Here is a 56,484-nt window from a genome sequence, read left to right on the forward strand (position 1 = left end):
ATTTATTAAAAAACAAATGTTTATATCTATTCTTGATCGTTTTTTACGAGTCGTCCCGGTGGCCATAGGCTAGTCGGTTGCCGATGGTGATGCCGGAGGAAGCGACGAGCTGAGGGGGAAGAGGTGGGAAACTTTGAGGTTGACAGTAGATGGGTTAACCGAAATAATTTACAGGCATGTGAAAAAATTTCAGTCTCTGTGTTATCTCTGTGAGAGCATTCTCCGGACATACCCAGCGGCTTCCATCAATTCCTGGGAGTCAAGATGATCTACCTCAAGCGACATAGCTGCTTTTTTTGGCAGAAGCCGGCAGGAGGGCTGTCCCTATGAACTCTGCAGATATTCTCATCGGCATCGACGCCGGTACATCCGTTATCAAATCAGTCGCCTTCGATACCCGTGGCCGGCAGATAGCTGTCGCCTCGGTGCGCAATGAGTATCGTACCGGAGCGGGGGGAATGGCCACCCAGGATATGGTACGTACCTGGTGTGATTGTGCGCAGTCATTGCGGGTGTTGGCCGAGAAAGTCCCGGGGCTGGCAGAGCGCACACTGGCGGTATCTGTCACCGCACAGGGTGACGGTACCTGGCTGGTAGACGCCGAAAACAGGGCGTTTACCGACGCCTGGATCTGGTTGGATGCGCGCGCGGCACCCACCGTAAGAGATCTGAACGGTTCTTATTTATCCCGAAAACGGTTCGAAGCCACGGGCACAGGACTGAATGCTTGTCAGCAGGGCAGTCAACTGGCTCATATGGCCAAGCACGAACCGGCATTGCTGGCTAGGGCCGATTGCGCGATGCATTGCAAAGATTGGCTCTATTTGAATCTTACCGGAGTGCGTGCGACAGATCCTTCCGAGGCTTGCTTTACCTTTGGTAATTTCAGGACCCGTCGCTATGAAGACAGCGTAATCGAAGCGCTGGGGTTGACAGCCCATCGTTCACTTCTGCCCGATATCGTCGATGGTTCACAGGTCGCGCATCCATTGTCGGTTGAGGCTGCCAGAATGACCGGACTCAAGGCGGGTACACCGGTATCCCTGGCCTATGTCGACATGGTGATGACGGCGCTTGGCGCCGGTGTCCACACGGGAGAAGAGGGGGTAGCCTGCTCGGTGATCGGCTCTACTGGCGTGCATATGCGTTCTGTCGCCGCGGATCGAGTGTACCTGAACCCTGAAGGGACGGGTTATGTTATTGCGTTGCCTATTCCGGGGCGCGTTACTCAGGTTCAGTCCAACATGGCGGCAACCCTGAATCTTGACTGGCTACTGAACCTGGCGGCAGATCTGCTCACTTCGGCGGGCCTGACAAGCAACTTGAGCGATCTCGTACCCAAAGTCGATCAGTGGCTGGCTCAGTCCCCAACGGGACAACTTCTTTATCACCCCTATATATCAGAAGCCGGTGAACGAGGCCCCTTTGTCGATGCCCATGCCCGCGCCAGTTTTGTCGGACTTTCATACCAGCATCGTTTCCCCGATCTGGTGCGTGCCGTTGTTGAAGGGCTGGGGATGGCGATGCGTGATTGTTACAACGCCATGGGGCCATTACCCAATGAACTGCGATTGAGTGGCGGTGCGGCTCGCTCGCCTCAGATACGTGCCATCCTGGCTGCCTCACTGGGGGCGTCTGTTCGAGTGTCGGCGCGGGAGGAAGCGGGCGCGGCGGGGGCGGCGATGATGGCGGCGGTTGCCAACGGTATCTACGACTCAATGGATGCTTGTATTGCCGATTGGGTCAGCCCATTGCTCGGTGACGTCGAAGCCGCCAAGGCGGAGCTAACGTCCCGCTACAGTGACCTCTTCACCGAATACCGTGAAGTTCGCGAATCACTCTCCGGGGTATGGGGACGGCTTGTCAGTCAGCAACACCCATCTTCGAGCGAATACAGCAAGTCCCAAGTTTCCGATTCGGATCAACGGTCGGCATCGGAATTAAAAGGAGCAAAGGAATGAATACAGAACAGATGGTGGATATCTTCGTCATTGGCGGTGGCATTAACGGTGCTGGCATTGCTCGTGACGCGGCAGGACGAGGCCTGTCGGTGATTCTGTGTGAGAAGGACGACCTGGCAGAGGGCACTTCATCCCGCTCCGGCAAGTTGGTGCACGGTGGCCTGCGTTACCTGGAATACTACGAGTTTCGTCTGGTTCGCGAGGCACTTATCGAGCGTGAGGTGTTACTGAATTCTGCCAGCCACATTATCTGGCCGATGCGCTTCGTACTGCCACACAGCAAGCAGGATCGTCCTGCCTGGCTGGTGCGTTTGGGATTGTTTCTGTACGACCACCTCGGAGGGCGCAAAAAACTGCCGGGTACCCGTACGCTTGATTTGCACCGTGATCCCGAGGGGGCGCCGATCAAGGATACTTATCCCCTGGGCTTCGAGTATTCCGACTGCTGGGTGGATGATGCCCGGCTGGTGATCCTGAATGCATTGGATGCGGCACAACGGGGAGCGCAGGTGTTGACCCGGACCAGTTGTGTCTCGGCACGCCGGGACAGAGGTTCCTGGCTGGTGACGACTCGCAACGAGGTCACCGGTGAACAACAGCAGGTGCGTGCCAAGGTATTGGTGAATGCCGCAGGTCCCTGGGTCCGGCACGTGATTGATGATGTGGCCGGGGCCAGGAGCAACCGGAACATTCGCTTGGTAAAAGGTTCCCATATTATCGTGCCTAAATTCTGGCAGGGTCAGCAGGCCTATCTGTTCCAGAACCACGACAAGCGCGTGATTTTCATCAATCCCTATGAGGGAGATAAGGCGCTGATCGGCACTACGGATATTCCGTACGAGGGTCGGGTCGAGGAGGTGACTGCAGACGAGAGTGAAATCGAATACCTGCTGGCGGCGGTTAATCGCTACTTCAAGGAGCAATTGCGTCGCGAGGATGTGATCGAAACCTTTTCCGGTGTTCGGCCACTGTTTGATGACGGCCAAGGGAACCCATCGGCAGTTACCCGCGATTACGTTTTTGATCTCGATGAGACCGAGGGGGCGGCGCTGTTGAATGTCTTTGGCGGCAAGATCACGACTTTCCGCAAACTTTCCGAGCATGCACTGCAGCGTATCGCCAAACTGTTCCCGAGCATGGGGCCGGATTGGACCCGCTCGGCAACGCTTCCGGGGGGCGACATTCCTGATGCGGACTATGTGCAATTTCTCGACAGTCTGCGCCAGAAGTATGCCTGGCTTCCACGTAGCCTGCTGGACCACTATGGCCGTCTCTATGGCAGCATCACCGGACAGATCATCGGTCAGGTACAATCACTGAAGGGACTCGGCCAGTACTTCGGGGCCAACCTGTATGAAGCCGAAGTGCGCTATCTGGTAGAGAACGAGTGGGCGCAGACTGCAGAGGACATACTGTCGCGGCGGACCAAGGAAGGGTTGCGTTTGAATGACGAGGAGAAGGCAAAATTAGAAGCCTGGCTGTTTGATCACTATCCGCTCAAGGCTGAAGTGAGTCTGTCGGCGGTATCCTGATTATAGAGAGGTAGATTGAATGGCACTTACGTTAGCTCTTAACACCAACCCTTTGGTTAACCGTTTTGCAGACCCGGATGATTTGATTGACACCGTGGCCCATCAGATCAAGGTTCGGGATCTGCAACTGACCCATGAGTTCATCAACCCCAGTTGGCCTGCATCCGTCATCAGGCGCCTGACAAGGCAGATGAAGTCGGCGCTGGATCGCACCGGTGTCAGAGTCACGTCGGGAATGACCGGCCCCTATGGCCGACTGAATCACTTTGGCCACCCTGACGCTGATGTCCGGCGTTACTACGTGGACTGGTTCAAAACCTTCGCCGATATTACCGCCGATCTCGGTGGCAAGGCGGTCGGCACCCAGTTCGCAATTATGACATATCGGGATTTTGATGATCCGGGGCGCCGTGAGGCGCTGATCCGGATCGCGATCGATTGCTGGTCCGAAGTGGCCGAACATGCAAAAGCGGCGGGGTTGGAGTATGTCTTCTGGGAGCCGATGAGCATTGGCCGAGAATTTGGTGAGACGATTGAGAGCAGTATGGCTCTGCAACGGCGTCTGAACGATGCTAACATGGCAATTCCCATGTGGATGATGGCGGATATCGATCACGGTGATGTAATGTCCGAGAACCCGGAGGATTACGATCCCTATGCTTGGGCCCAGGCTGTGCCGCGCGTATCTCCGATTATTCACATCAAGCAGAGCCTTATGGACAAGGGAGGGCATCGCCCCTTTATCGCTGAATACAATGCCAATGGCCAGATTCAACCAAAGCCTCTGCTCGAAGCGCTGGAACGGGGCGGTGCAGTGGATAACGAGATCTGTCTTGAATTGAGTTTCAAAGAGCGTGAGCCGACAGACCGCCAGGTTGTGGCACATATCGCGGAGAGTGTGGCCTTTTGGGCTCCTTACCTGGATTCAGGTATAGACAGGCTTAACATTTAACGTTTGGGGCGGAAGTGGGTTGTGCCTTGACCTTCATCTGTGTCAGCAGGTGAAGGTTTTTTTCTGCTGCCCAGGAACGCATAGTCAAAGGAAAGAGCCTTGATCAGAAATTTTGGTTTTAGCATGGCGACTGAATTGTGCTTCGGTCGCGGAGAGGTAGCCACCCTGCCTGCTCGGGTCACGGTGCTTGGCAAACGCGTGTTGGTAGTACGGGGGCGTAATGCCGAGAGAACCGCGTCTGTCATAACGGGGTTGGAAGAGGCAGGGCTGGTGCTGAGTACTTTCGTTGTCGAGCGGGAGCCGGATATCGATCTTATCGAAAAGGGAATAGAGCAGGGGCGCCATCACCGCGCTGAACTGGTTTTGTCGATAGGTGGTGGTTCGGTGATCGATGCCGGCAAGGCATTGGCGGCGATGATTCCAAGCCCTACCCCTCTGCTGGATCACCTTGAGGTTGTTGGCAAGGGGTTACCGCTCAATATTGAACCACTGCCATTGGTCGCCGTGCCCACCACCTCCGGCACCGGCGCCGAACTTACCCGTAACGCGGTGATCGATGTTCCCGAGCACTGCCGCAAAGTCAGTTTGCGAGATAGACGCCTGCTGCCGAGGCTGGCGCTTGTGGATCCTGCCTTGACCGATAGTACCCCGTATCGGGTGACCCTGGCATCCGGTCTTGACGCCATCACCCAAGTGATCGAGCCGTTTATTTGCAAGCATTCAAACCCGATGACCGACGTGCTTTGCCGAGACGCCATCCCTCGCGGGCTTGCGGCGTTGCGTCGTTTGATGCAGAGCGAAGACGTCAACGCGCGCGATGAGCTATCATGGGTCAGCGTATGTGGCGGCATGGCGTTAGCGAATGCGGGGCTCGGAGTGGTTCATGGACTGGCCGGACCTATCGGCGGTATCAGTCATGCTCCGCACGGTGCAATCTGTGGTGTCCTGTTGCCTCATGGTTTGATGATGAATCTGAACAGGGCCAGAGACCCCGAAATCGTGGACCGTATCAACCAGGTCGTCGCATGGATATCGGCTGAATTCGGCTTCCGTACGGAAAGAGCCCTGAACGACTTTGATCTGTGGATCAAGGATTCGGGTCTCAAGGGGCTTGCCTCACTGGGTGTTACCCGTGCGGACAGGCTTGCCGCTGCTCATGCTGCCGCCAGTTCTTCATCGATGAAAGCGAATCCGGTCGCACTCACGGAAGCCGACCTGATCGAGCTGTTGGAGGCTGCAGTTTGACCGGCCTTTGCCCTTTAGCGGCAAAACCAGAAACAGTCATGCATTGCCTTGGGGATAAATTGACAACGAGTACCAGATGGAAAAATTAGATCTCAACCTTGATAACGAAGAGTCTCTTGCCATTCGCGCCGCCTGGCTGCATTACGTGGGTGGTTTGACCCAGGCGGCTGTCGCGAAACGCTTGGGCCTGACTTCCGTGAAAACACACCGTCTGATAGCCAGGGCGGTTGCGGATGGCGCAATCAAAGTGACGATCGATGGCGAAATTACCGAGTGCGTGGGTTTGGAAAATCAGCTTTTGCGGACTTATGGCCTCAGCTATTGTCAGGTTGCGCCGGATCTGGGGGAGGAGGGCATACCGCTACGTGCCCTAGGACAGGCGGGCGCAGGTTTTCTGCGGCAGCAACTGGCCAGCAGGAAGCCAATGACGATCGGCCTTTCGCTGGGGCGCTCATTGTCAGCCTCTATTTCTCATATGCCTCGAATGGAGGCCCACGATGTCCGTTTTGTCTCCCTTATCGGCGGACTTACGCGAGATTATGCGGTAAACCGGGATGACGTCCTTTACTGGATGTCGAGTAAGACCGGAGCGCCTGCCTACATTATGCCCGTACCGTTGTTGGCAAATACGGTCGAAGACCGTGAAGTCCTGCTCTCTCAGAGAGGTGTTCGTGATGTGTTTGCCATGGCCGAACACGCCGACGTCAAGCTGCTGGGTATAGGCACAGTGGATACGACAGCTCAGTTGGTTTCGTCTGGGACTATATCCCGTGAAGAAATCGAGGAGATTTCGGCAGCCGGTGGTGTTGGCGAGGCTGCGGGCCACTTTTTCGATAGGTCGGGAAACTTGCTGAATACCCGTCTGACGGCTCGCATTCTGTCGATTCCTTTCGCTACCAACCCAGAGGGGCAGGTGGTCGCGGTTGCGGGTGGTCCCGGAAAAATCGACGCCATTCGTGCAATACTGAAAAGCCGCATTCTGACGGGGCTGATCACGGATGAACGCACGGCTCAGGCCCTGCTCGGCTAGCGCCGACTCTGAATGAATATTCCGGCATAACCAGGTGCTGACCATTTGGTCTTCGCTCTCCGATATCACCAGGGGTGAATAACGACCTTGCCGGAAGTGAAGGCCGGCAAGGTCGGACCGACGCCTCGGATCAGATAATTGTCTGTCCGGTTTGTGCCCAGTCTCGCTCGAACTGAGCCAGTCCCTTGTCCGTCAGGACATGATTGACCAGATTGCGAATGACATCAGGCGGAATGGTGGCGACATCGGCGCCGGCAATAGCGGCATCCTTGACGTGATTGGCACTGCGTACGGAGGCGGCAAGTATCTCGGTATTGAAACCATAGTTGTCGTAGATGGCGCGGATCTCGCGAATAAGCTCCATACCATCGATATTGAGGTCATCCAGACGTCCCAGGAACGGGGAGATATAGGTTGCGCCTGCTTTAGCGGCCAGCAACGCCTGGTTTGCCGAGAAGCATAGGGTGACATTGGTTTTGATACCCTTCTGGCTGAAGTGACGACATGCCTTGAGCCCGTTCAGTGTCAGCGGAAGTTTGATCACGATGTTGCTTGCAATTCGCGCCAGATGTTCACCTTCGGCGATCATGTTTTCATAGTCCATCGAGGCGACTTCAGCCGATACCGGGCCCTCTATCAGATCGCAGATTTCTGCGATAACTTCGAGGAAATTTCGGCCTGACTTGGCAATCAACGAGGGATTGGTCGTAACCCCGTCCAACAGACCATAGCTGTTGAGTTCTTCGATGTCTTTTACGATTGCGGTATCAACAAAGAATTTCATGTTTTCTCCTTATCAGTTAGTCAGCAGGGCCTTGGCGCGGGCGATGATAGCCTCGCCGGTGATGTTGAACTTTTGGTACAGTATGTCGGCGGGTGCTGAAGCACCGAAACCGTTCATGCCGATAACGTCTTCTTCGCTGGCAACGTATCTTGTCCAGCCAAACTTGCCGGCCGCCTCGACTGCGATGCGCGGGGCCTTTCCGAGTATCTCGTCGCGATACGCTTTTGGCTGCTGTTCGAACAGGTCCCAGCAAGGCATGGATACAACGGTGACACCGACACCCTGCGCCTGCAGGGCTGCAGCAGCTTCAACAGCCAGTGCCACTTCGGTTCCGGTTGCCAGCAGGGTCAGATCTCTGTGCTGGCCGCACTGGCGGATGATGTAGGCACCGCGTGCGCTAAGGTTTTCATCTGTGACCTCGGTACGCAGTTGAGGCACGTCCTGCCGCGATAGTGCCATTAAGGAAGGTGTTGTACGGCTGCGAATCGCGATGTCCCAGCATTCAAGGGCCTCGACTGCATCCGCGGGACGAAAGGTGTGAAGGTTAGGCATAGCGCGCAGTGAGGCGAGATGTTCGACCGGCTGGTGGGTCGGACCGTCTTCACCCAGCCCTATGCTATCGTGTGTCATTACGTAGATGGTGCCTATACCCATCAGCGCCGAGAGACGAATGGCGTTGCGGGCATAGTCGGAGAACACCAGAAAGGTTCCGCCGTACGGGATAAAGCCGCCGTGTACCGACAGGCCGTTCATCGCTGCCGCCATGCCGAACTCACGCACGCCGTACCCGATATACCGCCCCGGCCGTTCTTTGGTGTATTGGCTGTCAACCGCGTTAACACGTGTCAGGTTGGAGCCGGTCAGGTCGGCGGAACCACCGATGAGTTCGGGCAGGGCAGGGGCGAGAGCTTCCAGTGCCAACTGACTGGCTTTGCGGGTAGCTATCTTCTTTGGCTGTTGGAACAGGGCATGGCGTGCCAGCTTCAGGGCCGTGGCGTACTCCTGCGGCAGCTCTGCCTTTAACCGGCGATTGAACTCGGTTGCCACATCCTCGGGCCGACACGCCAGTCGGCTCTCCCATTGTGTTCGTGCTTCGCTGCCGCGTTTGCCGATATCCAGCCACTGCTGGCGCAATGATGGCGGGATGACGAAGGGCTCCGCAGACCAGCCAAGCGCCGTCTTGGCCAGGGCTGCTTCCTCGGTACCTAACGGAGAACCGTGGGATGAAGCCGAGCCTGCCTTGTTGGGGGAGCCGAAGCCGATCACTGTCTTCAGCGAGATAATAGAAGGCTTGTCCGTTTCTGCTTTTGCAGCCTGGATCGCCATATCGATCGCTACGGGATCATGGCCGTCACACCGATGTACATGCCAGCCGCAGCTTGTGAAACGTCCCAGAACATCCTCAGAAAAGGAGACAGAGGTGGGGCCGTCTATCGTAATTTCGTTATCATCGTAAAGCACGATCAGCTTGCCCAGGCCCAGGTGACCGGCGAGGCTGGCCGCTTCTTGACCGATCCCTTCCTGTAAACATCCGTCACCGAGGAACACGTAAGTGTGGTGATCGACGAGATCGTCACCGAACTCGCTCGCCAGTCTTCTCTCGGCGATGGCCATGCCGACGGCTCCGGCAAAGCCCTGCCCGAGGGGGCCCGTTGTTGTTTCTACCCCCGGGGTGTGCCCATATTCAGGGTGACCAGCAGTGATGGAACCCCACTGCCTGAAGTTGCGCAGCTGCTCCTGCGTCATGGCTTCGTAACCTGTTAAATGTAACAGGCTATATAACAGCATGGAGGCATGGCCATTGGATAGCACAAAACGGTCCCGGTCCGGCCAGTCAGGCTGGCTGGCGTCAAACTTCAGATGTTTGCGGAAAAGCACAGTTGCCGCGTCCGCCATCCCCATGGGCGCCCCCGGATGACCAGAATTCGCGGCCTCTACCGCATCAATAGAGAGTGCACGTATGCAGTTGGCGAGAGAGAAATTCTCCGGATCCAGCTTTGCTTTGGCTTCAACTGTCTCTGAAAGTATCATGGTTTGTTATCCTATAAGTGATTTGTTAGGAAGTCGGCGTACAATATAACATCAAAACATAACAAAATAACAATCCTAGCATTGAAAATGTTTCAATTAATGTTAATAATACACTTGCAGCGTTGCCTGACGGGTTCAGGCAGGAGAGTCCGATGAAGAGGGAAGAGCGTAAACAGCTGATCATGGAACTCTTGGGAGACAAGGGGGGGGTGGAGGTTGAAGACCTCTCACAACGCTTCTTCGTGTCGAAGATGACCATTCATCGTGATCTGGATGAGCTGGAACGGGAAGGCGTGTTACGCAAGGTGCGTGGTGGGGCTACGATCGAAGCGGGTATGCAGTTCGAGAGTGATTTCCGATTCCGAGAGCGGCAGGGAAGTGAGGATAAGGAGTTGATTGCACGTAAGGCCCTGGAGCAGATCGAGCCTGGGATGACCGTCATGATCAACGATGGCTCCATGGCTGCCGTGTTGGGATCCATGCTGCCTGAGAAGAGACCGCTTACGGTGATCACCAACAATGCTGCCATCCTGGACTGCTTACGTCATGAGAGTGGGATCAGCTTGATCGCGTTGGGAGGGTGTTACTCGGCCAAGTTCAATGGATACTTTGGCGTTCTGACGGAGCAAAACCTGGCCAGTTTGCGAGCCGATATTGCCTTCCTATCCACCCCTGCGGTATCAGGCAACAAGGCATTTCATATGGATGGAGAAGTGGTAAGAGCCAAGAGAGCAATGCTTAAGGGGGCTGCGAAGTCTTGTTTGATGGTTCACCACGGGCGTTTCGACAGGGTCGCTCTGCACTTGCTCGCCGACCTTGAGGAGTTTGACACTATCATCACCGATCAGTTGCCCGACCAGAAGGTATGCGGCGAGCTGGACAGAGGTGGTATCAAACTGACAGTAGCAAATCACTAGGATGCGACAAATGGCAACACAAGCAGATTTTTGGATTGGTACGAGCTGGAAGATGAACAAGACTCTGGCTGAGGCCCTGCGCTTCGCCGAGGGACTGAAGGAAACCGAGTCGGATGCCGATCCGCGTATCCAGCGCTTTGTGATCCCGCCCTTCACCGCCGCGCGCGAGGTAAAGGCGGCACTGGCCGGTACGCGGGTGAAGGTAGGAGCTCAGAATATGCACTGGGCTGACACTGGTGCCTGGACGGGTGAGATTTCTCCCTTGATGCTGAAAGACTGCGGTCTCGATATCATCGAACTGGGTCACTCGGAGCGTCGTGAACATTTCGGAGAGACCGATCATACCGTTGGTCTGAAAACAGAGGCTGCGGTGCGGCATGGTTTTATTCCCTTGATCTGCATCGGAGAGACCCTGCGGGACCGCGAGAACGGCCAGGCTGCGACGGTGCTGGAAGCCCAGGTGCGTGGCGCGCTTCAGTATCTGGATGAGATGCAGAAATCAGCTCCCATTCTGCTGGCTTACGAACCGGTATGGGCTATTGGCGAGGGTGGAATTCCAGCCACCCCTGGTTATGCGGACGAACGTCAGGCGGAAATCATCCAGGTGGCAGAGGCCGTGCTTGGTCGGCGGGTTCCCTGTTTATATGGAGGTTCGGTGAACTCGGATAATTGCGAAGAGTTGATCCGTTGCCCGCATATAGATGGTCTTTTCATTGGACGCTCCGCATGGCAAGTAGAGGGATTTCTAAATATTTTGAGAAAGTGTTCGGCATATATTTAACTTCCTGTACTGAATGGTTAGTTGTGGAGGCCTTGGTTTGGCCTATTGAGTGTGCTATTTGTAAAAAATGATTTAAAAAACTTTCACCATAGTTACACAGTAATTGAGCTGTCGTTGGTGACTTGTATTAAGTGATAGTAATGTCTCGGTGAACGTTGAGTTGAATATCCTATATATACATTTTCAATGTGCCCATTGAAAATTAATGTGACAGTGCTCGAGTAATATCTATCTGTTGTTTATGTCTTAACAAATCAAGGAGTCTTGATATGAAAATTGCAATTGCCGGTGATAGCGCAGGCGAGGACCTGGCGAAAATATTGGCTGACTATCTGTCCACACGTTATGATGTCGAGGATATATCTCGTGATTCAGAGGGGGCCGATCCTTTCTATGCAAATTTGTCTGATCGTGTTGCATCCAGAGTGATCGACGGAACTTATGATCGTGCTATTCTTGTCTGTGGTACGGGTATTGGCGTTTGTATCGCCGCCAACAAAGTACCAGGTATTCGTGCTGCTTTGGCAAACGACACTTACTCTGCCGAGAGGGCCGCACTTTCCAACAATGCTCAAATTATAACGATGGGGGCCCGTGTGATTGGAGCGGAAGTAGCCAAAGCTATCGCCGATGCATATCTGAAAGAGACATTTGACGAGCAAGGGCGCTCCACCGGAAATGTGAATGCGATTAATGAAGTTGATTGTAAATACCGAAAATATTTATCAAATTAAGAGATCTATGTAACTGATCTGATGGTGAGGCTCAGTTGTGATTAAGAACGGTTTTCTGAAAAAATAAAAGTTTTTTCCGGAAATAGGATGGCATTAATACGTGTGGCTGTAATGTTTAGTAGCGCTTGTTAATATTTTCCGTGCGCAAATGAAGTTGAGGGAGTTATAATTCTGGTTGGCTAGTTTGGTTCGTTTAGATAGATTTTTTAGATGGTAAAAATCCGATGGCTGGTGGTCATCGGATTTTTTATTTTCCTCCAAATATGATATTTGGCGGGAAGAGAGCATTCCTAGCGGTCGCCCTCCATTTGGTTCGGTGATTGTGTCTGAATATATAAATTATCTTGGTGTTCCTGCTCTTGCTCTTGCTCTTGCTCCTGTTTCTGGCTTCAGGACTATCCTAAATAGCTGTTCCGAATGGTAGATCGCGAATTCAACTCACAAGTGCAACACCCGCCTATGCAGCCTGACGTAGCTCCTCAAAAACGACGGCGGGCTGCCTGAACTCCAGGCATTTTCTTGGCCGGAGGTTGAGTTTTATCTGCACCTGTTCGATTTCATCATCAGTGACCTGCCGTAGGTCCGTCCCTTTCGGAATGTACTGGCGCAACAAGCCGTTGAAGTTTTCGTTCAGACCCCGTTCCCAAGATGAATACGGATGGGCAAAGTAGGCCTCCGTATTCAAGGCGGCTGCGATCGCCTTGTGCTCGGCAAATTCACCTCCGTTGTCGAAGGTGATGCTATGCACATGGTCAGCATAGGGGGACAGCATCTCGATGACCGCATCTCTGACCACATCGGCATGTTTGCTCTCAACCCGTTTCACCAGGTAGAGGCGACTTTTCCGCTCGGCCAGGGTAACCAGCACCCCGCTGCCCTGTTGGCCAAGCACCGTATCTGCTTCCCAATCACCGAGTCGTTCCCGGTTATCGACGATGAGTGGCCGTTCATCAATGGAACGTGCCTCCAGGATAGGCGAGCGCTTGCCATGCCGGCCTTTGCGATATTAACCCGGCGGCAGTTTATATCTGATATACTGTGCGAATGAAAACAGATGCACGCAAGCTCACCACCGAGCAACAAGAGCTGCTGAGGCAGCAGGCCATCCGACTTCGACTGGAAAATAAGACCTTCCGCGAGATCGGCCGATTACTGAATGTTCATCCGGATACCGTGGGCCGTTGGTTCAAGCGCTACGAGGCCGGCGGCAAAGCGGCTCTCGCCGTCCAGAAACGGGGTCCAAAAAACAAGCCCGGCCGCCTGAACGCCGTGCAACAGCAGAAGGTGATCGAGGCTATCCGCGACCATATGCCCGATCAGTACAAGCTGGGGTTTGCCCTGTGGACCCGGTGCTCCATTGCTGAACTGATCAAGCAATTTTGGGGCATTCACATTCCGGTTCGCACCATGGGGGACTACCTCAAGCGCTGGGGATTTACACCCCAGAAGCCCTTGAAAAAGGCATGGGAGCAGAGCCCGGCTCGTGTCGAAGCCTGGCTGAACGAGGAGTATCCACGTATCAAGGCCCGTGCCAAGGCTGAAAAGGCCCAGATCTTCTGGGGCGACGAAACCGGCATCAAGAACACGGTCCAACATGGGCGCAGCTATGCCCCGGTTGGCAAGACGCCGGTACAAGCCCTGCCGGCCAAGCGGGTTTCCCTGAACATGGTGTCGGCCATCACCAACCAAGGTACGGTCCGCTTCATGCTGTATGAATCCACCATGACGGCAGACGTGTTGATCAAGTTCATGCGCGGGCTGATTGCCTCCACCCCGGGAAAAGTATTTCTGATCCTGGATAACCTGCGGGTTCATCATGCCAAAAAGGTCAAACGCTGGCTGGAAAAAGGGACGGTAAAGCGTTTTCTGGAGGTCTTTTTCCTGCCCGCCTACTCACCGGAACTGAATCCGGATGAGTATCTCAATGGTGACCTGAAAGGCATGGTGCACAGTGGGCCGGCGATTCGCAGTGTGGAAGAGCTCAAGAAGCGAACCCGCTCCTCTATGCGGAAGTTGCAGCGCAGGTCGGAGCGGGTGAAAAGTTACTTCCGATCGGAGCACATCGCTTATGCGGCATAATCGATGTATTTTGCCGCCGGGTTAATACCGCTTGTGCCCTTGTCGCAGCTGCCGATAAAGCCGGCCGCCACGGGCTTTGTCCCTGGCCACATAACAGTAAATCCACTCATGGCTGACCGGAAAGCCAATGCGCTTGGCGATGGCACTGATCTGCTCAGGGCTCCATTGCCAGCTCAGCAGCAGTTCAACGAGCTGCTGAGTATCGCTATCAACCTGATACTTCCTGGCCTTGGCCCGTCGTATCAATGTCTGCTGATGTGCCTGCGCCGGTACATAGTCACCCTGATGGCGGTTTCTCCTGAGCTCTCGGGAGATGGTAGAGCGGTGTACACCAACCCGCTGAGCAATCCTGGAGTGTGAAAGTCCTTCTGCAAGGAGCACGGAAATCTGGTATCGTTGGCCTTCAGTCAACTGTTGGTAGCTCATGGTAGTACTGCTTTGATTTTGGCGATGAGAAGCATACCACTACCAGCAGTTGGCTACCTCCCGCCGTTCACCCATGAGTGTTGCACTTATTATCTGAATTCCCGGATCACTACCGGCAGCGACTGGGTTTCGCTAAGCAGACCCTCCGCGCCAGGGATGGCGCGGCTGAGCCCACAGGGACGGGTTTACGGCGTGTCTGCGTGTGGGACCCGGTCGATGTAGCACTATTAGGATCAGTTATTTAGTTGCGGACGGTAGTGATGGTTGGTGGTGGGGCTGTTGACGCCCGTTTACGTGGTGCGAACCTGCAACTGGTGGTGTGCCTGCCGTGCCGGTCCGGTATGTTCCGGCGGCTAAAGCGCCGGCTACGGGCTCCCAGTTCTGCGATCACTACCGCCAATGGTGCGGACAGCAGAAGCGCTTGGTGTTGCTGAATAAAGTGGACAACTTGAACGCTGGGCGATTGCATTGGCCACTACCCCTATGAATATAAGGGTGATAGAAAGCCAGGAACAGGTGATTGCGAAGTTCTTGCATTGCGCAGATTGATAGAGTGCAGAGGGCATTATACTGGCGGGCCGTCTGCGGAGGACAAGACTCGCACTTCATTCGCAACCTTACGCTTGTGTGGGGTTGCATCACCTACACGGAAGTCTTGGAGAGGAAGTAGGGTGGTCATATGTTAAACAGTTCAACACTGTAGCCACCCTTATGCCGATTATAGTGGTTTAGCTTAATACCACGGAGAGATTAATCCAGGCGCCTGGCTACCGCCTCCGCCAGGGTGCCCAGGATCATGGCGCAGGACACGGAGCCGGCATCCAGCACGCCGCGGGAGCGTTCGCCCAGCCGGCTGGCGCGGCCGATCCTGGCCACCAGATCCTTGGTGGACTCACTGCCCGCCTGGGCGGCGGCCGCCATTTTTGCCAGGCAGTCCGCGAAGCCGTCGCCGGCGGCGACGGCGGCGGAAAAGGCATCGACCGCCGGCACCAGGGCATCCATCAGGCACTTGTCGCCCACCTGGGCACTGCTGATCTCCTGTACGCTGGCCAGCCCTTCACGCAGCATGGTGTCGAATTGTTCCGCATCGATGCTGTCCCGGCCTTCGATGGCCGAGGCCATGCCGAAGAAGATGCTGCCGTAGAGCGGGCCCATGGAGCCACCGATGGAGCCCATCAGGATGTTCGCCAGGATGGAGAAGCTCTGATCCAGGGTGACGGTGTCCAGCGCCTGCAGATCGTTCTTGCACAGGTTGAAGCCCTTGGCCATGTTGATGCCGTGGTCGCCGTCGCCGATCAGGCCGTCGACCTCGCTCAGGTAGGCCTTGTTGTCGATGATCTTGTCGCAGATCTCCAGCACGCACTGCTTGCCGTGCAAATTGTTGAATGTGCTCATCAGTCTTCCTCCACCTGGGTCAGGCCAATGGATGTGGCCGGCAGGTCCAGCAGTTGTTTCAGTTCGTCGTCCAGCTTCAGTACCGTCAGGGTAGCGCCGAGCATTTCCAGCGAGGTGAAATAGTTGCCCACGTAGCTGCGGTGCACCCGGATCCCCTTTTCCTGCAGCAGTTCGGCCACCGCCGAATAGAGAATATGCAGCTCGTTGTTGGGGGTGGCGCCCAGGCCGGAGATCAGCACCGCCACCTCATCGTCGGCGGTGAAGGGCAGGTCGGGTACCACGGTGTCCACCATGATGCGTGCCATCTCGTTGGCCGGTGCCAGGGCGGTCACGTTGATACCCGGCTCGCCGTGGTGGCCGATGCCCACTTCCATGGTGCCCGCCTCGATATGGAAGTTGGGCTTGCCGGCCGCGGGGATCACGCAGGAAGACAGGCCCACGCCGATGCTGCGGGTCTGCTCGATGGTGCGCTGGGCTACCCGGATCACCCCGTCCAGGTCGTAGCCGCGGGCGGCGGCGGCACCGCCTGTTTTCCACATCAGGATCTCGCCGGCCACGCCCCGGCGCTTGCCGAGCTCGGTGGCGGGGGCCGAGGCCACGTCGTCGTTGGCCACCACTGTCTTGATGGTGATGCCCTGTTTCTCGGCCATCTTGGTGGCCATCTTGACGTTCATGTTGTCGCCGGCGTAGTTGCCGTACAGGCAGGCCACCCCCGCGCCCCGGTCGGCGGCCTTGGCGGCATCGAGAAAGCTGATGGCGGTGGGGGAGGAAAATATTTCACCGACGGCCACGGCGTCCAGCAGGTTTTTGCCCACGTAGCCGAGGAAGGCCGGCTCGTGGCCGGAGCCGCCGCCGGTGATCACCCCCACCTTGTTGTCGGCGACCTTGCCCGGGTACTTCAGCACCCGCGGGTTGTCGGTGTGGGCCAGCAGCCGGGGATGGGCCTTGACGTAGCCCAGTACCGATTCTTCCACTACCAGATCCGGATCGTTGATGATGCGCTGCATTAGAACACTCCTGTTGTCATTCCTTGCTTGTACATGTGACTGAGCCATAAGGGACTATATGTGAATCCCCTATGCCCGTAATCCTTCTTCCGTGCGAGCTGTGAGCCCGTTACCGTTTGTCGAGGTTTTCATAGTAACGGATGCGTTCCACCTTGGGCCCGGAGCGGCCCGCCTCGAAATCCGAGGTGACGAAGGCATGCACGATTTCTTTGGCCAGCTCGATGCCCACCACACGGGCGCCCAGGGTGATGATCTGGGCGTCGTTGCTCTTGCGTGCCCGCTGGGCCGAATAGGTGTCGTGGGCCTGGGCGGCGCGGATGCCATTAACCTTGTTGGCGGTGATGGCCATGCCGATACCGGTACCGCAGCACAGAATGCCGAGCTCCTGGGCGCCGTCGCGCACCGAGGTGGCCAGTTGGTAGGCGATGTCAGGGTAGTGCACGCTGACCCCGGCCTCGACCCCGAAATCGCTGACCTCGAAGCCCAACTCGGTCAGGTACTGCTTGAGGATGTTCTTCATCTCCACGGCCGCATCGTCGCAGCCGATCGCTATCTTCTTGGTGATCATGGTGGACCTCCCGATTGATTGTTCAATTGTTCATTTGTTGTTTCATTTGATGGTTTCAGTCTAAGGCAATAGGGTTATGTTGTGAATACTTTTGTTATTCATGTGTTCTTATGTTCGATTGTGCCGAGGGGAAAAGATACTGGAACAGGGGGGGGAATGAGCAAGAAGAGTGGCAGAAAAAGTATTTTTTATCAGGTGATTAGTCGTTTCTAGGTGAAAAGGCGAGCCGCGACGGCCGTGAAGGCAGTTGGTAAAAATATTGCTGGATTTTTGATCCGGATCACGACCTGTTCAAAAGAGCTTAATGGATGCAGATGATTGGGTGCTAGTTTGAAGATCGGTAGGCGAGGGCCCTTGACGACGCCGTCTTTGGGTGGCGCCAAAACATTGTGCATACAGGAGTGATCCATGCAGCAATATCGGATGTATATCGACGGGCGCTGGGTCGAATCCCTGTCCGGCGAGTGGTTTGAATCCTCCAATCCTTATACCGGCCTGCCCTGGGCGAGGATCCCCAGGGGCAATGGGGCAGACGTGGACTGCGCGGTTGCCGCCGCGGCCAGGACTCTGCAGGATCCGGCCTGGCGCGGGCTCACCGCCAGCGGCCGGGGCGAGTTGCTGCGCCGGCTGGGGGATGCGCTGGCCGATCGGGCCGATTTCCTGGCCGGCATAGAGGTACGTGACAATGGCAAGCTCTATGCCGAAATGCGTGCTCAGACCCATTACCTGCGCCAGTGGTACTACTACTATGGCGGCCTGGCCGACAAGATTGAGGGCGCGGTGATCCCTACCGACAAGGCCGGTCATTTCAATTACACCCGGCATGAGCCGGTGGGGGTCGTGGCGGCCATTATTCCCTGGAACTCGCCGCTGCTGCTCGCCAGCTGGAAGCTGGCGCCGGCGTTGGCGGCGGGCAATACGGTGGTATTCAAGCCATCGGAATACACCAGCGCTTCCCTGCTGGAATTTGCGCGCATCGTCGAGCGGGTCGGCTTTCCCCCCGGGGTGCTGAACGTAGTCACCGGCTTCGGCGCCGAGGTGGGGGCGCCCTTGGTGGAACATCCGCAAGTCGCCAAGGTGGCCTTTACCGGGTCGGATCAGACCGGCCGGCAGATTTACCAGGCGGCGGCCCGGGGCATGAAGCGGGTCACCATGGAGCTGGGCGGCAAATCGCCCAATATCGTCTTTGCCGACGCCCGCCAGGACAACGCGGTCAAGGGGGTGATCTCCGGCATATTCGCCGCCAGCGGCCAGACCTGTGTCGCCGGCTCCCGGCTGCTGGTGCAGCGTGCCATTCACGACGAGTTCGTCGACAAGCTGCTGGCCTTCGCCCGCCACGCCCGGCTCGGTGATCCCATGAGCCCGGATACCCAGGTGGGACCGGTCACCAACCTGCCGCAGCTGGAGAAGATCCTCGGCTACATTGATATCGCCAGGGCGGAGGGGGCCGACTGCCTGCTGGGAGGTGGCCGGCCTGATACGCCTGGGCTTGAACAAGGATGGTTTGTTGAGCCCACCATCTTCGCCGGAGTGCACAACCGCATGCGCATCGCCCGGGAAGAGGTGTTCGGCCCCGTGCTGTCCATCATTCCGTTCGAGGATGAAGAGGAGGCGGTGGCAATTGCCAACGACAGCCCTTACGGCCTTGCCGCGGGAATATGGACCGAGGATCTGCGCCGGGCCCTGACCTTGCCGGACCGGCTGGAGGCGGGCACGGTCTGGGTCAATACCTACCGCACCATGAGCTACCTTACACCTTTCGGTGGCTTCAAGCAGAGCGGCCTGGGCAAGGAGAGTGGCCAGGATAGCTTGCGTGAATACCTCAAGGTCAAGTCGGTGTGGTTATCGACGACGGAAGACGTGCCCGACCCTTTCGTGATCCGCTGAGTCATCCGTCGCCGGCCTTGCTGCCGGCGGCGCATCCATTTCCTGCGCGTGGCTCACGGTCGCCATCCGGACGTGCGCGTACTCCCTCGTCGCCACACGATTGATCTTTGGTTTATTCATGTGAACCAATGTTCGTTTGTTGACTGTCATCCTTCCTTTCTTCCCCGTTATCGCTGACAAAAGCTCTAACTTGGTACTACCAAGATGATCAATTTTAGTGCGATCCGGATCACTAAAAACGATACTGATTAACATAAATTAATTATGTAATTGATTTTTAAGCTTTTATTTTTTGTTCTGAAATTTGTTTATCTGTGATTCTTTTGTTATTTTTTACTCATGGATTGGTACTACCAATGAGGTTGGCCAGGATGGGAGATAGCAAAGTGGACACATTCAAACGCCTTAGGGAAGTGCTGGCCACGGCTGAAACCGATGAGTATGGCCGGATACGCTTGCCTCCCGAGCGTAAGTTGGCTGAACAATTAGGCATGCAGAGATCAATGGTTAGGGAGCAACTGGCCACGCTGGAAAACCTGGGTTTCATTCGGCGTACCCGCGGCAGCGGCACCTTCCTGCAGATGCCCCAGCCAGCCTTCGTGCAGATCTACTTCGATATCGCCCTGCGGCTCGGCTACATCTCGGTGGACGCGCTGGAAGGTGCCCGGGAAATGCTGGAGCGGGAAATCGCCTACAGTGCGGCCAGCAAAGCCACCGAGGCCGATATCGTCAAGCTGGAAGGACTGCTCGAGGTGATGAACGACAACAGCAACGTCAACGAGAGCCTGGCGGCGGATTACGATTTTCACCGCCACCTGGCCTACATGACCCAGAACCCGGTCATCATCCTGATCATCCAGGGGCTGGCCTCGGTACTGAAGGAAGTGGTGCATCGCCGCCGGGTCATGGTGAGGCAGTCGCCGGCATCGATGGCGCGGACCAACGGCAGCCACCAGGCCGTGATAGACGCACTGCGTAATAGAGATCCGGAAGCCGCCAAGCGGGCCATGGATACCCATTTCCGGGTGTGGGACGAGGAATCAAAGGAAAAGATCAACTGGTTGACCTCGGCGGATTGAATCGCCAAGGCGGTGCTGCACCCGGGGTTTGCGTATTCGTTTTATCTGAAGACAAGGGGTTATTATGCAACAGGAACATGTCCAAATCAGTCTGGAAGAGCGCGCCTACCGCATTCGCCGGTTTGCCCTGCGCATGGGCGAGGTTCAGGGGCAGGGCTATGTGGGCCAGGCCCTGGGCATTGCCGATGTGCTGGCGGTCTCCTACTTCCAGGCGCTCAATTACCGGCCTGACGAGCCCGAATGGGAAGGTCGGGATCGTTTCCTGTTGTCCATCGGCCACTACGCCATCGCCCTCTATGCCGCGCTGATCGAAGCCGGAATCGTGCCGGAAGACGAGCTGGAAACCTACGGCTCCGATGAAAGCCGGTTGCCCATGTCCGGCATGGCCTCCTATACCCCTGGCATGGAAATCACCGGCGGCTCGCTGGGCCAGGGCCTCGGCATCGCCGTGGGCATGGCGCTGGGGCTGAAAAGAAAGCAGTCCGGCTCGTTTATCTACAACCTGCTGTCCGATGGTGAACTGAATGAGGGATCCACCTGGGAGGCGGCCATGTCCGCCGGCCACTGGCAGCTGGACAATCTGATCGCCATCGTCGATGTCAACAACCAGCAGGCGGATGGTCCCTCTACCCAGATCCTGAACTTCGAGCCCCTGGCCGACAAATGGCAGGCGTTCGGCTGGCAGGTGCAAAGGGTCAACGGCAATGACATAGCGGCGGTCAGCCAGGCCTTCGACCAGGCCCGCCACAGCGACTTCAAGGGTCCCCGGATCATCATCTGTGACACCCGCATGGGGCAGGGCGTGCCATTCCTGGAGCAGCGCGAGAAGACCCACTTCATCCGGGTCGAGCCGTCGGAGTGGGAGCAGGCCCTGGCCGCGCTGGATGCCGGCTTTCAAGCCCGATAACGATGTTTTATCTGCCGTGAATGGATAACAAGGACACTAACATGAGTAAAGTTCGCCTGAAAACTTCGGCCATGATTGCCTCCATCGCCGAGGAAGGACAAAAAACAGCCCCGGCTCCCTTTGGCCATGCCTTGAGCCAGTTGGCGGAAACCAATCCGAATGTGGTGGGCCTGACCGCCGACCTGGCCAAATATACCGATCTGCATATTTTCGCCCAGCGTTACCCGGAGCGGTTCTACCAGATGGGCATGGCCGAGCAACTGCTGATGAGCGCGGCCGCCGGCCTGGCGCGGGAAGGCGCCTTGCCCTTCGCCACCACCTACGCGGTGTTTGCCTCGCGCCGGGCCTACGATTTCATCTGCATGGCCATCGCCGAAGAAAACCTGAACGTCAAGATCGCCTGTGCCCTGCCGGGGTTGACCACGGGGTACGGCCCCAGCCACCAGGCCACCGACGATATCGCCATTTTCCGTGCCATGCCCAACCTGACCATAGTGGATCCGTGCGACGCCCTGGATGTGGAGCAGGCGGTGCCGGCCATCGCCGAGCACCAGGGGCCGGTATACATGCGCCTGCCGCGTGGCAATGTGCCGCTGGTACTGGACGAGTATGACTACCGCTTCGAACTGGGCAAGGCCAAGTTGCTCCGCGACGGCCGCGAGGTGCTGTTCATTTCTTCCGGCTTCATGACCATGCGCGCCCTGGACGCCGCCAAGCGGCTGCAGAAGGACAGCGTGGACGCGGCGGTGCTGCACGTGCCGACCATCAAGCCCCTGGACGAAGCCACCATACTGCGGGAAGCCGCCAAGCCCGGACGCATGGTGGTGGTGGCCGAGAATCACTCTGTCGTCGGCGGCCTGGGCGAGGCGGTGGCCGGCACCCTGTTGCGGGCCGGAGTCACCCCCGCATTCCGCCATATTGGACTGCCGGATCAGTTCCTGGATGCGGGTGCCTTGCCCACCCTGCACGACCGCTACGGCATCTCCGTGGATCGCATCGTGGCCCGAACCCGGGAATGGCTCTGAGACGCGGTAACTGACATGGGGCCTGTGGCCATCGGGATCTCGGCCCTTTGTGTGAAATATGGACATAACTCTCACTAGTAAGGATTGTGATATGAAAAAGGTACTGACCACCGCCGCACTGGCTATCACGCTCGCTTCTGCCCCGGTATGGGCCCAGCAAACATTGCGTCTGGCCCATAACGCCGCAGACGGCAATCCCAAGGCCGAAGCCTCCCTGCTGTTTGCCAAACTGGTGGAAGAAAAAACCGACGGCCGCATCAAGGTGGTCGTCGGCGGCAACGCCCAGTTCGGTGAAGACAGCGAAGCCATCACCTCCATGCGCCTGGGCGCCATCGCCTTCAGCGCCAACTCCCAGGGCACCACCTCCAGCGTGATCCCCGAATTTGGCCTGATTGGACTGCCGTTCCTGTTTTCCAGCTCGGAAGAGGCCTGGCAGACGCTGGATGGCCCCGTGGGTGAAGAGCTGGGTGCCCTGGCCGAGCGAGAAGGACTGGTGGTGCTGTCGTTCTGGGACAACGGCATCCGTCATGTCAGTAACAACGTCCGCCCCATCACCAAACCCGGGGATCTGGCCGGTATCAAGCTGAGAACCCCGCCCGATACCATGACGGTGGATATTTTCCAGACCCTGGGTGCCAACCCCACGCCCATGGCGTTCTCCGAGCTGTACATCGCGCTGCAGCAGGGCGTAGTGGACGGCCAGGAGAATCCGCTGGCCAATATCCATTCTTCCAAACTCTACGAGGTGCAGAAATACATCTCCCTGACCGGCCACAAATACGAGTCCACGCCGTTGCTGGCGAGCAAACTCATCTGGGATGGTCTGTCCGAGGCGGATCAGCAGGCAGTCAAGGAAGCGGCGATGGAAGCCGGCGAGTTCAACCGCAGAACCTTTGTCGAGCAGGAGTCCAAGCTGCGTGCAGAGATGGAAGCGGCCGGCGTGCAGTTCAATGCCGTCGACAGCCAGGTCTTTGCCGAGGCCACCCAGGCGGTCTACGACAAGTGGCAGCAGCAGTATCCGGAGCTGGTACCACTACTGGTGGCGGAAGCGGCCCGCGCCAAGTAAGCCCGAGGGCGGGGGACTTTCCCCCGCCTTGTTCCGGAGTGCCTGTTTTTGTGTCGCACCCATCAGGGCGCATAGAAAAACGGGGACTTGCAACCCCCTCAACAAGGAGGCGGAAAATGAACGTACAGGGAAAACTCATGTATCAACCATCATGCGGCGGTACCGGTGCCCGATTATTGTGCGGGCTGGACAAGGCCGTTGAATATACCGCACTGGGTATTTTCATGGCGGCGATTGTCTCTTTGTTCCTGTTCCTTGGCGCCGATGTGGTGGTGCGTTATCTCACCACCCAAAGCCTGGGCTGGCCGGCGGAGATGCCGAACCTGCTCTTTCCCTGGTTGGTGATGGGCGCCATCGTCGCCGCGGCCCAGCGGGGCCAGCACGTGGCGGTCAATGCCGTCCTGGGACTGCTCAATATCCCGGCGACCCGGGTGCTGATGCTGGTGATGCAACTGGTGGTGGTTGTGACCTTCAGCTACCTCGCTTATATCGGCGTGGATGTGGTCCGCATTGCCGGCAGGCAGTTATTCCCCATCTCCGGCATTTCTTCCAGCTACGCCTATATGGCGCTTGTGTATGGTTTCGGCGCCATCGCCCTGACCGCGTTCACCAATATTCTCTGGTTTTTGGCCGATGCGTCCGCCTTTGATCAGCGTATGACTAAATCCGAGGTGGCAGAATGACTCCGTTGATGATAGGGCTGTTTGCCCTGCTGATGCTGTTTGCGTTTCCGGTCGGTTATGCGCTGATTATCAGTGCCGGCGCGGCAGTCTTGTTCGTGGGCGATGCGCCCAGCGTGATCGCGGTACTGAAGCTGTTCCAGCCCACCCAGAGCTTTCCCATGCTGGCCATCCCCTTCTTCATCCTGTCCGGCAGCCTGATGATGTCCGGCACCCTGGGCCGGAAACTGGTGGACTTTGCCGCCTACCTGGTAGGGCGCTTTCACGGCGGCCTGGGCCAGGTAACGGTGGTGGGCTCCACCGTGTTCGGCGGGGTGTCCGGTTCGGCGGTGGCCGAGGCCTCGGCCCTGGGCTCCATGCTGATCCCCTGGCAGAAGCGGGAAGGCTATCCGGGTGCCTTCAGCGCCGCGGTCACCGCCTCGTCATCGGTCATTGCCGGGCTGATCCCGCCTTCCATCCCGCTGATCCTCTATGCCCTGGTGTCCAACAGCTCCATTGCCTCGCTGTTCGTGGCCGGCATACTGCCCGGGATCATGCTGGCCGGCGGCATGATGATGGTGTGCTATTTCTCCGGGCGGTTGCGGGGCTTCCCGCTGCTGAAAGAGAGCTTCTCGGTACGCGGGTTGCTCAAGGCGCTGCTGTTCGCCGCCCCTGCCCTGGCCATGCCGCTGTTTATCGTGATCCTGCTGCGCGCCGGCATCGCCACTCCCACCGAGGTGAGCGTGATCGCCGTGGCCTATGCCCTGGTGGTCAGCCTGTGCATCTACCGGGATCTGACCGTCAAGCGGGTGATCGGCGCCCTGGTGGGCACCGCCCTGACCACCGGCATCGTAATGCTGGTGATCGTCGCCTCCAACCTGGTCGGCCATGTGCTGATCACCGAACAGATCCCCAACCAGATCGCCAGCTACGCCCAGCAAGCGTTCTCCAGCCCCTGGATGATCATCCTGGCCATGAACATCCTGCTGCTGTGCATCGGCATGTTCCTGGACCTGCCGGCCGCCATTCTGCTGCTCGGTCCCACCCTGGTGGCGGTGGGCAACAGCATCGGCATGGACCCCATCCAGCTCGGCATCATGATGGCGGTGAACCTGAGCATCGGCCTGTTCACCCCGCCCATAGGTACCACTCTGTTTGTGGCCGCGGCCATCTCTCGGGAAAAGATCGGCCGCATTGTGCGGGAGCTGTGGCCCTTCTACCTGGTGGCGATTACGGTGCTGCTGCTGATCTCCTATGTGCCGGCCTTCACCATCTATTAACCGCGGCGAACGACGCGACAAGGAGCAGCAAATGAATCAATTAGCCTTTATCGGCCTGGGCTCCATGGGCCTGCCCATGGCCAGGAACCTGCTGTCGGCACGCTTTCCGGTGGCCGGTTTCGACATGAATCCTCGGGCCCTGGCGGCCCTGGCAGACGCCGGCGGCCGGGTCTGCGACTCGGCCCGGGACGCGGCCCGGGGGGCAGACGCCCTGATCCTGATGGTGGTCAACGCGACCCAGGCCGAACAGATACTGTTTGACGAGGGGGCTCTTGAGAGCCTGGCGGACGACGCCCTGGTGGTATTGATGGCCACCTGCCCGTCGGCGGCGGTAGCCCGGCTGGCGGAGCGGGTAGCGGCCGTCGGCCGGCAGCTGGTGGATGCCCCTGTGTCCGGCGGCGTGGTCGGTGCCCGGGCCGGCACCCTGTCGATCATGGCGGCGGCACCGGCAGCCGTCTTCGAACGTATTTTTCCGGTGCTGCGGGGTATGGGTGACAAGGTGTTCCACGTGGGCGAAGAGCCGGGACAGGGCGCTGTGGTCAAGACCGTCAACCAACTGCTGTGCGGCGTGCACATCGCCGCCGTGGCCGAGGCCTTTTCCCTGGCGCGCAAGGCCGGGGTGGATCTGCAGGTGTTGCTCGAGATCATGAGCGGCTCGGCGGCGGCCAGTTGGATGCTGAAGGACAGGGGCCCTCGCATGCTGCGGGATGATCCCGAGGTGACCAGCGCCATCGACATTTTCGTGAAGGACTTAGGCATAGTGCTGGCTTCGGGCAGCGACAGCCGGGTGGCACTGCCGCTGGCGGCGGCGGCGCACCAGATGTTCCTCGCCACCGCCGGCCGCGGCCTGGGCCAGGCGGATGACAGCCAGGTGATCCAGAGCTACGACCTGATTAACGGCAACTGCCAAGCATAAAGGAAAGATTCCATGGGACGAGATATTTCCGTAAGCACCGGTGCTTACGACGGCTATGCCATGCCTGAGATCCTGCAGTCGATGCAGCGGTGCGGCATAAAAAATGTGGAGCTGGCCTTTATCAAGGGCTACGTCAACGAGTTTACCGATGCCGATCTGAGCCGGGATTATGCCCGTGAGCTGGTGGCCCTGATGAACTCCCTGGGGCAGCGCTGCCCCACCTTTTCGGGCCATATCAACCTGGGGGATGAAGACGCTATCGCCCAGTTCGAGGTGCGGGCCCGCTTCGCCGCCGAGCTCGGTGCCTCCCGCTTTGTCACCAATGCCGCCACCCTGGCCACCGCCGAACGTTTCTTCGAGCTGGTACCGGATATGGCGGCCATCGCCCGCCAGCATGGCCTGCGGGTTTGCCTGGAAAATCCCGGCGACCGGGTCGACAACATCCTGAACAGCGCTGCCGACATCCCCGCCTTGCTGGCGCGGCTGGAGCGAGACGTGTTCAGCATCAATTACGACGTGGGCAACATCATTTCCCACCGCCCCGGGCTGGATCCGGTGGCCGATACCCTGCAGGCCCTGCCGTACTGCGAGCACCTGCATATCAAGGACGCCTATTACCGCGATGAAAAATACCACTTCTGTGCCCTGGGCGAAGGCCAGATAGATTTTATCCGGTTGCTGCCGGCCATCGAGGCCGCTTTTCCCGAATTGTCATTCAGTCTGGAACTGCCCTTCCGGCTGTTGCGCAATAACGACGCCAAACCCTACAAGAAGACAACGCTGTTGCCGTTGGCGGAAATTGAAAACGAGTTGTTGAAATCCCTGACTTTTCTTGACGATGTATTAAAGGAGATAGACCATGTTGCTGGAAAATAAAGTGTGTGTCATTACCGGTGCCGCCAGCCCCCGCGGTATCGGCCGCAATACCGCCGAGCTGTTCCATAAGCACGGCGCCTATGTGGCCATCCTGGATCTGAACCAGGCCCAGAGCGAGGAAGCGGCCAGGGCGGTGGGCGAGCGCGCCTTCGGCGTGGCCTGCGACGTCACCGACAAGGCCTCCTGCGAGAAGGCGGTCGCCGCGGTGCTGGAGAAATTCGGTCGTATCGACGTGCTGCTCAACAACGCCGGCATCACCCAGCCGCTGAAGACCCTGGAGATCACCCCCGAGAACTACGAACAGGTCACCGATGTCAGTCTGCGCGGCATGCTGTACATGTCCCAGGCGGTGTTGCCGCAGATGGTCAGCCAGAACAGTGGATCCATAGTGAACACTTCCTCGGTATCGGCCCAGCGTGGTGGCGGCATTTTCGGTGGCCCCCACTACAGCGCCGCCAAGGCGGGCATGCTGGGCCTGGGCAAGGCCATGGCCCGGGAGTTCGGGGGGCACAATATCCGCATCAACTCGGTCACCCCCGGCCTGATCCTGACCGATATCACCGGCGGCAAGCTGACCCCCGAGATGAAGGAAAAGATCCTGACCACCATTCCCCTCAACCGCCTGGGGGCGGCGGAGGACGTGTCCAAGGCCTTCCTGTTCCTGGCCTCGGATCTGTCCAGCTACATCACCGGCGCCACCATCGATGTGAACGGCGGCATGCATATTTACTGATGGTGCCCAGGGCGTCGCCGCTTGCGCAGTAAACCAGGAAAGGATCGTCCCAGGTCCTTTCCGTTTTGCCGGAACCCCCTCCGCCCGGGAGGGGGTTCTTTGTTTTCTTCGCGTCACCCGCATCCAAATTTCTACTTCATTGTGCGCCCACTGAGCGGCTGCAGGGCCATGGCATGATCATGCCGTTCTGACTGTTATCCGGTACCTGAGAGTGCTGGCAGCCGATCGGCCAGGTTGGGACATTCCAGCGCAAGATACGGGGTGCCGGCGGGGGGAAGAGGGGCTATGCTCAACGCCGTTGCCTCGCTTTCAGGAGCAGATCCCATGATCCCCTCGACCGACGATGACGTTGCGTCTTCCACCGACGACGGGGCGATGGCGCCCGCGAGCGGGCTGCTTGCCCTCTCGCTTCCCCTTCCCGCCGGTTTCCGCCCCGGCGACATACTGGCCTTTCATCGGCGAGACCCCCGGGAGATCGCCGAGCGGGTGGACGAGTCCTGCCTGTACAAGGGGCTGCTGTGGCAGGGAAACACGGCCTGCCTGCAGCTCCGTTTTCATGACGCGACCGCCGAGGTACGGCTGACGGTCGACGGCCCGGTGGCGGCGACCGAGGCGCCGGCGCTGGAGGCCATGGCGAGGCGCATGCTCGGCCTGGAGCAGGACGTCGCCGCCTTCGAAGCCCGCTACCGGGAGCATCCGCAGCTCGGTGGCCTGCTCGCCCGCCAGCGGGGGCTGCGCGTGCCCCTGACCGCCACGCCCTTCGAGGCCCTGGTGTGGGCGGTCACCGGCCAGCAGATCAGCGTGGCGGCGGCGGTATCGTTGCGGCGCCGTCTGCTGCAGGAAGCCGGGCTGCGCCATTCTTCCGGGCTGCTCTGTCACCCCGAGGCGCACCGGCTGGGTGAATTGGGCGAGGAGGTCCTGCGCCGGGCCGGCTTCTCGAGGGCCAAGGCCGCCACCCTGCTGGCCCTGTGCGAGGAAGTCACGGCGGGCCGACTGCCGCTGGAGCGCTGGCAACGGACGCTGCCGGTCGATGAAATGGTGGCCCTGTTGGGAGCGGTGCGCGGCATCGGCCCCTGGACGGTCAACTACACCCTGCTGCGCGGTTTCGGCTGGCTGGACGGCTCCCTGCACGGCGACGTGGCGGTGCGCCGGGGGCTGCAACGCCTGCTCGGCGAGCCCGAGCCCCTTACCGAGGCCGAGGTCCGGCGCTGGCTGGCCGACTTTTCCCCCTGGCGCGCCCTGCTGGCCGCCCACCTCTGGGCCGGTGGCGTGTTCTGAACAGCGGTTGGGCCCGGCGGCACTGTCCGGGCCCGAGTGGTGTCAGAGATCGTAGGGCTCGACGCTGACCCCTTCGAGGCTATAGGAGGCGTTGGCAATGTCGTGGCTGGCGCTCACGGTACGCAGGGTGCCGGTCACCCAGACCGCGTCCCAGAGGTCGTCCACCTGGGCGCCCTTGGGGTAATCCACGTACACGATCTGGTTGGTGGGCGGCGGCGGTACATGGATGCAGGCGCCGAAATAGGGCACCAGGAAGAAGGTGGTGATGGTTTTGCTGTCGCCTTCGAGCGGCACCACGAAGCCCGGTAAACGGACCTTCTTGCCGTTGAGTGAGTCCACCACCTTGCCCACCGGCTGAGGGGGAATGGCGAATTCGTCCTCGTGATCCACCGCGGGGAAGGGGGGCGGGTTGAGACGCTCTTCCATCGGGATCAGGTCGTCCCACTCCAGCAGGGTGAAGTCATCGGCCCAGGCCGGGGCCACCAACAGGGCCAGGGTGGCCAGCCATATCTTTGCGGTTTTCACTGTTTGATACTCATTCCGTCGTTGACCGAGTAGCGGTAGGCCTGGGCTGCCGGCAGCAGGCCGATCACCAGCCCCGCCAGCCAGATAAGCCCGAGCAGGCGCCATTCGGCGGCCGTGGGCAGGCCGGGGTAAAGCAGCAGCCCGTACTGGGCCTGCACCAGCGGTGCCGCCAGGCTGAGGCCAAGATACAACAGTACAAGCCCCAGTAACATCCCCAGGCCGGTCAAAATGGCCGCTTCCAGCGCCAGCAGCGCGAACAGGTGCCGCGGCCCGGCGCCGAGGGAACGCAGTATGGCCAGCTCGCGGCGCCGGGCCGCGAGGCCGGCGAGCAGGGTGGTGAGCATGCCCAGCAGGCCGGCCACCACCACGAACAGGGCGATAAAGGCGATGGCCTTTTCCGCCATGCTCATCATGCTCCACAGCTCGTGCAGGGCGGTGCCGGGCAGGATGGCGGACAGGGGCTCGCCCCGGTAGCCGTTGATGGCCCGCTGCAGCTGGAAGGCCAGCACCTTGTTCTCCAGTCCCACCAGGAAGGCGGTGATGGCCTTGGGAGTGAGGTCGGCGGCGCGGACTTCATCAGGGCCGAGGCTGTGGGTCCGGCGGCCGCTCTGCCAGCCGAGGTGGATGGCCTCGAGACCGTCGAGGCGGACATGCACCGTCCTGTCCACCGGGGTGCCGGTGGGGGCGAGGATGCCCACCAGGGTGAAGGGCAGGTCGTCGTGCAGGCTGAAGGAGGTGTTGCCGGCGCCGTGGGCGATGACCAGGCTGTCGCCCAGCCGATAGCCGAGCTGGCGTGCCACGTCGCTGCCGATCACCGCCTCGAAGGTGTCGGCAAAGGGGCGGCCCTGGGCCAGCGCGAGCGGCTGCTGGCGGCCATAGGCATAATGGCTGAAATAGTCCTCGCTGGTGCCCAGCACCCTGAACCCCTGGTGGGAATCGCCGAGGGAGAGGGGGATGGTCCAGGCCACTCCCTTCTGCTCTTTGATGCGCTGGTAGGCCTCCCAGCTGATGTTGTTGGTGGGGTTGCCGAGGCGGAACACCGAATACAGCAAGAGGTTGATCTGGCCGGAGCGGGCGCCCACGATCAGATCGGTGCCGGAGATGGTACGGGCGAAGCTGTCTTTCAGCTCATGGCGCACCTTTTCCACCCCCACCAGCAGCAGCACGCTGATGGCGATGGCGGCCAGGGTGAGCCCCGCCGTGAGCCGGCGCGCCCACAGGCTTTTTAACGCCAACATTAACATGGCGGTACCCTATTCAGTTCGGGCAGGGACACCACCCGGGAAAACAGCGGCTCCAGATAGGGATCGTGGCTGACAAACACCAGGGTGCTGCCCTGCTGCCGGCATTCATCGAACAGCAGCTCGATAAAGGCGGCCCTGTTGTCGGTGTCCAGCGCCGAGGTGGGCTCGTCGGCGATCACCAGCTCGGGGCGGCCGATCAGCGCCCGGGCCGCCGCCACCCGCTGTTGCTGGCCGATGCTCAGACTGTGCACCGGCTGGTGCCACAGGCTGGCGGGCAGCTGCAGCTCGCCCAGCAGCCGCTCGGCCTCTTCCCGGGCCGGGGCCTGCAACCGGGCGCGCTTGTGGCGGGAGAAGATCAGCGCCGAGGTGACGTTTTCCAGCACCGACAGGAAGGGCAGCAGGTTGAACTGCTGGAAGATATAGCCCAGGTGATCGGCCCGGAAGCGATCCCGGGCCCGGCTGGAGAGCCGTGACAGATCCTGGCCCAGCACCTCGAGCCGGCCCTGGCTGGCCCGCTGGATGCCGGCCAGCAGGCCGAGCAGGGTGCTCTTGCCGCTGCCGCTCGGCCCCTTGATGAAGATGCGCTCGCCCGGGGCCAGTTCGAGCCGCTCGATGTGCAGCAGCTCGGGCCGGCCGGGCCAGGCGAAACGCAGGTTTTCCATGGAAATCAGTGCAGTCATCTGTTACCAGCTGAGTTGGGGTTGTGCCGGAGTCAGGGTGGCGGCCACCTGACCGGAAGGCAGGATACCCTGTACCTCGAGGCGGTTAAAGCTCGGAAACTGCTCGAACAGGCTCAGCTCGATGCGGTTCAGGGCCTGGGGCTGTTCGCAGTGGTAGAAGTAGTGCACCTGCACGTCGCTGTGATCATGGTCGTCATGGTCGTCGCCATGGGCGTGTTGGTCATGATCGTCGTGTTTATGCTCATCATGCTGGTCGTGGTCGTGGTCATCATGCTCGTCCCCGGCCAGCTCGACCTTCTCCAGCCGGCAGGCCGCCGCCGGAGTCAGGGTGAACAGGGCGTCGGCCTGGCGGATTTTCTCCAGTGCCGCGGCCTGCTGGGCCCGTTCGGCGTCGGTGGCGGCCTCGTGCTCGAAGCCGACGATATCCGCCGCCGGTGCGGTCAGCTCCAGCACCAGGTGCTGCTGCTCCAGCGCCAGGTTGAGCTGGCCGTGGCCGTGCTCGTGCACACCGAGCTGGGCCTGGGCGGACAGGCCGAGGGGCAACAGGGCCAGGCCAAGGGCGATAGGGCTAAGTTTCATACGACACTCCATTAATATTGATTTTGTTACGTTATAACGTTTTTGCCGCCTGGCTGTAAAGGCCCCTGGTGCTGCTCCCGGATAAAGTCGATAAAGGCCTGCTCGGCCCGGGACAAGCGCCGGTCGTTCGGCCAGGCCAGGCAGAGGTCGAGAAAATAGGGCTCCCGAAAAGAGACCGCGAACAGATCCTGATCTTCCCGCACGGCCATGCGCAGAAAGGTGGTGATGGCAAAGCCCTGGCGTACCACCGCCTTCAGCAGCGGGATAAGGTTGCTTTCGAAGCCGATGCGGGGGGAGATGCCGGCCCGGCGGGCCACCTCCTCGATGTATTCCCGGTGAAAGAAGCCGTGGCGGAACAGGGCCAGCTCCTGGCGCAGGAAGTCCTCGATGGCCATGCAGGGCTGGTGACGGGCCGGGTGCTCCGCCGGCACCACCGCCACCATTTCTTCCCGCAGCAGGGGCAGGCCGGTGAGCCCCGCCGGCAGGGCGGTGGTCAGCACGATGCCGAGGCCGAGCTTGCCCTGGCACAGGCGCCCGAGCACATCCTGGGTGCCCGCGTCCTCCACCCGGATGGAAAGACCCGGGTAGCGGTATTTGAACGCCATCAGCAAGGGCGGAAAGTAAAAGGAGCCGAGCATGCTGGGAATGCCGATGCACACTTCGCCGGTGTTGAGATCGTGCAGGGCCGCCATGTCCTGCTCGGCCAGTATCAGGGTGGCCAGGATGCGCTCCGCATGCTGGTAGAGCCGCTCCCCCTCGGGGGTGAGCAGCAGCCGGCCCTGGCGACGGTCGAACAGGCCGATGCCGAGCTGTTGCTCCAGCTTCTTGATGGTCATGGTCACGGCGGGCTGGGCCAGGTGCAGTTGCTCGGCGGCCCGGGTGATGCTGCCTTCCCGGGCCACGGCGGCGAACTGGCGCAGCCATTTGGTCTCAAGCATAAGAGTTAGTTATTTTTTCCATAATTTTTATATATTTCATTTATACGCTGGCGGGCGCTAAGGTCAAGGCTGTGATCCCGGAGGCCCTCATGATAGACCTGAAAACCCCGCTCTGGTGGCGTGCCACCCTGGCCCTCGGCCTCGGCTCCATGCTGGTGTTCATCAATCTCTACCTGACCCAGCCGCTGCTGCCCCTGCTGGCGCGGGACTTCGGGCTGTCGGCCCTGGCGGCCGGCTGGGTGCTGTCGGTGTCCACCCTGGGGCTGGCCGTCGGCCTGTTGTTCTGGGCGCGGGTGGCCGACCGGCTCGGCCGCAAGCCGGTGATGCTGGGTTGCCTGCTGGCGGCGCTACTGCTCGGTATCATGATCTCCCGGGTGGCGGGCTTCGGTGCCCTGGTGTGGCTGCGTGCCCTGCAGGGTTTCTTCCTGGCCGGGCTGCCGGCCACGGCGGTGGCCTACATGGGGGAGGAATTCACCCCCAAGGCACTGGTGACCAGCATCGGCATCTACATAGCGGCGAATTCCATGGGGGGCATTGCCGGACGGATATTCGGCGGCCTTATCGCCCAGTGGGCGGGGGGCTGGCAGGCCAGTTTCCTGATCCTCGGCGGGCTGAGCCTGCTGCTGTGGCTGCCGCTGCTGAAGCTGCTGCCCCGCTCCCGTCATTTCGTGCCGGCGGCCAGGGGAGAAGGGGCCCGCGCCCTGCTCGGCCATGTGCGCAACCCCCTGCTGTGGCCGGTGTACCTGGTGGGGGGGCTCAACTTCATGGTGTTCCTCAACCAGTACAGCTACGTGGCCTTCCACCTGGCGGCGCCACCGTTCAACCTGGCTCCGGCGGCCCTGGGGCTGCTGTTCCTCACCTACCTGACCGGCACCTTCGCCTCCGGCATCAGCGGCTGGCTCATCCACCGCTTCGGCCTGTGCCAGACCCTGTTGCTGGCCATCGGCATCATGGCGGTGGGCAACTTGGGACTGCTGAGCGCGCGGCTGCCGCTGATCCTGCTGGCGCTGCTGGTGGACAGCTTCGCCTTCTTCCTGGCCCACGCCTGCGCCAGCAGCTGGGTAGGGCGCAGCGTACAGCACCACCGCGCCCTGGCGTCGTCGCTCTACCTGGTGTTCTACTACCTGGGGGCCAGCCTGGGCGGACTCTATCTCTACCCCTACTGGCAATGGGCGGGACTGCCCGGCGTGGCCGCCGGCATGATGCTGGTGCTGGCGGTGACGGCGGGGCTGAGCCTGAGGCTGTGGCGCCTGGAGCGGCGCGTGCCGGTCAGCGCCTGAAGTAGTCCGCGGGTACCGGTACCACCTCGTGCCGGGCGATTTCCGCGGCGATGGTGTCCGCCAGGCTCTGCAGATGGAACTTGAGCTGGTAGGGGGGCAGGGCCAGGGTCAGCTCGGGCGGATGCCGGGCCAGCCCTTTGCTGTCGAAGGGCACGCCTGGATAGTCATTCAGCAGTTGTTCCAGGCTGTTCACCACTATCTCGCCGTGCTCCAGGCCGGCCAGGTGCGCCTTGCCCGGCTTGGGGGCGGCCAGCTCCAGGCAGGGGACGGGGCCGAAGGGGCTCGCCAGCGGCCGGTGCAGCCTGAAGGTGATGATGGGCCTGCCGCCTATCATGCCTTCCACCAGCACCTCGCCCGCCGCCGCCAGCGCACGGCGCAGTTCAAGGTACTGGTCATTGCTCTCGGCCCGGTAGCAGACGTGGTCCATGGGTCCCAGGTCGAGGGGCAGGCCCTGCCGCGCCAACTGGCGGGCCAGCGCGTCCAGAAAAGGCCGGCTATCGCCCAGTATCTGTTCCAGCATCGGCGTTACCATTTGCGCTTGGGCTCGAACAACAAATCCAGTTCGGATTTTTCCTGTTGCTCTTCCCGCTCCTTTTGCTCCTGCTCGACCCGGATCTGGGTACTGGTCAGGTCGTTCAGCCGCTGTTGCAGGGTTTCTTCGATGATTTTCAGTTGTTCGTCCTTGTCGGCCACCTGCGCGAGCACGGTCAGGCCTTTCTGCAGCATCTGCCGGGCCATGTTGTTGTCACGGTTTTCATGGGCCATGCGGGCCCGCTTGACCAGGTTGGACAGGTTTATCTTCAGTTGCACCAATTCCAGGCGGCGATCTTCGTGCACAAAGGTCTGGGTACCGACCTTGCCCTTGTTGTGCTCTATCCGGAGTACCGCGCGCAGGCGCTTGACGACCTGCAGCATGTGGATGGCCTGCTGATCGGACTCCGGCGGTTTGAGGCCGGATTGCTCCATCTGGTAGTTGTCTTTCACCTGTTGCAGTTGCTGCTGGATATTGACGAGGCGGGATTTGACCTGGCTGTTTTTCGGATCCTGCTGCTGCATGGTTTGCAGGCTGGACAGGATGCGCTGATAAAGCGCCACCACCAGGGTTTTGCTGAAAGGTAACTGACCGGCGTTGAGCAGGAGTTCATCGGTCTCGTTGATGATGTTTTTGTGCTTGAGCAGCAGGGCGCGTTTTTCGGCTTCCTGTTTCTGTCGGTATTGCTGAAGAATATTGTAAATGATGACCAGAAACAGCAGGGCGCCTATGGCTATGAGTACCAGGGTCAGCGTCATCGTTCAGCGGCTCGCTTCGGTTACGGTGAGAGTCAGGGGGAATGTTAACCCAGTAATGGCCCTTTGGCTAACTTCACTCGCCTCGCGGAGGGTAAAAACGGCGATAGTTCAGACGATTAGCCGGCCATAAAACCATTCTGTATGGTCGGCACAGAGGATATTCTGCTAAGGTCTGATAGTATTTAGCTAAGTCACCCTAACCCTGAGACGCCATGAAACTGCAACAGTTGCGCTACATCGTCGAAGTTGCCAACCATAACCTGAATGTTTCCGCCACCGCCGAAAGCCTGTACACCTCCCAGCCCGGGATCAGCAAACAGGTGCGCATGCTGGAGGATGAGCTGGGCATTCAGGTGTTTGAACGCAGTGGCAAACATCTGACCCAGATCACCCCGGCGGGGCGGGACATCATCCGTATCGCCGGCGAGATCCTGGGCAAGGTGGAGAGCATCAGGGCGGTGGCCAGCCAGCACACCCACCCGGACCAGGGCTCGCTCAATATCTCCACCACCCACACCCAGGCCCGCTACGCCCTGCCCGAGGTGATCAAGGGGTTTATCGCCCGCTATCCCAAGGTGTCCCTGCACATGCACCAGGGCACACCGGTGCAGATCAGCGAGTCGGTGGCCAAGGGCGCCTCCGATTTCGCCATCGCCACCGAGGCGCTGCACCTGTACCAGGATCTGATCATGCTGCCCTGCTATCACTGGAACCGTTGCATACTGGTGCCCAAGGATCACCCGCTGACGGCCATCGAGAAACCAAGCATCGCCGATATCGCCCAGTATCCGCTGGTGACCTATGTGTTCGGCTTTACCGGCCGCTCCGAGCTGGACATCGCCTTCAACCGGGCCGGTTACGAGCCCAAGGTGGTGTTCACCGCCACCGACGCGGACGTGATCAAGACCTATGTGCGGCTGGGGATAGGCATAGGGGTGCTGGCCAGCATGGCGGTGGATCCGGTGCAGGACGCGGATCTGGTGGCCATCGACGCCAGCCATCTGTTCGCCGCCAGCACCACCAAGATAGGTTTCCGCAAGGGCACTTTCCTGCGCAGCTACATGTACGACTTTATGGAGCGGTTTGCGCCCCATCTTACCCGGGAGCGGGTGGATAAGGTGATCGCGCTGAAGGCGCCGGAAGAGATCGACAAACTGTTCGAGGGGATAGAGCTGCCTTATCGGTAGCTGGAAGCCGTAGGGTCGAATTTATTCGACCGAATGCAGCACTGTTGCGTAGCAGGGTCGATTTGGTCGACTAAAGTCGACCCTACAACCAAAGCCGGAAGCTTGATGCCGGAAGCTAGAAGTGGGGCAACTTCCGGCTTCCGGCTTCCCGATTCCCGCTTTAGCCCCCCAGGCCCTTGCCGGCGTCCTTCTTGGCGATCAGCTCAATCTTGTAGCCATCCGGGTCTTCCACGAAGGCGATGACGGTGGTGCCGCCCTTGACCGGGCCCGGCTCGCGGGTCACCTTGCCGCCGGCGGCGCGGATCTGCTCGCACATGGCGTAGATGTCGTCGGCTTCGATGGCGATATGGCCGTAGGCGGTGCCCAGATCATAGCTGCCGGTGCCCCAGTTGTAGGTCAGCTCCAGTACCGCCTCGTCCTTTTCCTCGCCGTAACCGACGAAGGCCAGGGTGTACTGGTATTCGGTGTTTTCGCTGGTGCGCAGCAGTTTCATGCCCATGACGTCGGTGTAAAAGGCCACGGACTTGTCCAGGTCGCCGACCCGCAGCATGGTGTGCAAAATACGCATATTCAAGACTCCCAGTAGTTGAGTATAAAATCAGTCCGTTATTGTTATTCCACCATGTCCAGTATGGTGTCGATGATATCGGTAATGGTGATGAGCCCTACCAGGTTGTTGTTGTCGAGCACCAGTATGCGGTTGAAACCGTAGCTGGTCATCAGCCGGGCCACGTGCTTGATGGCCAGATCCTGGCCCACGGCGATGGCCGGCTTGGCGCAGACATCGTAGACGTTGATCAAGTCGATATCGCCGCTTTCCGCCACTATGGTCTTGATGATGGTGGAGTAGGTGATAAGGCCGTAGGCGTCGTGCTCGTTGGCCTTGTCCACCACCAGGCATTTCACCTTGTGCCGTTTCATCAGGCTCAGGGCCTCCCGCACCTTGGCGAAGGGGGAGACGGTGATCACCCGGGTCACCATGATATCTTTTACCAGCATAAGGGTGCCTCCTTAAAAGTCATCCTTGATAAAGCGCTCGAACTGCTCGAGCTGGGCCGCCTCTATGCCGCCCAGGTGCTCCAGGGGCAGGGTCAGCACCACGCCCTTGGACGCGCCTTCCACCTTGTCCTTCGGGCTGATGGTCAGCTCGGCCTGAATGGCCTTCAGCACGTGCAACGACAGGTTCTTCTCCAGCACCATCAGCAATATGCTCTGGGAGCCCTCGTAGGTCAGCCCGAAAAAGGTCTTCTTGCTGCTGGTGCCTATGCCCCGGCCACTCATGATGGTGACGCCGCCGGCACCGGCTTCCTTGGCCGCATCGATACAGCCCTGCTCCAGCTCTTCGGGCACTATGGCCACCAGTAACGAAAATTTCATGAGGATGCTCTCCGGTATTTAAATAGCAGATCCGCTGCGATGGCGTAGATCATCACTGTCACTATGGGATAGATGGAGGCGAAGGCGATAAGACCGAAGCCGTCGATCAGCACATGGCGCCCCTCGATGTGGCTGGCCAGGCCTATGCCTAAGGCGGTGACCAGGGGAACCGTCACCTCCGAGGTGGTGACCCCGCCCAGATCGAAGGCCAGTGCCAGTATGTTGCGCGGGCAGAACCAGATCAGCAGCAGCACCAGCAGGTAGCTGCCGATGATGAAATGATGGATGGAGCCGCCGCTGATGATACGGTGCACCCCCAGGGTGATGCCCAGGCCTACCCCCAGGGCCACCACCAGGCGGATGGCCCGGGCGCTCAGCTCGCCGGGCGCGGCCTGCTCCGCCTGCTGGCCCACGGCGATCAGCGCCGGCTCCGCCATGGTGGTGGCGAAGCCGATGGCGAAGGCGAACAGGTAGATATAGAGCCCCCGATCCTGGCCGATCAGCTGTTCGGCCATGCGGGTACCGATGGGAAAGAGGCCGAGCTTGAGGCCGACCACGAAGGCATAGAGCCCCACCAGCACCATCAGAAAGCCGAAAAACACCCGGGTCGGGTTGGACAGGGAACGCTTGAGCACCAGGTACTGGAAGAACAGCACCACCACCAGTATGGGGGTCACGTCCCGCAGCATCAGAACGAGGTCGAAAACGACCCTTAGCCAGGGGGAATGGATAACGGTGTCCTGGATGTCGTTCGCCACCACTGGCAGGGGGGCTTCGCCCAGGCTGTAGGTGACGATGCCGTAGAGCTGCACGCTGACCATGGGCACCATCACCGCCAGGGCCACCAGGCCGAAACCGTCCATCAGCGGGCTGCGGCCCTGGATGGAGGCGGCCAGGCCCAGTCCCAAGGCGGCGATCAGCGGCACCGTCACGATATTGGTGGTCACCCCGCCCGAGTCGTAGGCCAGGCCGACGATCTCGGGGGGGGCGAAGAAGGTCGTCAGCACCACCAGGCCGTAGCCGCCGACCATGTACCAGTGCAGGCCCTGGCCGAGGATGATGCGCAGTACCCCGGCAGCCATCACCAGGCCCACCGACAGCGCCACGATCAGGCGCAGGGTCAGGGCCTGGATGCGGCCCTCGCTGACCAGCTCGGCCTGGGAGGCGACCGCGATCAGGGCCGGCTCGGCGATCACCGCCGAAAAGCCCATGGCGAAGCCGAAACAGAGCAGAATGGATACCGAGCCCTTGCGGGCGAACTGGTTGGCCAGGCTCTTGCCGAGGGGAAAGATGCTGAGCTCCAGCCCCTGCAGGAAGAGGGCGATGCCGGCGGCCACGATAAGGAGTCCCAGGCTCATGCCGGCGGCATTTTCCGGCCACCGGCCGAGCAGCAGCTGGAACAGTACCACCACCCCGATGATGGGCAACAGGTTGTTCAGGGCATGCAGAAAAGCACCGGCAAAAAGCCTGAGGGTATGCAAGCCATGCTCCTTAGGTTACTCGGTTGAACCCCAGTCTACCCCCGAACACGGGGACGGGTCCAAGCCCGGGCTTCAGGAATCGGGATATTGCTTGTCCTTGTATTCGCACAGATCCTCGATGATGCAGGCACCGCAGCGGGGCTTGCGCGCCAGGCACACATAGCGGCCGTGCAAAATGAACCAGTGGTGCACGTCCAGCTTGAACTCGGCCGGCACCCACTTCAGCAGCTTCTGCTCCACCTCGTCCACGTTCTTGCCCGGGGCGAAGCGGGTGCGGTTGGCCAGGCGGAAGATATGGGTGTCCACCGCTATGGTCGGCCAGCCGAAGGCGGTGTTGAGCACCACGTTGGCGGTCTTGCGGCCCACCCCGGGCAGGGCCTCGAGGGCGGCGCGGTCTTCCGGCACTTCGCCGCCGTGCTTTTCCAGCAGTATGGCACAGGTCTTGATGACGTTTTCGGCCTTGGCGTTGAACAGCCCTATGGTCTTGATGTGCTCCCTGACCCCGTCCACCCCCAAGGCCTGCATGGCGGCGGGGCTGTTGGCGGCGGCGAACAGGCCCTTGGTGGCCTTGTTGACGCTGACGTCGGTGGCCTGTGCCGAGAGCAGCACGGCGATCAGCAGCTCAAAGGGGCTGGCGTAGTTGAGTTCGGTGGTGGGGTGGGGGTTGTCCGCCCGCAGCCGCTCCAGGATCTGGCGGCGTTTTTCCATGTTCATAACGAGGTGACCCTTGCTCTGGTGATTTCGGCCTTGGGCGCCGGGGCGCGGCGGGCCGCCAGCCGTCCGTCCAGCCAGTTCTTGGCGGCGATCAGCAGTCCCAGGCCGATAAAGGCGCCGGGCGGCAATATCGCCAGCAGGAAACCGTTGTCCAGATGCAGCACATCGACGCGCAGCCCCGCCGCCCAGTCGCCCAGCAGCAGCTCGGCGCCATCGAACAGGGTGCCCTGGCCCAACAGCTCGCGCAGCCCGCCCAGCACCAGCAGCACGGCGGTGAAGCCCAGGCCCATCATCAGGCCGTCGAGGGCGGCGAGCGGCGGGCTGCTCTTGGAGGCGAAGGCCTCGGCCCGGCCGATGATCACGCAGTTGGTGACGATAAGGGGAATGAAGATGCCGAGCGACTGGTACAGCCCGTAGGTATAGGCGTTCATCAACAGCTGCACACAGGTGACCAGGCTGGCGATGATCATCACATAGATGGGAATGCGCACCTCGTTCGGCACCCAGCGGCGTACCAGGGAGACGGTGAGGTTGGAGCCTGTCAGCACCATCATGGTGGCCAGCCCCAGCCCCATGGCGTTGGTCAGGGTGCTGGTTACCGCCAGCACCGGGCAGAGGCCGAGGATCTGCACCAGGGCCGGGTTGTTCTTCCACAGCCCCTGGCGGATGATGTCTTTCTGTTGTTCGGTCATAGGGAATCTCCGCAGCGGGGGGAGCGGCTCAGCAGCCCGGGCTCCTGTTCAAGCATCAGCAGTACCTGGCGCACCGCCTTGACCACCGCCCTGGGAGTGATGGTGGCGCCGGTAAAGGCGTCGAACTGGCCACCGTCCGGGCGCACCGCCCAGCGGGCGTCTTCCTCGCCGAGCAGCGCCATGCCGTCGAAGGACCGCACCCAGGGGGATTTTTTCAGCTCTATCTTGTCGCCCAGGCCCGGGGTTTCGTTGTGGGCGAGCACCCGCACGCCCGAGAGTTGGCCGTCGGCGTTCACCCCCACCACCAGCTTGATGGCGCCGCTGTAACCGTCGGGGGCGATGGCCTCGATGGCATGGCCCTGCACCGCGCCGTTTTTCACTGCGGTGAAGGCGGGCAGGGGATCCCGGCTGCCGAGGTAGTGCTCGCTGGCCACCAGGGCGCAGTGGTCGAACAGCGGCTCGTCGTGGCTGTCGGGCGGCAGCAGCTCGTTCAGTACCAGCAGCAGCTGGGCCTGCTCCTGCTCCACTATGGTGTGACGGGTCAGGCTGTGGGTAAAGGCCACCAGGGCGGTGCAGCCCAGGGCGAACAGGGCCAGGATCAGGCCGTTCTTGCGCATCATCTCCAGCATCAGCGGGCCTCTCCGTAAGTCTTGGGTTTGGTCAGGCTGTCTATCATGGGCACCGTCATGTTGGCCAGCAGCACCGCGAAGGCCACCGCGTCCGGGTAGCCGCCGAAGGTGCGGATAAGATAGACCAGCAGGCCGATCAGGGCGCCGTAGACGAGGCGGCCGCGGAAGGTGGTGGCCGCCGACACCGGATCGGTGGCGATAAAGAAGGCGCCCAGCATGGTGGCGCCGGAGAAGAGGTGCATCATGGGGCCCGTGGTGCCGTCGGGGGAGACCATAAAGCCCGCCAGGCTGAGCAGGAAGAGGGTACCGAGCATGGCCACCGGGATGGGCCAGCTGATGAGCCGCAGGCGCAGCATGACGAGGCCGCCGGCCAGGTAGGCCAGGTTGACCCACTGCCAGCCGATGCCGGCCAGGCCGCCGAACACCGGGCCGGTCAGCATTTCACTGCCGGTGTGGCCCTGGGTGAAGCCGGTTTTCAGGGTATCGAGCGGGGTGGCCATGGTGGTGCCGTCGGCCAGCTCGCGCAGCTGGTGGGGGGCGAAGCCGTCCAGGGTGAAACCGGTGAAGATGGCCGACAGGCAGTCCATCAGCCCCGGCGGGTAGGTCTGCAGCGAAAGCGGCGGCAGCCAGCTGGTCATGGGCAGAGGAAAGGACACCAGCAGCAGCACATAGGCCACCATGGCCGGGTTGAACAGGTTCTGACCGAGGCCGCCGTAGAGCTGCTTGGCGACGATGATGGCGAAGGCGGTGCCGATCACCACCAGCCACCAGGGCGCGAGCGGCGGCACGGCGATGCCGATGAGCAGAGCGGTGAGCAGGGCCGAATTGTCCCCGAGCGGGGCGAGGCGGCGCTTGCGCAGGGTCAGTACCAGGGCTTCGGCGGCGTAGGCGGTGGCCACGGCCAGGGCCATCTGGATCAGGCTGCCCCAGCCGAAGAACCAGCACTGCACCAGTATGCCCGGGATCAGGCAGTAGCAGACCCGCCGCATCAGGGCGGCGGTGTTCAGGGGAGCATGATCATGGGGTGAACTGCTGAGTGTAAACGCCATTAGGACTCGTCTTCTCGATCGGGTTGAGAGGGGGTGGCCTGCTGCTGGGCCCGGCGGGCCTTGGCCCGTGCCACGGCGGCCTTGACTGCCGCCTTCTTGGCGGCGTCGGTATCCTGCGTTTCAGCCGGCGATCCAGCCACCGGGGTGGCGGTGTCTTCTCCGGCCGGGGCGGCTTCGGCTTGCTGCTCGGCCTTGCGCGCCTTGGCGCGGGCGATGGCGGCGGCCACGGCGGCTTTCTTGTCGTCGTCGGATTTTTCCGCCACCGGGGCGGCTTCGGCTTGCTGCTCGGCCTTGCGCGCCTTGGCGCGGGCGATGGCGGCGGCCACGGCGGCTTTCTTGTCGTCGTCGGATTTTTCCGCCACCGGGGCGGCGTCGGCTTGCTGCTCGGCCTTGCGCGCCTTGGCGCGGGCGATGGCGGCGGCCACGGCGGCTTTCTTGTCGTCGTCGGATTTTTCCGCCGCCGGGGCGGCGTCGGCTTGCTGCTCGGCCTTGCGCGCCTTGGCGCGGGCGATGGCGGCGGCCACGGCGGCCTGCTTGTCGTCGCCGGACTCTTCCGCCGCCGGGGCGGCCTGTGCCGCCTGTTGGGCCTTCAGCTCCCGGTTGCGGCGGGCCTCTTCCTTGCGGGCGGCGCGGGCGGCGGCCATGTCCTCGGGGCTCTGTTCCTGCTGGCGGGCCTTGACCCGGGCCAGGGCGGCGGCCACCGGGTCCTCGCCACCGGCGGCCACCTGCTCGGCCATGCGTGCCTTGCGCTCGGCGGCGGCCTTCTCGTGGCGGGCCTGGCGCTCGGCCTTTTCCCGCTCCAGCCGGGCCTGACGGGCCTCGAAGCGGTGCTTGGCCCGCTCCGCCAGCTCCGCCTCGCGCTGGGCCTGGCGGATGTCGGCCTTGGCCACCCGGTAATACTGCACCAGGGGGATCTGGCTGGGGCAGACATAGGCACAGGCGCCGCACTCGATGCAGTCGAACAGGTTGTGGCTGTTGAGCTTGTCGTGCTCCCGGGCGCGGGCAAACCAGTACAGCTGCTGGGGCAGCAGGCTGGCGGGGCAGGCGTCGGCGCACTGGCTGCAGCGGATGCAGGCCAGCTCGTCGCCGGCCGGCGGCAGCTCGGCCCGGGTCGGCGCCAGCACACAGTTGCTGCCCTTGATGATGGGGGCACTGGCACTGTGCAGGGTAAAGCCCATCATGGGGCCCCCCATGATGATGCGCTGCTCCGGCTCGGGAGCGAGCCCGTAGCGTTTGAGCAGGTAGCGCACCGGGGTGCCGATATGCACCCAGGCATTGCCGGGTTCGGCAAAAGCGTCGCCCGCCAGGGTGACCACCCGGTGGATCAACGGCTCGTCGTCCAGCACCGCCCGCTTCACCGCGAAGGCGGTGCCCACGTTCTGCACCACCATGCCGATGTCGGCGGGCAGGCCGTTGTGGGGCACCTGGCGGCCGGTGAGGATCTCGATCAGCTGCTTCTCGCCGCCGGAAGGATACTTGGTCGGCACCGCTACTATCAGGAGGCTGTCGTCGCCGTTGGCCTCGCGCAGGGCGGCCAGGGCCTCGGGCTTGTTGTCTTCCACCGCCAGCACCGTCACCTGGGGCTTGACGATATGGCGCAGTATGGCGATGCCGTCGAGGATCTCTGCGGGGTGTTCGCGCATCAGCCGGTCGTCGGCGCTGATGTAGGGCTCGCATTCCACCCCGTTGATGATCAGCGCGTCAATGGCCTTGCGCCGGGGCATCAGCTTGACGTGGGCCGGAAAGCCGGCGCCGCCCAGGCCGGTGATACCGGCGGCGTGGATACGCTCCAGCAGCACGTCGGCATTGAGTGCCTGGTAATCGGTGATGGGGAAACGCGGCCGCCACTGCTCCTCGCCGTCGGGCCTGAGCACCACGCAGGGGCCGTCCAGTCCCGAGGGATGGCACAGGGGCCTGTCCTCGATGGCGACGACAGTGCCCGAGGTGGGGGCGTGCACCGGTATCATCATGGGGTTGAGCGGCTCGGTCAGGGGCTGGCCCTTGAGCACCCGCTCACCCGCCCTGACCTTGAGCCGGGCCGGCTGGCCGATATGCTGGCGCAGTGGCAGCACCAGCTCGTCCGGCAGGCCGGCGTCGCCGATGGGGCTGAGGTTGGCCGGCGCCTTGCGCTCGGGCGGGTGGATGCCGCCGTGAAAACCGTGCAGCTTGCCTGCGTTCAGATCCTGTAACAGCGACATCTTACTCTACCTGCTTGATGGCGATGGGTTGCAGTTGCCATTTCCAGTTGTCGGGGGTGACCGGCAGCGGGATCATCTCGATACAGTCGGTGGGGCAGGGATCCACGCACAGATCGCAGCCGGTGCATTCGTCGCGGAGCACGGTATGCACCGCCTTGGTGGCGCCGACGATGGCGTCCACCGGGCAGGCCTGGATGCACTTGGTGCAGCCGATGCACATGTCCTCGTGGATAAAGGCGACCTGCTTCACCGGCTCGGCGGCGGCCTCGCCCATGGCCTGGGGCTCGACCCCCATGAGATCGGCAATCTTGCGCATGGTGGCGTCGCCGCCGGGCACGCACTTGTTGATGTCGTCGCCATTGGCGACGGCTTCGGCGTAGGGACGGCAGCCCGGGTAGCCGCACTGGCCGCACTGGGTCTGGGGCAGCAGCTCGTCGAGCTGATCCACTATGGGGTCGGACTCCACCCGGAAGCGGACCGCGGCAAAGCCCAGCACCAGGCCGAAGATCAGCGCCAGCAGCGCCAGTACCGCAATGGCGATTAAGATATGCATCATGTTACAACTTGACCAGTCCGGTGAAGCCCATAAAGGCCAGCGACATCAGGCCGGCGGTGATCATGGCCAGGGCCGCGCCCCTGAAGGGGGCCGGCACGTCGGCCCCGGCCAGGCGCTCGCGCATGGCGGCGAACAGCACCAGCACCAGGGAAAAGCCGAGCGCGGCGCCGAAGCCGTACACCAGGCTCTGCATAAAGTTGTGCTGCTCGTTGATGTTCAGCAAGGCCACCCCCAGCACCGCGCAGTTGGTGGTGATCAGCGGCAGAAAGATGCCCAGCAGCCGGTACAGGGTGGGGCTGGTCTTGTGCACCACCATCTCGGTGAACTGCACCACCACGGCGATCACCAGAATAAAAGACAGGGTGCGCAGGTATAAAAGTTCCAGCGGCAGCAGTATGTACTGGTTGACCAGGTAGGAGCAGGCGGCGGCCAGGGTCAGCACGAAGGTGGTGGCCAGCCCCATGCCGACGGCGGTTTCCAGTTTTCCCGACACCCCCATAAAGGGGCAGAGCCCGAGAAACTTGACCAGCACGAAGTTGTTGACCAGCACGGTGCCGACAAACAGCAGCAGGTATTCAGACATGATCACTCGGCGATATTAAATGGCGGCCGGTATTATCGGCCTTTATGCCTCGTTTAACAATGCCACAGAGCCTGGGGGTTTAGAACAAGGTATTGATTAACATGCCGATAACCGCCAGGGTGCAGAGCGCGAGCGAACCGTAGTGCATGACGGGCCTGGACACCAGATGCAGGGTCTGCACCGCCAGCCAGTTGCCGAGCAGGGCCGCCGGCACCAGGGGAGCGGCCTGCAGCATCTGGGCCTGGCCGAAATAGCCGCCGCCGATCAGCGCAATCACCGACATCAGGCTGGAGACCAGGAAAAAGCCCGCCAGGTTGGCGCGGATGCGGTGCATGTCGGCGCCGTGCAGCACCAGCACCATGGGCGGCCCGCCGATGGTGGTGCTGGTGCCCATGACCCCGGACAGAAAGCCGCCCAGGGAGAGGGTGGCGCCGTTGGTGGGCAGGGCCAGGTTGCACAGGCGCACCAGCACCCCCAGCATGATGGTGAAGGCGATAAGGATGGCCAGCCACGACTGGGACATCACCCCCAGCAGCCAGACCCCCACCAGGCTGCCGGGAATGCGGGCCAGCAGCGCCGGCGCCAGCAGGTTGAGCTCCAGCCCCTTGCGGAAACGCCAGCCGTTGATCAGGCACATCATCAGGATCACGAAGGACAGGGGGCCGGGCACCAGGGCCGGATCCAGGTAGAACAGCAGGGGGGCGGCGATCACCGCCATGCCGAAACCGATGGCGGTCTGCACATAGGCGCCGGTAAAGCAGGCCAGGGCGGCGAGCAGCAGCGTCTGGGGAGCGAGTTCGATAATGTCCGGCATGTCAGGGCCTTGGCACAACAAGCAGGATGCCATTATGGCCAATGGCGGCAAGCGGGGGAAGGCGGAAAGGGACTGGCCTTATGGATATTCCAGGTTGGCACCATGGGCCGGGTGACGATGGACCCCCGCCTTCGCGGGGGTGACGGTGCTGAAGGTTCTTGCGACCTGCCCTGGACGAACGGCATTGGAGCCGGCCGGACAGGATTCAAAAACCGACTGGCTTCAGGAGGACTTTTCTTCCTGCTTCTGCTCTGCCTGTTGCTGTTGTTCCGCTGGTTTCTTTTCCTGCTCTTTGTCCTGGCCGCCGCAGGCACCGCAACATCCGCTCATGCTGTTCTCCTCTGGGTTGATGATGTACGGAAGCATAACCCCGTGATGGCGAAGGCGCTTTGATCGGGAACAAGAAAGGTGCATTCAGGATGATAGTTAAGGCGGCGGGAAACGGAGGTAAAGCCAGGCAGGCGGAGGGGCCTGCCTGGCGCACCCTCAGAACAGGGTGTTGGACAGCTGGTACATCTCTTCGTTGAAGGGACGCTTCAGGTGCTTGATGCAGTCGATGATGTCGTGGTGCACTACCTGGTTGTTCTGCAGGCCCACGCAGCGGCCGCCGTAGCCCTCGAGCAGCAGCTCCACCGCCCGCGCGCCCATGCGGCTGGCCATGATGCGGTCCTGGGCGGTGGGGGTGCCGCCGCGCTGGATATGGCCGAGGATGGTGGCGCGGGTATCCCGCCCGGTGGCTTCCTGGATTTCCTTGGCCAGGGCGTTCACGTCGCACACGTTTTCACAGATGGCCACGATGGCGTGCTTCTTGCCTTTGGCCACCCCTTCGTGGATCTGCCGGATCAGCTCGTGCTTGTCGAAGTCGATCTCCGGCACGATGACGTATTCGGCGCCGCCGGCCACGGCGGCGGAGGAGGTGAGGTCGCCGCAGTGGCGGCCCATGATCTCCACCACCGAAATGCGGTTGTGGGAGCTGCAGGTGTCGCGCAGCCGGTCGATGGCCTCCACCGCCACGTTCAGCGCGGTGTCGAAGCCGATGGTGAACTCGGTGCCGGCGATGTCGTTGTCGATGGTGCCGGGAATGCCGATGCAGGGAAAGCCCATCTCGGTCAGGCGCATGGCGCCCATGTAGGAGCCGTCACCGCCGATCACCACCAGGGCGTCGATGCCGTGCTTCTTCAGGTTTTCGACCGCTTCCACGCGCACCTTCTCTTCCTTGAACTCGGGAAAGCGGGCCGAGCCGAGGAAGGTGCCGCCGCGGGTGATCACGTCGGAGACGCTGTGGCGCTCCAGCTGCTTGATGTCGTCCTGGTGCAGGCCCAGGTAGCCGCTGTAGATACCGAACACTTCCAGGTTGTGGTGCAGGCCGGCCCGCACCACGGCGCGGATGGCGGCGTTCATGCCCGGGGCGTCGCCGCCGCTGGTCAGTACCCCAATTCGTTTAATCATCTTGGCCTCAATTCAAAATCGTGGTTGAAACCCGGAACAGCGGGCATATGTAGTAAAATTACCAATATGCCCGTGATTATTAGGCGCCTGCCTTGATAATGGCAGCAAATTCGTCCGCCTGCAGGGCGGCGCCGCCCACCAGGGCACCGTCGATGTCTGCCATGGCGAACAGGCCGGCGGCGCTGGCGCCCTTGACCGAGCCGCCGTACAGGATCTGCACGCCGGCGGCCACATTGGCGTCCTGCTTGGCCAGGAAGGCGCGGATGGCGGCATGTACGCCCTGGGCGATGTCGGGAGTGGCGGTCTTGCCGGTGCCGATGGCCCACACCGGCTCATAGGCGATGACCGCACTGGCCAGGGCCTGGATGCCGCTTTGATCGATCACCGCCTGCAGCTGGCGCTCCACCACGGCCTGGGTTTCGTTGGCTTCGAACTGCTCCAGGGTTTCGCCGATGCACAGCACCGGTACCAGGCCGGCCTGCTGGATGGCGGCAAACTTGGCGGCCACCACGGCGTCGGATTCAGCGTGCAGGGTGCGGCGCTCGCTGTGGCCCACCAGCACGTACTGCACCCCGAACTCGCCGTACATGGCGGGGGAGTTTTCGCCGGTGAAGGCACCCTGGGTGTGGACGTCCGCGTCCTGGGCGCCCAGGGCGATGGTGCTGTCGGCCAGCAGCTCCTGGGCCTGGCCCAGGAACAGCACGGGCGGGCACACGGCCACGGCCACGTTGCCGGCCTCGGCGGCGGGCGCCTTGAGGGCGTTGATCAGTTCCGCCACCATGGTCTTGCTGCCGTTGAGCTTCCAGTTACCCATTACCAGTGTTTGTCTCATGAGTTGTTTCCTTTCAGTTAAATAACGTCATTATAGGGATTTGGACCGGGCGAAACCAAGAGCCAGGGCACGGTTTGATGTAATTTTTCGACTTTTGTATGTTTTTGATCAAATGCTGCTCAGCCTGCTCCCCACCGTTGCCACAGCAGGCCCAGGTATTCGTGCCAGGCCAGCTCGCTGCGCCACAGATAGCGGGCCTGGGGCAGGTAAGTATAAAGCGGCAGGGCGGCGTCGCTCTCCTTGGCCTGGTGATCGACCGGGGCGGCGAGGGGATGGGCCCCGGCGGCGGCGAACAGCGCCATGGCCCGGGGCATGTGGCCGGCGGAGGTGACCAGCAGCGCCCGGCGGCCCGTTATCAGCGGCGCCATGGCCTGGGCTTCTTCCGCCGTGTCTTTCGGCTCGGGCAGCAGCAGCAGGCGGCCGGGCGCGATGCCGAGCGCCACCGCCACCTCGCCGTAGAGCTCGGCGCTGGTGCGGCCCTCGCCACCCGCATAGCCGCTTAACACCAGCCGGGCCTGCGGGTAGGCGTGGGCCAGGCGCACCCCCTCGGTGATGCGGTAGAGCCCGGCCTGGCCGAGCTGGCTCAGCAGCGGCAGGCGCGGGTCCGCCACCTGGGCGGCCCCCAGCACCAGTATGTCCTGCACCGGCTCGGCGGTGATCTCATGGGGGGGATAGCGGGATTCCAGCGGCGCGATCAGGGCGTTGGCCACCGGCCGGGTGGAGAGCAGCAGCAGTGTCGACAGCGACAGCATCAGCAGGGCGATCCCGCTGCGTTTTTGCCGCAACAGCAGCAGAAACAACCCCAAAAGTCCCAGGATCAGCAGCAGGGGCAGCGGCAATAACAGGCTGCCCAGCCACTTTTTCGCCAAAAACATCGTCTCCATGCACGCACGCGTTTGTTAACCGTGAGGGTTGTGCCAGAATAGCCTCCCCCGAGTCACGAAGAAACACCCAGGTGCAGCGCAATACCAGTTTCGACGGCAAGAGCCATACCTTTTCCCGCAATATCTACGGCACCACCAAGGGCCGCATCCGGCTGGCGGTGCTGGGCCGGGATCTGGACGAGCTGCTGCAGCGCCTGCCCCCCGGCCCCCTGCGCATCCTGGACGCGGGCGGCGGTTTCGGCCCCCTGTCGCAACCCCTGGCGGCACTCGGCCACCGCGTGGTGCTGTGCGACCTGTCCGCCGAGATGCTGGCCCTGGCCCGGGCCCAGGTGGAAGAAAAGGGGCTGGATGATCGCTTCGACTTTATTCAGGGCCCCATCCAGTCGTTGTCGGTGGAGGAGCTGGGCCGGTTCGATCTCATCCTGTGCCATGCGGTGCTGGAGTGGGTGGAGGATCAGACCGGGCTGCTCGCCACCCTGCACGAGCTGCTGGCGGACGACGGCCACCTGTCGCTGATGTTCTACAACCGCGATGGCCTCTTGTTCCACAGCCTGGTGATGGGCAACTTCGACTACGTGCACGCCGACCTGGTCAAGAAACGACGCCAGAAACTGACGCCGGGCTGGCCCTGCCGGCCGGAGCAGGTTTACCGGTGGCTGGCGGAGCTGGGCTTTGCTATAACCGGGCGCAGCGGCGTGCGGGTGATCCACGACTACCTGGTGGAGCGCGAGGTCAAGCATCAGCGCCCGGACGAACTGATAGCCATGGAGCTGGCCCACGCCCGCCGGGAGCCCTTCGTGCACCTGGGTCGCTATATCCATGTGCTGGCGTGCAAGGGCTCCGGGCCGGCCCCCGGCTGAATGGACCCCCGCCTTCGCGGGGGTGACGGAAAGCGCGGGGGTGACGGAAAGCGCGGGGGTGACGGCACTCCCTCGTCATGCCCGCGCAGGCGGGCATCCAGGGCGAACGGCGCCGGGCCGGCCCCCGGCTGAATGGACCCCCGCCTTCGCGGGGGTGACGGAAAGCGCGGGGGTGACGGAAAGCGCGGGGTGACGGCACTCCCTCGTCATGCCCGCGCAGGCGGGCATCCAGGGCGAACGGCGCCGGGCCGGCCGCCGAGTGAATGGACCCCCGCCTTCGCGGGTGACGGAAAAGCGCGGGGGCGACGGAAAAAGCCGCAACAGTATAAAAGCCGCCGGGCCGGCAAGGGCCGGGCGGCGCCAATGGTGAAGAGAGCAGAATGATGACGGAAATGTCCCGCACCCTGCCGGACTGGATCGGCTGGGTCAGAGAGGAAAACTTGGGGCTCAACCTGCCCCCCGAGCGGCTGGCCTTCCTGCTGGCGGTGCATATCGTCGGCCGGGGCGGCGAGCAGCCACAGCTGACCGAGGCCGAGCTGCACCACGCCTTCGGCTACGTCAGCAAGGGCTTCGCCCAGGCCGACGACACCCTGGCCAGCCGCGCCAACAACGCCATCAACGATCTGGTGCGCCAGCGCCTGCTGAGCCGCTTCCAGGGCGAGCCGGGGGAGGGCGAAAGCCTCTACCGCCTGACCCGCCTGGGCCTGGCCATCGTCGAATTCTTCGCCGCCCAGCGGGAGGTGAGCCAGATCAAGCTCTCGCTGCTGCTGGCGCAGATCGCCCACGATCTCGACAAGGTGGCCGAGGCCATCGCCGCCGAGCCGGACGAGCAGCGCTGGGCCCAGGAGGTGGAAGGCCGGCTCAAGTACTCGGTGGCCGAGCAGCTGGCGCGCATCGACGACACCCAGCGCGCCATGGACGAGCAGCAGAGCGCGGTCAAGGCCAATATCGCCGCCCTGCTCAACAAAAACTGGCACGAGGCCATTTCCGCCTGCGAACAGCTGCTGCGGGAAACCGGCCACACCCTGCGCGAGCTGCAGGACACCCTGGACAAGGCCGGCCACGGCCTGCAGCAGAGCCTGCTCAATATCGAGGAGCGGCTGCAGCAAAGCGTGCGCGGCATTACGGTGGCGCCCCTGTGCCAGCAGCTGCAGGCGCGGCTGGACGCCATCATCCACTGGGGCAGCCAGTGCATCGAGCTGTGGTCCCGCTACGACCGCCACGTGCACCGCTTTATCCGCACCGCCATCGACATGGACAAGAACCGCGCCTTCAGCCAGCGGCTGCGCGAGTCCATCCGCCATTTCGACAACCACAACTGGCGGCTGCGCCTGGCCCAGGCGCAGCCGCTGCTGGAGCTGCGCGACGAGACCATGGCGGCTTACGCCGAGGAAGTGACCGGCGAGCTGCCCGAGGAGCTGGAATACCAGGAGATGGTGGACCTGGCCGCCGAGCTGTCGGAGCGCATCCGCGGCCATTTGCAGGACTTTCCGCTCACCGGCCGGCCGCTGGACCTGGCCCAGGTGCTCAGGGACTACCTCAACGATTTCCCCCATTACCAACATTTTGATCTCGCCCGCCTGCTGATCGACGAAGCGGTCAAGCTGGGCCATGCCGACGCCGAACGCCAGGGCGCGGCCATGCCGGACTGGCAGACCATCAATGCCCACGGGGCCAAGGTACAAGCACATGTCATCGACCAATACTGAACTCGCCCTGGACCCCCGCCTGGCCCAGGCCATCGCCAACCCGCTGTTTCCGGCGCTGGACAACCAGCTGCGCGCCGGCCGCCACGTGACCGCCGACGAGTTGGAGCAGCACTCGCTGCTGCAGGAATACTTCACCGAGCTGGAGGCCTTTTACCAGCGCTACCAGGTGGAGCTGGTGCGCGCCCCCGAGGGCTTTTATTACCTGCGGCCCCGCTCCACCAGCGAGCTGGGCACCTCCATCCTCTCCGAGCTGGAGATGCTGGTGGGCAAGGTGCTGTGCTACCTCTACCTGAGCCCGGACCGGCTGATCAACGAAGGGGTGTTTTCGCTGGCCGACCTGCAGGAAGAGATTTTGACCCTGTCCAACGAGCAGGCGCTGCTGCGCATGGTGAACCAGCGTGCCGGCGGCTCCGATCTCGACAGGCGCAAGCTGGCCGACAAGCTGAAAAGCGCCATCCGCCGGCTCAAGCGCCTGGGCATGGTCAGCGCCGTGGGCACCCAGGACAAGTTTCGCATCACCGAGGCGGTGTTCCGCTTTGCCGCCGACGTGCGCAGCGATGAAGACCCGCGCGCACTGCAATTGCGCATGATAAAAGACGGCGAGGCCGTGGCCGGCGCCGACAACGAAGAAGAAGAGCAGGAGAACGACCAGTGAGCAGCGTTAACAGAGGCAAGTTTCACTCCCTGACCATGGTCAACTGGAACGGCTTTTTTGCCCGTACCTTCGAGCTGGACGCCCTGGTCACCACGCTTTCGGGCGGCAACGGCGCCGGCAAGTCCACCACCATGGCGGCCTTTATCGCCGCGCTCATCCCCGATCTCAGCCTGCTGCACTTTCGCAACACCACCGAAGCGGGCAGCCAGTCCGGCAGCCGCGACAAGGGTCTGTACGGTAAACTGCAACGGGGCCACTGCTATTCGCTGATCGAGGTGGACACCTCCCAGTCCGAGCGGGTCTGGTTTGGCGTACACCTGGAGCAGGTGGCCAACCGGGACAACAAGGTCAACATGGTGCCCTTCGCGGTGCAGGGACTGAGCGAGGGCAGGTCCCCCACCGAGCTGCTGCTGAACCGGCTCGACGACGGCCGCGGCCAGGTGCGCTCCCTCAACGAGCTGAAGGCCGCCGCGGTGGAGGCGGGCCTGCGCTTCACCCGCTTCAATACGGTGAGCGAGTATCACAACTTTTTGTTCGACATCGGCGTGACCCCGCGCAAGCTCAAGGATCAGCGCGACCGGGTGAAGTTCTACCGGCTGATCGAGGCGTCCCTGTACGGCGGCATTTCCAGCACCATCAGCCGCAGCCTCAAGGACTACCTGTTGCCGGAAAACGCCGGCATCCGCAAGGCCTTTAACGACATGGAGGCGGCCATCTTCGAGAACCGCCGCACCCTGGAGGCCATCCGCGAAACCCAGCGCCAGCGGGACCTGTTCCGCCAGCTGATCACCGAAACCACCCACTATGTGGCCGCCGACTATGTGCGCAACAGCGCCGAGAAAAAGCGGCTGTCCGGGCAGGCCCTGGCCGCGCGCAAGGCCCTGGCCGAGGAGCGCCGCATCCTGGCCGAGGAAAAGGCCCGGCTGATTTATCTGGCCGACGAGCTGGACAACCTCTCCGCCCGGGAGCGCATGCTCACCGAGGAGCTGGACATCGCCTCCGAGCACCTGGCCCGGGTGCTGAGCGGGGTCAAGCTCAACGAGAAGATCGAGTCCTACCAGCAGGAGCTGGATGAGCTGGAAGAAAAGCTCGCCATCCAGGAGGAAATGCTGGCCGAGCTGCAGGACGAGCATGAAGAGGCCGCCGCCACCCGCCTTGCCGCCGAGGAAGAGGTGGACAGCCTCAAGAGCCAGTTGGCCGACTACCAGCAGGCGCTGGACACCCAGCAGACCCGCGCCATCCAGTACCGCCAGGCCCAACAGGCGCTGGGGGAGGCCAAGGTGCGCTGCGGCCTGCCCGAGCTGAGCCCGGAGCAGGCGAGGGAAGAAGAGCAGCGCCACCAGGGCCGCGAGCAGGAGCTGACCGCCGTGGTGCTGGAGCAGCGCCAGCAGCTTTCCCTGGCCGAAGCCGCCAGGGCCCAGTACGACCAGGCCCTGGGGCTGCTCGAGGCCGTGGCCGGCCCGGTGGAGCGGGCCGCCGCCTTTGGCCGTGCCAACCAGCTTATCGAGCAGGGCCGCGACTACCAGGGCCTGCTGGGGCGGGAAGAGGGCATTCGCCGCGCCCTGCAGGACGCGGAGCAGGCCGCCGAGCGCCGGCAGAAGGTGCAGGCGCTGCAGGCGGAGCTGGCCCGCCATGGCCGCGCCGTGCAGGATGAGGCCGAGCTGGAGCTACAACTGGCGGAGCTGGAGGAGCAAAAGGCCGAGGTGGAAGAACAACTGGCCGACGGCGCCGAGGACAAGCGCCAGCTGCAATCACAATTGGCGCAGGTAGCCCCCCAGGTGGCCCGGCTGCGCGCCGAGGCGCCCGCCTGGCACAAGGCCCAGGCCAAACTGGAGCGGCTGCGCGAGCTGAGCGGCCAGATGCTGGCCGACAGCGCCGAGGTGACCAATGCCATGCAGCAGGCCCTGCGCGACGAACACCAGGCCGAGCAGAGCAAGCAGCAGTCGCTGGCCGCCAAGCAGCAACTGGAGCAGCAGATCCGCCGCCTCGGCAGCGGCATTGATGCGGATCCGCGGCTGCTTGCCCTGTGCGAGCAGCTGGGCGGTACCCTGCTGGCGGACGTGTACGACGACATCAATGTGGACGACGCCCCCTATTACGAGGCCCTGTATGGCCCGGCCCGCCACGCCATCGTGGTGGCCGACCCCCGGGCGGCGCTGGAGCAACTGCAGGCGCTGGAGGAATGCCCGCCGGACGTGTATCTGATCCAGGGCAACCCGGACGCCTTCGACGAAGATTTGCTGCAGGCCACCGAGCTGGACGGCGCCATCTGGGTGCAGAATGGCGAGCGCCAGCTGCGCTATTCCCGCTTTCCCGCCGAGCCCCTGTTCGGCCGCGCCGCCCGCGAGGCGCGCATCGAGATCCTCGGCGCCGAGCTGGAGGCGGTGAGCGCCCGCTATGCCGAGTCCGCCTTCGCCCAGCAAAAGCACAGCCGGCTCTACCACCAGCTGAGCGAATTCGTGAATGAGGGCCTGCAGCTGGCCTTCGGCCCCAGCCCGGAAGAGGCCCTGGCCGAACTGGCCGGGCAGCAGCAGGAGCTGGAGCAGGCGCAGGCCCGGCTTGCCGAGCAGCAGGCCCAGTGGCAGCAGAAACTGGCCCTGCTGCGCGAGCAGCAGGGGCTGCTGCACAAGCTGCTGCCGCTGGCCGCCTGGCTGGACGCCGAGGGGCTGGAAGAGCGCCTGGTTGCCGCCCGCGCCGAGGCCGACCGGCTCAAGGCGGCACGCGACTTTATGGCCGCCCACGGCCAGCGCCTGGGCCGGCTGGCCGAGCAGGTGCAGGTGCTGCGCCAGGATCCCGCCGGTTACGAGGCCCTCAGGGCCCGGGTGGAGCAGGCGGAAGCGGAACTCACCGAGGCCCGTGCCCGCACCTATGCCCTTAACCAGCTGGTGGCGCGGCTGCCCCATTTCGCCTACGCCGACGCCGAGCAGCTGCTGAGCCAGAGCTCGGCCATGAACGACAGCCTCAAGGCCAAGCTGGTGCAGGCGGAGGAGGCCCGGCGCAAGGCCGGCCTGCGCGCCGAGCAGCTGGCCGGACGGGTGAGCGACGCCCTGCAGGCGCGCACCGCCCTGGTGACCGGCCGCGACGCCCGCAGCCAGACCCTGAACGAGTTCCGCGAGGAGCTGGGCGCACTG

53 protein-coding genes and 2 pseudogenes (1 of these 55 only partly in view) are annotated in these 56,484 nt (G+C 61.8%); 26 read left to right on the forward strand and 29 right to left on the reverse strand.

What is annotated here, in order from left to right; translation table 11 throughout:
- Positions 1-326: 326 nt before the first annotated feature.
- The 5 genes from ACT7DK_RS08915 (at position 327) to ACT7DK_RS08935 (ending at position 6,720) form a co-directional block, all read left to right on the forward strand.
- Positions 327-1,961 (forward strand): FGGY-family carbohydrate kinase, encoded by a 1,635-nt coding sequence (locus ACT7DK_RS08915; RefSeq protein WP_096779048.1) that lies wholly within the window; start codon positions 327-329, stop codon positions 1,959-1,961.
- Positions 1,958-3,493: a glycerol-3-phosphate dehydrogenase gene (locus ACT7DK_RS08920; RefSeq protein ID WP_445398352.1), complete on the forward strand. Its 1,536-nt coding sequence runs from the start codon at positions 1,958-1,960 to the stop codon at positions 3,491-3,493. The genes ACT7DK_RS08915 and ACT7DK_RS08920 overlap by 4 nt, the downstream gene beginning before the upstream one ends.
- A 19-nt stretch (positions 3,494-3,512) precedes the next feature.
- Positions 3,513-4,445 carry a sugar phosphate isomerase/epimerase family protein gene (locus ACT7DK_RS08925; RefSeq protein ID WP_096779050.1) on the forward strand — a complete coding sequence of 311 codons (933 nt, stop codon included), beginning with the start codon at positions 3,513-3,515 and terminating at the stop codon, positions 4,443-4,445.
- A 99-nt stretch (positions 4,446-4,544) separates the two neighbouring features.
- Entirely contained in the window at positions 4,545-5,690 is a 1,146-nt protein-coding gene (locus ACT7DK_RS08930) for an iron-containing alcohol dehydrogenase (RefSeq protein ID WP_445398354.1), read from the forward strand.
- Positions 5,691-5,766: 76 nt separating this feature from the next.
- Entirely contained in the window at positions 5,767-6,720 is a 954-nt protein-coding gene (locus tag ACT7DK_RS08935) for a sugar-binding transcriptional regulator (RefSeq protein WP_094038475.1), read from the forward strand.
- Positions 6,721-6,850: 130 nt separating this feature from the next.
- Here ACT7DK_RS08935 and fsa read toward each other — a convergent pair whose 3' ends face one another.
- Both fsa and tkt read right to left on the reverse strand, forming a co-directional pair.
- Positions 6,851-7,504, reverse strand: a complete 654-nt coding sequence (gene fsa / locus ACT7DK_RS08940) for a fructose-6-phosphate aldolase (RefSeq protein ID WP_094038476.1) — start codon at positions 7,502-7,504, stop codon at positions 6,851-6,853.
- A 12-nt stretch (positions 7,505-7,516) separates the two neighbouring features.
- Positions 7,517-9,535 (reverse strand): transketolase, encoded by a 2,019-nt coding sequence (tkt, locus tag ACT7DK_RS08945; RefSeq protein WP_094038477.1) that lies wholly within the window; start codon positions 9,533-9,535, stop codon positions 7,517-7,519.
- A gap of 152 nt (positions 9,536-9,687) precedes the next feature.
- On the opposite strand from tkt, the gene ACT7DK_RS08950 reads away from it, so the two are divergent.
- The 3 genes from ACT7DK_RS08950 to derI all read left to right on the forward strand — a co-directional run bounded on the left by ACT7DK_RS08950 (position 9,688) and on the right by derI (position 11,967).
- Complete coding sequence (locus tag ACT7DK_RS08950; RefSeq protein WP_094038478.1) at positions 9,688-10,452, forward strand: DeoR/GlpR family DNA-binding transcription regulator; 765 nt, start codon at positions 9,688-9,690, stop codon at positions 10,450-10,452.
- Between the two features lie 10 nt (positions 10,453-10,462).
- Positions 10,463-11,233, forward strand: a complete 771-nt coding sequence (locus tag ACT7DK_RS08955; protein ID WP_096779051.1) for a triose-phosphate isomerase — start codon at positions 10,463-10,465, stop codon at positions 11,231-11,233.
- A gap of 269 nt (positions 11,234-11,502) precedes the next feature.
- Positions 11,503-11,967 carry a D-erythrulose-4-phosphate isomerase gene (derI, locus tag ACT7DK_RS08960; RefSeq protein ID WP_094038480.1) on the forward strand — a complete coding sequence of 155 codons (465 nt, stop codon included), beginning with the start codon at positions 11,503-11,505 and terminating at the stop codon, positions 11,965-11,967.
- Between the two features lie 457 nt (positions 11,968-12,424).
- Here derI and ACT7DK_RS08965 read toward each other — a convergent pair.
- Positions 12,425-12,973 (reverse strand): annotated as a pseudogene (locus ACT7DK_RS08965) (IS30 family transposase); the annotation flags it as partial.
- Positions 12,974-13,011: 38 nt separating this feature from the next.
- Here ACT7DK_RS08965 and ACT7DK_RS08970 point away from each other — a divergent pair.
- Positions 13,012-14,046, forward strand: coding sequence for an IS630 family transposase (locus ACT7DK_RS08970; protein ID WP_445398359.1), 1,035 nt, complete (start codon positions 13,012-13,014; stop codon positions 14,044-14,046).
- 24 nt (positions 14,047-14,070) lie between these two features.
- Here ACT7DK_RS08970 and ACT7DK_RS08975 read toward each other — a convergent pair.
- From ACT7DK_RS08975 to rpiB, 4 genes and pseudogenes are all read right to left on the reverse strand, one after another.
- Positions 14,071-14,472, reverse strand: a pseudogene (locus ACT7DK_RS08975) (transposase); the annotation flags it as partial.
- A 750-nt stretch (positions 14,473-15,222) separates the two neighbouring features.
- Positions 15,223-15,867, reverse strand: a complete 645-nt coding sequence (gene dhaL, locus ACT7DK_RS08980) for a dihydroxyacetone kinase subunit DhaL (protein ID WP_094038481.1) — start codon at positions 15,865-15,867, stop codon at positions 15,223-15,225.
- Positions 15,867-16,874, reverse strand: coding sequence for a dihydroxyacetone kinase subunit DhaK (locus ACT7DK_RS08985; RefSeq protein WP_094038482.1), 1,008 nt, complete (start codon positions 16,872-16,874; stop codon positions 15,867-15,869). Before ACT7DK_RS08985 ends, dhaL begins: the two co-directional genes overlap by 1 nt.
- A 109-nt stretch (positions 16,875-16,983) precedes the next feature.
- Entirely contained in the window at positions 16,984-17,442 is a 459-nt protein-coding gene (gene rpiB, locus ACT7DK_RS08990) for a ribose 5-phosphate isomerase B (RefSeq protein ID WP_445398362.1), read from the reverse strand.
- Positions 17,443-17,850: 408 nt separating this feature from the next.
- On the opposite strand from rpiB, the gene ACT7DK_RS08995 reads away from it, so the two are divergent.
- From ACT7DK_RS08995 to ACT7DK_RS09045, 11 genes are all read left to right on the forward strand, one after another.
- Complete coding sequence (locus ACT7DK_RS08995; protein ID WP_445398364.1) at positions 17,851-19,329, forward strand: aldehyde dehydrogenase; 1,479 nt, start codon at positions 17,851-17,853, stop codon at positions 19,327-19,329.
- Between the two features lie 371 nt (positions 19,330-19,700).
- Complete coding sequence (locus ACT7DK_RS09000) at positions 19,701-20,408, forward strand: FadR/GntR family transcriptional regulator (RefSeq protein WP_269769033.1); 708 nt, start codon at positions 19,701-19,703, stop codon at positions 20,406-20,408.
- Positions 20,409-20,472: 64 nt separating this feature from the next.
- Positions 20,473-21,315: a transketolase gene (locus ACT7DK_RS09005; protein WP_094038486.1), complete on the forward strand. Its 843-nt coding sequence runs from the start codon at positions 20,473-20,475 to the stop codon at positions 21,313-21,315.
- Between the two features lie 41 nt (positions 21,316-21,356).
- Positions 21,357-22,340 (forward strand): transketolase family protein, encoded by a 984-nt coding sequence (locus ACT7DK_RS09010; RefSeq protein ID WP_198401849.1) that lies wholly within the window; start codon positions 21,357-21,359, stop codon positions 22,338-22,340.
- Positions 22,341-22,431: 91 nt separating this feature from the next.
- Complete coding sequence (locus ACT7DK_RS09015) at positions 22,432-23,406, forward strand: TRAP transporter substrate-binding protein (protein ID WP_094038488.1); 975 nt, start codon at positions 22,432-22,434, stop codon at positions 23,404-23,406.
- 116 nt (positions 23,407-23,522) lie between these two features.
- The gene (locus ACT7DK_RS09020) at positions 23,523-24,089 is read left to right on the forward strand and encodes a TRAP transporter small permease (protein WP_094038489.1); all 567 of its coding nucleotides are present in this window, start codon (positions 23,523-23,525) and stop codon (positions 24,087-24,089) included.
- Positions 24,086-25,345, forward strand: a complete 1,260-nt coding sequence (locus ACT7DK_RS09025; RefSeq protein ID WP_094038490.1) for a TRAP transporter large permease — start codon at positions 24,086-24,088, stop codon at positions 25,343-25,345. Before ACT7DK_RS09020 ends, ACT7DK_RS09025 begins: the two co-directional genes overlap by 4 nt.
- Positions 25,320-26,261, forward strand: a complete 942-nt coding sequence (locus ACT7DK_RS09030; RefSeq protein ID WP_445398369.1) for an NAD(P)-dependent oxidoreductase — start codon at positions 25,320-25,322, stop codon at positions 26,259-26,261. The genes ACT7DK_RS09025 and ACT7DK_RS09030 overlap by 26 nt, the downstream gene beginning before the upstream one ends.
- A 12-nt stretch (positions 26,262-26,273) precedes the next feature.
- Positions 26,274-27,137 carry a sugar phosphate isomerase/epimerase family protein gene (locus tag ACT7DK_RS09035; protein WP_445398371.1) on the forward strand — a complete coding sequence of 288 codons (864 nt, stop codon included), beginning with the start codon at positions 26,274-26,276 and terminating at the stop codon, positions 27,135-27,137.
- Positions 27,121-27,870, forward strand: a complete 750-nt coding sequence (locus ACT7DK_RS09040; protein ID WP_094038493.1) for an SDR family NAD(P)-dependent oxidoreductase — start codon at positions 27,121-27,123, stop codon at positions 27,868-27,870. Before ACT7DK_RS09035 ends, ACT7DK_RS09040 begins: the two co-directional genes overlap by 17 nt.
- A 324-nt stretch (positions 27,871-28,194) precedes the next feature.
- Positions 28,195-29,148, forward strand: coding sequence for a DNA-3-methyladenine glycosylase family protein (locus tag ACT7DK_RS09045; RefSeq protein WP_445398373.1), 954 nt, complete (start codon positions 28,195-28,197; stop codon positions 29,146-29,148).
- A gap of 42 nt (positions 29,149-29,190) precedes the next feature.
- Here the strand turns inward: ACT7DK_RS09045 and ACT7DK_RS09050 are convergent, their stop codons facing one another.
- Genes ACT7DK_RS09050 through ACT7DK_RS09070 form a run of 5 tightly spaced genes read right to left on the reverse strand, consistent with a single transcriptional unit; the run spans position 29,191 to position 33,114 of the window.
- Entirely contained in the window at positions 29,191-29,673 is a 483-nt protein-coding gene (locus ACT7DK_RS09050; RefSeq protein ID WP_445398375.1) for a DUF3299 domain-containing protein, read from the reverse strand.
- Positions 29,670-30,917: an ABC transporter permease gene (locus ACT7DK_RS09055; protein WP_445398377.1), complete on the reverse strand. Its 1,248-nt coding sequence runs from the start codon at positions 30,915-30,917 to the stop codon at positions 29,670-29,672. Before ACT7DK_RS09055 ends, ACT7DK_RS09050 begins: the two co-directional genes overlap by 4 nt.
- Positions 30,911-31,597, reverse strand: coding sequence for an ABC transporter ATP-binding protein (locus tag ACT7DK_RS09060; RefSeq protein WP_445398379.1), 687 nt, complete (start codon positions 31,595-31,597; stop codon positions 30,911-30,913). The genes ACT7DK_RS09055 and ACT7DK_RS09060 overlap by 7 nt, the downstream gene beginning before the upstream one ends.
- A gap of 3 nt (positions 31,598-31,600) precedes the next feature.
- The gene (locus ACT7DK_RS09065) at positions 31,601-32,176 is read right to left on the reverse strand and encodes a DUF2796 domain-containing protein (RefSeq protein ID WP_445398381.1); all 576 of its coding nucleotides are present in this window, start codon (positions 32,174-32,176) and stop codon (positions 31,601-31,603) included.
- Positions 32,177-32,202: 26 nt separating this feature from the next.
- Positions 32,203-33,114: a LysR family transcriptional regulator gene (locus ACT7DK_RS09070; RefSeq protein WP_445398383.1), complete on the reverse strand. Its 912-nt coding sequence runs from the start codon at positions 33,112-33,114 to the stop codon at positions 32,203-32,205.
- A gap of 89 nt (positions 33,115-33,203) precedes the next feature.
- Here ACT7DK_RS09070 and ACT7DK_RS09075 point away from each other — a divergent pair, with 89 nt between their 5' ends.
- Complete coding sequence (locus ACT7DK_RS09075) at positions 33,204-34,394, forward strand: MFS transporter (protein ID WP_445398385.1); 1,191 nt, start codon at positions 33,204-33,206, stop codon at positions 34,392-34,394.
- On the opposite strand, the gene ACT7DK_RS09080 is transcribed toward ACT7DK_RS09075, so the two are convergent.
- A complete protein-coding gene (locus ACT7DK_RS09080) occupies positions 34,384-34,914 on the reverse strand; it encodes a VOC family protein (protein ID WP_445398387.1) in 531 nt (176 codons plus the stop codon). The genes ACT7DK_RS09075 and ACT7DK_RS09080 overlap by 11 nt on opposite strands.
- Positions 34,915-34,919: 5 nt before the next feature.
- Complete coding sequence (locus tag ACT7DK_RS09085) at positions 34,920-35,684, reverse strand: DNA repair ATPase (protein ID WP_445398389.1); 765 nt, start codon at positions 35,682-35,684, stop codon at positions 34,920-34,922.
- A 212-nt stretch (positions 35,685-35,896) separates the two neighbouring features.
- Between ACT7DK_RS09085 and cysB the strand changes: the two genes are divergently transcribed.
- Positions 35,897-36,871, forward strand: a complete 975-nt coding sequence (gene cysB, locus ACT7DK_RS09090) for an HTH-type transcriptional regulator CysB (RefSeq protein WP_445398391.1) — start codon at positions 35,897-35,899, stop codon at positions 36,869-36,871.
- Positions 36,872-37,031: 160 nt separating this feature from the next.
- On the opposite strand, the gene gloA is transcribed toward cysB, so the two are convergent.
- The 15 genes from gloA to ACT7DK_RS09165 all read right to left on the reverse strand — a co-directional run bounded on the left by gloA (position 37,032) and on the right by ACT7DK_RS09165 (position 50,120).
- Positions 37,032-37,439 carry a lactoylglutathione lyase gene (gloA, locus tag ACT7DK_RS09095; RefSeq protein WP_445398393.1) on the reverse strand — a complete coding sequence of 136 codons (408 nt, stop codon included), beginning with the start codon at positions 37,437-37,439 and terminating at the stop codon, positions 37,032-37,034.
- A gap of 44 nt (positions 37,440-37,483) precedes the next feature.
- The gene (locus tag ACT7DK_RS09100) at positions 37,484-37,870 is read right to left on the reverse strand and encodes a CBS domain-containing protein (RefSeq protein ID WP_445398395.1); all 387 of its coding nucleotides are present in this window, start codon (positions 37,868-37,870) and stop codon (positions 37,484-37,486) included.
- A gap of 12 nt (positions 37,871-37,882) precedes the next feature.
- A complete protein-coding gene (locus ACT7DK_RS09105; protein WP_445398397.1) occupies positions 37,883-38,248 on the reverse strand; it encodes a transcriptional regulator in 366 nt (121 codons plus the stop codon).
- Positions 38,245-39,729 carry a DUF1538 domain-containing protein gene (locus tag ACT7DK_RS09110; protein ID WP_445398399.1) on the reverse strand — a complete coding sequence of 495 codons (1,485 nt, stop codon included), beginning with the start codon at positions 39,727-39,729 and terminating at the stop codon, positions 38,245-38,247. The genes ACT7DK_RS09105 and ACT7DK_RS09110 overlap by 4 nt, the downstream gene beginning before the upstream one ends.
- Positions 39,730-39,801: 72 nt before the next feature.
- Complete coding sequence (gene nth, locus ACT7DK_RS09115; protein ID WP_445398401.1) at positions 39,802-40,443, reverse strand: endonuclease III; 642 nt, start codon at positions 40,441-40,443, stop codon at positions 39,802-39,804.
- Positions 40,440-41,135: an electron transport complex subunit E gene (locus ACT7DK_RS09120; protein ID WP_445398403.1), complete on the reverse strand. Its 696-nt coding sequence runs from the start codon at positions 41,133-41,135 to the stop codon at positions 40,440-40,442. The genes nth and ACT7DK_RS09120 overlap by 4 nt, the downstream gene beginning before the upstream one ends.
- Positions 41,132-41,764 carry an electron transport complex subunit RsxG gene (rsxG, locus tag ACT7DK_RS09125; protein ID WP_445398405.1) on the reverse strand — a complete coding sequence of 211 codons (633 nt, stop codon included), beginning with the start codon at positions 41,762-41,764 and terminating at the stop codon, positions 41,132-41,134. Before rsxG ends, ACT7DK_RS09120 begins: the two co-directional genes overlap by 4 nt.
- Positions 41,764-42,813: an electron transport complex subunit RsxD gene (rsxD, locus tag ACT7DK_RS09130; protein WP_445398407.1), complete on the reverse strand. Its 1,050-nt coding sequence runs from the start codon at positions 42,811-42,813 to the stop codon at positions 41,764-41,766. The genes rsxG and rsxD overlap by 1 nt, the downstream gene beginning before the upstream one ends.
- Positions 42,813-45,011, reverse strand: a complete 2,199-nt coding sequence (gene rsxC, locus ACT7DK_RS09135; RefSeq protein ID WP_445398409.1) for an electron transport complex subunit RsxC — start codon at positions 45,009-45,011, stop codon at positions 42,813-42,815. Before rsxC ends, rsxD begins: the two co-directional genes overlap by 1 nt.
- 1 nt (position 45,012) lies before the next feature.
- Positions 45,013-45,567: an electron transport complex subunit RsxB gene (rsxB, locus tag ACT7DK_RS09140; protein ID WP_445398411.1), complete on the reverse strand. Its 555-nt coding sequence runs from the start codon at positions 45,565-45,567 to the stop codon at positions 45,013-45,015.
- 1 nt (position 45,568) lies between these two features.
- Positions 45,569-46,150 carry an electron transport complex subunit RsxA gene (gene rsxA / locus ACT7DK_RS09145; RefSeq protein WP_445398413.1) on the reverse strand — a complete coding sequence of 194 codons (582 nt, stop codon included), beginning with the start codon at positions 46,148-46,150 and terminating at the stop codon, positions 45,569-45,571.
- 79 nt (positions 46,151-46,229) lie between these two features.
- Positions 46,230-46,964 (reverse strand): sulfite exporter TauE/SafE family protein, encoded by a 735-nt coding sequence (locus tag ACT7DK_RS09150; RefSeq protein ID WP_445398415.1) that lies wholly within the window; start codon positions 46,962-46,964, stop codon positions 46,230-46,232.
- Between the two features lie 486 nt (positions 46,965-47,450).
- Positions 47,451-48,413, reverse strand: a complete 963-nt coding sequence (pfkA, locus tag ACT7DK_RS09155; protein WP_445398417.1) for a 6-phosphofructokinase — start codon at positions 48,411-48,413, stop codon at positions 47,451-47,453.
- 79 nt (positions 48,414-48,492) lie between these two features.
- Entirely contained in the window at positions 48,493-49,245 is a 753-nt protein-coding gene (gene tpiA, locus ACT7DK_RS09160) for a triose-phosphate isomerase (protein ID WP_445398419.1), read from the reverse strand.
- A gap of 119 nt (positions 49,246-49,364) precedes the next feature.
- Positions 49,365-50,120, reverse strand: coding sequence for an ElyC/SanA/YdcF family protein (locus tag ACT7DK_RS09165; RefSeq protein WP_445398421.1), 756 nt, complete (start codon positions 50,118-50,120; stop codon positions 49,365-49,367).
- An 80-nt stretch (positions 50,121-50,200) separates the two neighbouring features.
- On the opposite strand from ACT7DK_RS09165, the gene ACT7DK_RS09170 reads away from it, so the two are divergent.
- From ACT7DK_RS09170 to mukB, 4 genes are all read left to right on the forward strand, one after another.
- A complete protein-coding gene (locus tag ACT7DK_RS09170) occupies positions 50,201-50,989 on the forward strand; it encodes a methyltransferase domain-containing protein (RefSeq protein WP_445398423.1) in 789 nt (262 codons plus the stop codon).
- 383 nt (positions 50,990-51,372) lie between these two features.
- On the forward strand, positions 51,373-52,698 hold the full coding sequence (gene mukF, locus ACT7DK_RS09175; protein ID WP_445402312.1) for a chromosome partition protein MukF: 1,326 nt from the start codon (positions 51,373-51,375) through the stop codon (positions 52,696-52,698).
- Complete coding sequence (gene mukE / locus ACT7DK_RS09180; RefSeq protein ID WP_096779227.1) at positions 52,679-53,353, forward strand: chromosome partition protein MukE; 675 nt, start codon at positions 52,679-52,681, stop codon at positions 53,351-53,353. Before mukF ends, mukE begins: the two co-directional genes overlap by 20 nt.
- Positions 53,350-56,484, forward strand: partial view of a chromosome partition protein MukB gene (mukB, locus tag ACT7DK_RS09185; protein WP_445398426.1) — the 5' portion only. The gene runs 1,281 nt beyond the window's last position; 3,135 of the gene's 4,416 nt are visible here — the first part of the coding sequence; it begins with the start codon at positions 53,350-53,352; its stop codon lies off the right edge, out of view. The genes mukE and mukB overlap by 4 nt, the downstream gene beginning before the upstream one ends.

This window comes from Zobellella sp. An-6, from assembly GCF_052487945.1.

Bases quoted from the DNA above. Each gene is read 5' to 3' on its own strand.
- ACT7DK_RS08915 (WP_096779048.1), top strand. From the start codon at position 327: ATGAACTCTGCAGATATTCTCATCGGCATCGACGCCGGTACATCCGTT.
- ACT7DK_RS08920 (WP_445398352.1), top strand. From the start codon at position 1,958: ATGAATACAGAACAGATGGTGGATATCTTCGTCATTGGCGGTGGCATT.
- ACT7DK_RS08925 (WP_096779050.1), top strand. From the start codon at position 3,513: ATGGCACTTACGTTAGCTCTTAACACCAACCCTTTGGTTAACCGTTTT.
- ACT7DK_RS08935 (WP_094038475.1), top strand. From the start codon at position 5,767: ATGGAAAAATTAGATCTCAACCTTGATAACGAAGAGTCTCTTGCCATT.
- fsa (WP_094038476.1), bottom strand. From the start codon at position 7,504: ATGAAATTCTTTGTTGATACCGCAATCGTAAAAGACATCGAAGAACTC.
- tkt (WP_094038477.1), bottom strand. From the start codon at position 9,535: ATGATACTTTCAGAGACAGTTGAAGCCAAAGCAAAGCTGGATCCGGAG.
- ACT7DK_RS08950 (WP_094038478.1), top strand. From the start codon at position 9,688: ATGAAGAGGGAAGAGCGTAAACAGCTGATCATGGAACTCTTGGGAGAC.
- ACT7DK_RS08955 (WP_096779051.1), top strand. From the start codon at position 10,463: ATGGCAACACAAGCAGATTTTTGGATTGGTACGAGCTGGAAGATGAAC.
- derI (WP_094038480.1), top strand. From the start codon at position 11,503: ATGAAAATTGCAATTGCCGGTGATAGCGCAGGCGAGGACCTGGCGAAA.
- ACT7DK_RS08970 (WP_445398359.1), top strand. From the start codon at position 13,012: ATGAAAACAGATGCACGCAAGCTCACCACCGAGCAACAAGAGCTGCTG.
- dhaL (WP_094038481.1), bottom strand. From the start codon at position 15,867: ATGAGCACATTCAACAATTTGCACGGCAAGCAGTGCGTGCTGGAGATC.
- ACT7DK_RS08985 (WP_094038482.1), bottom strand. From the start codon at position 16,874: ATGCAGCGCATCATCAACGATCCGGATCTGGTAGTGGAAGAATCGGTA.
- rpiB (WP_445398362.1), bottom strand. From the start codon at position 17,442: ATGATCACCAAGAAGATAGCGATCGGCTGCGACGATGCGGCCGTGGAG.
- ACT7DK_RS08995 (WP_445398364.1), top strand. From the start codon at position 17,851: ATGCAGCAATATCGGATGTATATCGACGGGCGCTGGGTCGAATCCCTG.
- ACT7DK_RS09000 (WP_269769033.1), top strand. From the start codon at position 19,701: ATGGGAGATAGCAAAGTGGACACATTCAAACGCCTTAGGGAAGTGCTG.
- ACT7DK_RS09005 (WP_094038486.1), top strand. From the start codon at position 20,473: ATGCAACAGGAACATGTCCAAATCAGTCTGGAAGAGCGCGCCTACCGC.
- ACT7DK_RS09010 (WP_198401849.1), top strand. From the start codon at position 21,357: ATGAGTAAAGTTCGCCTGAAAACTTCGGCCATGATTGCCTCCATCGCC.
- ACT7DK_RS09015 (WP_094038488.1), top strand. From the start codon at position 22,432: ATGAAAAAGGTACTGACCACCGCCGCACTGGCTATCACGCTCGCTTCT.
- ACT7DK_RS09020 (WP_094038489.1), top strand. From the start codon at position 23,523: ATGAACGTACAGGGAAAACTCATGTATCAACCATCATGCGGCGGTACC.
- ACT7DK_RS09025 (WP_094038490.1), top strand. From the start codon at position 24,086: ATGACTCCGTTGATGATAGGGCTGTTTGCCCTGCTGATGCTGTTTGCG.
- ACT7DK_RS09030 (WP_445398369.1), top strand. From the start codon at position 25,320: ATGTGCCGGCCTTCACCATCTATTAACCGCGGCGAACGACGCGACAAG.
- ACT7DK_RS09035 (WP_445398371.1), top strand. From the start codon at position 26,274: ATGGGACGAGATATTTCCGTAAGCACCGGTGCTTACGACGGCTATGCC.
- ACT7DK_RS09040 (WP_094038493.1), top strand. From the start codon at position 27,121: ATGTTGCTGGAAAATAAAGTGTGTGTCATTACCGGTGCCGCCAGCCCC.
- ACT7DK_RS09045 (WP_445398373.1), top strand. From the start codon at position 28,195: ATGATCCCCTCGACCGACGATGACGTTGCGTCTTCCACCGACGACGGG.
- ACT7DK_RS09055 (WP_445398377.1), bottom strand. From the start codon at position 30,917: ATGTTAATGTTGGCGTTAAAAAGCCTGTGGGCGCGCCGGCTCACGGCG.
- ACT7DK_RS09060 (WP_445398379.1), bottom strand. From the start codon at position 31,597: ATGACTGCACTGATTTCCATGGAAAACCTGCGTTTCGCCTGGCCCGGC.
- ACT7DK_RS09065 (WP_445398381.1), bottom strand. From the start codon at position 32,176: ATGAAACTTAGCCCTATCGCCCTTGGCCTGGCCCTGTTGCCCCTCGGC.
- ACT7DK_RS09070 (WP_445398383.1), bottom strand. From the start codon at position 33,114: ATGCTTGAGACCAAATGGCTGCGCCAGTTCGCCGCCGTGGCCCGGGAA.
- ACT7DK_RS09075 (WP_445398385.1), top strand. From the start codon at position 33,204: ATGATAGACCTGAAAACCCCGCTCTGGTGGCGTGCCACCCTGGCCCTC.
- ACT7DK_RS09080 (WP_445398387.1), bottom strand. From the start codon at position 34,914: ATGCTGGAACAGATACTGGGCGATAGCCGGCCTTTTCTGGACGCGCTG.
- ACT7DK_RS09085 (WP_445398389.1), bottom strand. From the start codon at position 35,684: ATGACGCTGACCCTGGTACTCATAGCCATAGGCGCCCTGCTGTTTCTG.
- cysB (WP_445398391.1), top strand. From the start codon at position 35,897: ATGAAACTGCAACAGTTGCGCTACATCGTCGAAGTTGCCAACCATAAC.
- gloA (WP_445398393.1), bottom strand. From the start codon at position 37,439: ATGCGTATTTTGCACACCATGCTGCGGGTCGGCGACCTGGACAAGTCC.
- ACT7DK_RS09100 (WP_445398395.1), bottom strand. From the start codon at position 37,870: ATGCTGGTAAAAGATATCATGGTGACCCGGGTGATCACCGTCTCCCCC.
- ACT7DK_RS09105 (WP_445398397.1), bottom strand. From the start codon at position 38,248: ATGAAATTTTCGTTACTGGTGGCCATAGTGCCCGAAGAGCTGGAGCAG.
- nth (WP_445398401.1), bottom strand. From the start codon at position 40,443: ATGAACATGGAAAAACGCCGCCAGATCCTGGAGCGGCTGCGGGCGGAC.
- ACT7DK_RS09120 (WP_445398403.1), bottom strand. From the start codon at position 41,135: ATGACCGAACAACAGAAAGACATCATCCGCCAGGGGCTGTGGAAGAAC.
- rsxG (WP_445398405.1), bottom strand. From the start codon at position 41,764: ATGCTGGAGATGATGCGCAAGAACGGCCTGATCCTGGCCCTGTTCGCC.
- rsxD (WP_445398407.1), bottom strand. From the start codon at position 42,813: ATGGCGTTTACACTCAGCAGTTCACCCCATGATCATGCTCCCCTGAAC.
- rsxC (WP_445398409.1), bottom strand. From the start codon at position 45,011: ATGTCGCTGTTACAGGATCTGAACGCAGGCAAGCTGCACGGTTTTCAC.
- rsxB (WP_445398411.1), bottom strand. From the start codon at position 45,567: ATGATGCATATCTTAATCGCCATTGCGGTACTGGCGCTGCTGGCGCTG.
- rsxA (WP_445398413.1), bottom strand. From the start codon at position 46,150: ATGTCTGAATACCTGCTGCTGTTTGTCGGCACCGTGCTGGTCAACAAC.
- ACT7DK_RS09150 (WP_445398415.1), bottom strand. From the start codon at position 46,964: ATGCCGGACATTATCGAACTCGCTCCCCAGACGCTGCTGCTCGCCGCC.
- pfkA (WP_445398417.1), bottom strand. From the start codon at position 48,413: ATGATTAAACGAATTGGGGTACTGACCAGCGGCGGCGACGCCCCGGGC.
- tpiA (WP_445398419.1), bottom strand. From the start codon at position 49,245: ATGAGACAAACACTGGTAATGGGTAACTGGAAGCTCAACGGCAGCAAG.
- ACT7DK_RS09165 (WP_445398421.1), bottom strand. From the start codon at position 50,120: ATGTTTTTGGCGAAAAAGTGGCTGGGCAGCCTGTTATTGCCGCTGCCC.
- mukF (WP_445402312.1), top strand. From the start codon at position 51,373: ATGACGGAAATGTCCCGCACCCTGCCGGACTGGATCGGCTGGGTCAGA.
- mukE (WP_096779227.1), top strand. From the start codon at position 52,679: ATGTCATCGACCAATACTGAACTCGCCCTGGACCCCCGCCTGGCCCAG.